Origin of the sequence: Litorimonas taeanensis, assembly GCF_003634015.1 — a bacterium.
GTDB lineage: Bacteria > Pseudomonadota > Alphaproteobacteria > Caulobacterales > Maricaulaceae > Litorimonas > Litorimonas taeanensis.
On record NZ_RBII01000002.1, the window covers coordinates 399597 to 456954 of the forward strand.

57 protein-coding genes (2 of these 57 only partly in view) are annotated in these 57358 nt (G+C 47.6%); 24 read left to right on the top strand and 33 right to left on the bottom strand.

Going from position 1 to position 57358, the window contains the following annotated elements; genetic code table 11:
- Nucleotides 1-893, top strand: the 3' portion of a protein-coding gene (locus DES40_RS09810) for an alkaline phosphatase (RefSeq protein ID WP_170144955.1). 544 nt of this gene lie to the left of the window's left edge; 893 of the gene's 1437 nt are visible here — the last part of the coding sequence; the start codon falls outside the window, past its left edge; the stop codon is at nt 891-893.
- A 120-nt stretch (nt 894-1013) separates the two neighbouring features.
- Here DES40_RS09810 and DES40_RS09815 read toward each other — a convergent pair whose 3' ends face one another.
- The 4 genes from DES40_RS09815 to cysS form a co-directional block, all read right to left on the bottom strand.
- Nucleotides 1014-2270, bottom strand: a complete 1257-nt coding sequence (locus DES40_RS09815; RefSeq protein WP_233345559.1) for an FAD-dependent oxidoreductase — start codon at nt 2268-2270, stop codon at nt 1014-1016.
- 541 nt (nt 2271-2811) lie between these two features.
- Nucleotides 2812-3222, bottom strand: coding sequence for a hypothetical protein (locus tag DES40_RS09820; protein WP_121101442.1), 411 nt, complete (start codon nt 3220-3222; stop codon nt 2812-2814).
- A gap of 81 nt (nt 3223-3303) precedes the next feature.
- On the bottom strand, nt 3304-3825 hold the full coding sequence (locus tag DES40_RS09825; RefSeq protein WP_121101445.1) for an alkylphosphonate utilization protein: 522 nt from the start codon (nt 3823-3825) through the stop codon (nt 3304-3306).
- Between the two features lie 56 nt (nt 3826-3881).
- A complete protein-coding gene (gene cysS / locus DES40_RS09830) occupies nt 3882-5345 on the bottom strand; it encodes a cysteine--tRNA ligase (protein WP_121101448.1) in 1464 nt (487 codons plus the stop codon).
- A 24-nt stretch (nt 5346-5369) separates the two neighbouring features.
- Here cysS and DES40_RS09835 point away from each other — a divergent pair, with 24 nt between their 5' ends.
- From DES40_RS09835 to DES40_RS09855, 4 genes are all read left to right on the top strand, one after another.
- The gene (locus DES40_RS09835) at nt 5370-5987 is read left to right on the top strand and encodes a hypothetical protein (protein WP_121101449.1); all 618 of its coding nucleotides are present in this window, start codon (nt 5370-5372) and stop codon (nt 5985-5987) included.
- A 162-nt stretch (nt 5988-6149) separates the two neighbouring features.
- Complete coding sequence (locus tag DES40_RS09840; RefSeq protein WP_121101451.1) at nt 6150-6716, top strand: hypothetical protein; 567 nt, start codon at nt 6150-6152, stop codon at nt 6714-6716.
- 271 nt (nt 6717-6987) lie between these two features.
- Nucleotides 6988-7608, top strand: coding sequence for a GTP cyclohydrolase I FolE (gene folE, locus DES40_RS09845; protein WP_121101453.1), 621 nt, complete (start codon nt 6988-6990; stop codon nt 7606-7608).
- A 424-nt stretch (nt 7609-8032) separates the two neighbouring features.
- Nucleotides 8033-9046, top strand: coding sequence for a porin (locus tag DES40_RS09855; protein ID WP_121101457.1), 1014 nt, complete (start codon nt 8033-8035; stop codon nt 9044-9046).
- Here DES40_RS09855 and DES40_RS09860 read toward each other — a convergent pair.
- The 14 genes from DES40_RS09860 to DES40_RS09925 form a co-directional block, all read right to left on the bottom strand.
- The gene (locus DES40_RS09860; RefSeq protein ID WP_121101459.1) at nt 9040-11157 is read right to left on the bottom strand and encodes a hypothetical protein; all 2118 of its coding nucleotides are present in this window, start codon (nt 11155-11157) and stop codon (nt 9040-9042) included. The two genes, DES40_RS09855 and DES40_RS09860, sit on opposite strands and share 7 nt — an antisense overlap.
- 83 nt (nt 11158-11240) lie before the next feature.
- Nucleotides 11241-12614: an L-serine ammonia-lyase gene (locus DES40_RS09865; protein ID WP_121101461.1), complete on the bottom strand. Its 1374-nt coding sequence runs from the start codon at nt 12612-12614 to the stop codon at nt 11241-11243.
- A 181-nt stretch (nt 12615-12795) separates the two neighbouring features.
- Nucleotides 12796-14340, bottom strand: coding sequence for a glycerol-3-phosphate dehydrogenase (gene glpD, locus DES40_RS09870; protein WP_121101463.1), 1545 nt, complete (start codon nt 14338-14340; stop codon nt 12796-12798).
- Between the two features lie 107 nt (nt 14341-14447).
- On the bottom strand, nt 14448-15233 hold the full coding sequence (locus DES40_RS09875) for a DeoR/GlpR family DNA-binding transcription regulator (RefSeq protein WP_233345560.1): 786 nt from the start codon (nt 15231-15233) through the stop codon (nt 14448-14450).
- A gap of 73 nt (nt 15234-15306) precedes the next feature.
- Entirely contained in the window at nt 15307-16176 is an 870-nt protein-coding gene (locus tag DES40_RS09880; protein WP_121101470.1) for an alpha/beta hydrolase family protein, read from the bottom strand.
- 13 nt (nt 16177-16189) lie between these two features.
- Nucleotides 16190-17680, bottom strand: a complete 1491-nt coding sequence (locus tag DES40_RS09885; protein ID WP_121101473.1) for a coproporphyrinogen-III oxidase family protein — start codon at nt 17678-17680, stop codon at nt 16190-16192.
- Nucleotides 17673-19076, bottom strand: coding sequence for an FAD-dependent oxidoreductase (locus DES40_RS09890; RefSeq protein ID WP_121101476.1), 1404 nt, complete (start codon nt 19074-19076; stop codon nt 17673-17675). The genes DES40_RS09885 and DES40_RS09890 overlap by 8 nt, the downstream gene beginning before the upstream one ends.
- Nucleotides 19073-19678 carry an AfsA-related hotdog domain-containing protein gene (locus DES40_RS09895; RefSeq protein ID WP_147405892.1) on the bottom strand — a complete coding sequence of 202 codons (606 nt, stop codon included), beginning with the start codon at nt 19676-19678 and terminating at the stop codon, nt 19073-19075. The genes DES40_RS09890 and DES40_RS09895 overlap by 4 nt, the downstream gene beginning before the upstream one ends.
- A 216-nt stretch (nt 19679-19894) precedes the next feature.
- Nucleotides 19895-20515, bottom strand: a complete 621-nt coding sequence (locus tag DES40_RS09900; protein ID WP_121101482.1) for a histidine phosphatase family protein — start codon at nt 20513-20515, stop codon at nt 19895-19897.
- On the bottom strand, nt 20515-21471 hold the full coding sequence (locus tag DES40_RS09905; RefSeq protein ID WP_121101485.1) for a KpsF/GutQ family sugar-phosphate isomerase: 957 nt from the start codon (nt 21469-21471) through the stop codon (nt 20515-20517). The genes DES40_RS09900 and DES40_RS09905 overlap by 1 nt, the downstream gene beginning before the upstream one ends.
- A 131-nt stretch (nt 21472-21602) precedes the next feature.
- A complete protein-coding gene (locus DES40_RS09910; RefSeq protein ID WP_121101489.1) occupies nt 21603-22061 on the bottom strand; it encodes a YbaY family lipoprotein in 459 nt (152 codons plus the stop codon).
- A gap of 197 nt (nt 22062-22258) precedes the next feature.
- On the bottom strand, nt 22259-24163 hold the full coding sequence (gene cysN, locus DES40_RS09915) for a sulfate adenylyltransferase subunit CysN (RefSeq protein ID WP_121101492.1): 1905 nt from the start codon (nt 24161-24163) through the stop codon (nt 22259-22261).
- Nucleotides 24163-25263, bottom strand: coding sequence for a sulfate adenylyltransferase subunit CysD (gene cysD, locus DES40_RS09920; protein WP_233345561.1), 1101 nt, complete (start codon nt 25261-25263; stop codon nt 24163-24165). Before cysD ends, cysN begins: the two co-directional genes overlap by 1 nt.
- 209 nt (nt 25264-25472) lie before the next feature.
- The gene (locus DES40_RS09925) at nt 25473-26132 is read right to left on the bottom strand and encodes a DUF1013 domain-containing protein (RefSeq protein WP_121101495.1); all 660 of its coding nucleotides are present in this window, start codon (nt 26130-26132) and stop codon (nt 25473-25475) included.
- Between the two features lie 145 nt (nt 26133-26277).
- On the opposite strand from DES40_RS09925, the gene DES40_RS09930 reads away from it, so the two are divergent.
- Together DES40_RS09930 and rcdA are read left to right on the top strand one after the other, a co-directional pair.
- Complete coding sequence (locus tag DES40_RS09930; RefSeq protein ID WP_121101498.1) at nt 26278-26469, top strand: DUF1192 domain-containing protein; 192 nt, start codon at nt 26278-26280, stop codon at nt 26467-26469.
- Nucleotides 26470-26576: 107 nt separating this feature from the next.
- Nucleotides 26577-27203 carry a protease adaptor protein RcdA gene (rcdA, locus tag DES40_RS09935; RefSeq protein WP_233345562.1) on the top strand — a complete coding sequence of 209 codons (627 nt, stop codon included), beginning with the start codon at nt 26577-26579 and terminating at the stop codon, nt 27201-27203.
- 113 nt (nt 27204-27316) lie between these two features.
- Here rcdA and rpmE read toward each other — a convergent pair whose 3' ends face one another.
- The 6 genes from rpmE to DES40_RS09965 form a co-directional block, all read right to left on the bottom strand.
- Complete coding sequence (rpmE, locus tag DES40_RS09940) at nt 27317-27538, bottom strand: 50S ribosomal protein L31 (protein WP_121101501.1); 222 nt, start codon at nt 27536-27538, stop codon at nt 27317-27319.
- An 87-nt stretch (nt 27539-27625) separates the two neighbouring features.
- The gene (gene kdsA / locus DES40_RS09945) at nt 27626-28492 is read right to left on the bottom strand and encodes a 3-deoxy-8-phosphooctulonate synthase (protein ID WP_121101503.1); all 867 of its coding nucleotides are present in this window, start codon (nt 28490-28492) and stop codon (nt 27626-27628) included.
- A gap of 4 nt (nt 28493-28496) precedes the next feature.
- Entirely contained in the window at nt 28497-29315 is an 819-nt protein-coding gene (locus tag DES40_RS09950) for an inositol monophosphatase family protein (protein ID WP_121101505.1), read from the bottom strand.
- Nucleotides 29316-29317: 2 nt separating this feature from the next.
- Nucleotides 29318-29881 carry an elongation factor P gene (gene efp, locus DES40_RS09955; RefSeq protein WP_121101508.1) on the bottom strand — a complete coding sequence of 188 codons (564 nt, stop codon included), beginning with the start codon at nt 29879-29881 and terminating at the stop codon, nt 29318-29320.
- 162 nt (nt 29882-30043) lie between these two features.
- On the bottom strand, nt 30044-33703 hold the full coding sequence (locus DES40_RS09960; RefSeq protein WP_121101511.1) for a hypothetical protein: 3660 nt from the start codon (nt 33701-33703) through the stop codon (nt 30044-30046).
- Nucleotides 33703-34596: an ABC transporter ATP-binding protein gene (locus DES40_RS09965; RefSeq protein WP_121101514.1), complete on the bottom strand. Its 894-nt coding sequence runs from the start codon at nt 34594-34596 to the stop codon at nt 33703-33705. Before DES40_RS09965 ends, DES40_RS09960 begins: the two co-directional genes overlap by 1 nt.
- A gap of 189 nt (nt 34597-34785) precedes the next feature.
- Between DES40_RS09965 and gspE the strand changes: the two genes are divergently transcribed.
- Genes gspE through gspM form a run of 9 tightly spaced genes read left to right on the top strand, consistent with a single transcriptional unit; the run spans nt 34786 to nt 42168 of the window.
- Nucleotides 34786-36276 carry a type II secretion system ATPase GspE gene (gspE, locus tag DES40_RS09970; RefSeq protein WP_121101517.1) on the top strand — a complete coding sequence of 497 codons (1491 nt, stop codon included), beginning with the start codon at nt 34786-34788 and terminating at the stop codon, nt 36274-36276.
- Between the two features lie 3 nt (nt 36277-36279).
- Complete coding sequence (gene gspF / locus DES40_RS09975) at nt 36280-37500, top strand: type II secretion system inner membrane protein GspF (protein WP_121101520.1); 1221 nt, start codon at nt 36280-36282, stop codon at nt 37498-37500.
- Between the two features lie 9 nt (nt 37501-37509).
- The gene (gspG, locus tag DES40_RS09980; RefSeq protein WP_121101523.1) at nt 37510-37965 is read left to right on the top strand and encodes a type II secretion system major pseudopilin GspG; all 456 of its coding nucleotides are present in this window, start codon (nt 37510-37512) and stop codon (nt 37963-37965) included.
- 23 nt (nt 37966-37988) lie between these two features.
- Complete coding sequence (locus DES40_RS09985; protein ID WP_121101526.1) at nt 37989-38483, top strand: prepilin-type N-terminal cleavage/methylation domain-containing protein; 495 nt, start codon at nt 37989-37991, stop codon at nt 38481-38483.
- Nucleotides 38480-38887 carry a type II secretion system minor pseudopilin GspI gene (gene gspI / locus DES40_RS09990; RefSeq protein WP_121101529.1) on the top strand — a complete coding sequence of 136 codons (408 nt, stop codon included), beginning with the start codon at nt 38480-38482 and terminating at the stop codon, nt 38885-38887. The genes DES40_RS09985 and gspI overlap by 4 nt, the downstream gene beginning before the upstream one ends.
- The gene (gene gspJ / locus DES40_RS09995) at nt 38884-39504 is read left to right on the top strand and encodes a type II secretion system minor pseudopilin GspJ (protein ID WP_121101532.1); all 621 of its coding nucleotides are present in this window, start codon (nt 38884-38886) and stop codon (nt 39502-39504) included. The genes gspI and gspJ overlap by 4 nt, the downstream gene beginning before the upstream one ends.
- A complete protein-coding gene (gene gspK, locus DES40_RS10000; protein WP_121101535.1) occupies nt 39501-40604 on the top strand; it encodes a type II secretion system minor pseudopilin GspK in 1104 nt (367 codons plus the stop codon). The genes gspJ and gspK overlap by 4 nt, the downstream gene beginning before the upstream one ends.
- Before the next feature lie 2 nt (nt 40605-40606).
- Nucleotides 40607-41686, top strand: a complete 1080-nt coding sequence (gspL, locus tag DES40_RS10005; protein ID WP_121101538.1) for a type II secretion system protein GspL — start codon at nt 40607-40609, stop codon at nt 41684-41686.
- A complete protein-coding gene (gspM, locus tag DES40_RS10010) occupies nt 41686-42168 on the top strand; it encodes a type II secretion system protein GspM (RefSeq protein ID WP_121101541.1) in 483 nt (160 codons plus the stop codon). The genes gspL and gspM overlap by 1 nt, the downstream gene beginning before the upstream one ends.
- A 92-nt stretch (nt 42169-42260) precedes the next feature.
- On the opposite strand, the gene DES40_RS10015 is transcribed toward gspM, so the two are convergent.
- Entirely contained in the window at nt 42261-43334 is a 1074-nt protein-coding gene (locus tag DES40_RS10015) for a bifunctional transcriptional activator/DNA repair enzyme AdaA (protein ID WP_121101545.1), read from the bottom strand.
- A 225-nt stretch (nt 43335-43559) separates the two neighbouring features.
- Between DES40_RS10015 and DES40_RS10020 the strand changes: the two genes are divergently transcribed.
- Complete coding sequence (locus tag DES40_RS10020) at nt 43560-44948, top strand: TadE/TadG family type IV pilus assembly protein (RefSeq protein ID WP_121101548.1); 1389 nt, start codon at nt 43560-43562, stop codon at nt 44946-44948.
- Nucleotides 44949-44959: 11 nt separating this feature from the next.
- Here the strand turns inward: DES40_RS10020 and purT are convergent, their stop codons facing one another.
- A complete protein-coding gene (purT, locus tag DES40_RS10025) occupies nt 44960-46144 on the bottom strand; it encodes a formate-dependent phosphoribosylglycinamide formyltransferase (RefSeq protein ID WP_121101551.1) in 1185 nt (394 codons plus the stop codon).
- 118 nt (nt 46145-46262) lie between these two features.
- Between purT and DES40_RS10030 the strand changes: the two genes are divergently transcribed.
- Complete coding sequence (locus DES40_RS10030; RefSeq protein ID WP_121101554.1) at nt 46263-46640, top strand: DUF4112 domain-containing protein; 378 nt, start codon at nt 46263-46265, stop codon at nt 46638-46640.
- On the opposite strand, the gene DES40_RS10035 is transcribed toward DES40_RS10030, so the two are convergent.
- Nucleotides 46637-47146 carry a MarR family winged helix-turn-helix transcriptional regulator gene (locus tag DES40_RS10035; protein WP_147405893.1) on the bottom strand — a complete coding sequence of 170 codons (510 nt, stop codon included), beginning with the start codon at nt 47144-47146 and terminating at the stop codon, nt 46637-46639. The two genes, DES40_RS10030 and DES40_RS10035, sit on opposite strands and share 4 nt — an antisense overlap.
- A 405-nt stretch (nt 47147-47551) precedes the next feature.
- On the opposite strand from DES40_RS10035, the gene DES40_RS10040 reads away from it, so the two are divergent.
- Both DES40_RS10040 and DES40_RS10045 read left to right on the top strand, forming a co-directional pair.
- Nucleotides 47552-47971, top strand: coding sequence for a response regulator (locus DES40_RS10040; RefSeq protein WP_121101560.1), 420 nt, complete (start codon nt 47552-47554; stop codon nt 47969-47971).
- A 59-nt stretch (nt 47972-48030) separates the two neighbouring features.
- The gene (locus DES40_RS10045; RefSeq protein WP_121101563.1) at nt 48031-48408 is read left to right on the top strand and encodes a response regulator; all 378 of its coding nucleotides are present in this window, start codon (nt 48031-48033) and stop codon (nt 48406-48408) included.
- A 33-nt stretch (nt 48409-48441) separates the two neighbouring features.
- On the opposite strand, the gene DES40_RS10050 is transcribed toward DES40_RS10045, so the two are convergent.
- Nucleotides 48442-48918 carry a hypothetical protein gene (locus DES40_RS10050; RefSeq protein WP_121101566.1) on the bottom strand — a complete coding sequence of 159 codons (477 nt, stop codon included), beginning with the start codon at nt 48916-48918 and terminating at the stop codon, nt 48442-48444.
- A gap of 425 nt (nt 48919-49343) precedes the next feature.
- Between DES40_RS10050 and DES40_RS10055 the strand changes: the two genes are divergently transcribed.
- The gene (locus DES40_RS10055; protein ID WP_121101569.1) at nt 49344-50078 is read left to right on the top strand and encodes a ParB/RepB/Spo0J family partition protein; all 735 of its coding nucleotides are present in this window, start codon (nt 49344-49346) and stop codon (nt 50076-50078) included.
- A 300-nt stretch (nt 50079-50378) separates the two neighbouring features.
- Here DES40_RS10055 and DES40_RS13235 read toward each other — a convergent pair whose 3' ends face one another.
- Nucleotides 50379-50597: a hypothetical protein gene (locus DES40_RS13235; RefSeq protein WP_170144956.1), complete on the bottom strand. Its 219-nt coding sequence runs from the start codon at nt 50595-50597 to the stop codon at nt 50379-50381.
- On the bottom strand, nt 50567-50740 hold the full coding sequence (locus DES40_RS10060; protein WP_121101572.1) for a PLDc N-terminal domain-containing protein: 174 nt from the start codon (nt 50738-50740) through the stop codon (nt 50567-50569). The genes DES40_RS13235 and DES40_RS10060 overlap by 31 nt, the downstream gene beginning before the upstream one ends.
- Nucleotides 50741-50999: 259 nt before the next feature.
- Between DES40_RS10060 and DES40_RS10065 the strand changes: the two genes are divergently transcribed.
- Entirely contained in the window at nt 51000-51455 is a 456-nt protein-coding gene (locus DES40_RS10065) for a hypothetical protein (RefSeq protein ID WP_121101575.1), read from the top strand.
- A gap of 19 nt (nt 51456-51474) precedes the next feature.
- On the opposite strand, the gene DES40_RS10070 is transcribed toward DES40_RS10065, so the two are convergent.
- Nucleotides 51475-52308, bottom strand: a complete 834-nt coding sequence (locus tag DES40_RS10070; RefSeq protein WP_121101578.1) for an SDR family NAD(P)-dependent oxidoreductase — start codon at nt 52306-52308, stop codon at nt 51475-51477.
- 181 nt (nt 52309-52489) lie between these two features.
- Between DES40_RS10070 and DES40_RS10075 the strand changes: the two genes are divergently transcribed.
- Both DES40_RS10075 and ggt read left to right on the top strand, forming a co-directional pair.
- Nucleotides 52490-52834 (top strand): response regulator, encoded by a 345-nt coding sequence (locus DES40_RS10075; RefSeq protein ID WP_170144957.1) that lies wholly within the window; start codon nt 52490-52492, stop codon nt 52832-52834.
- Nucleotides 52835-52903: 69 nt separating this feature from the next.
- The gene (gene ggt, locus DES40_RS10080; RefSeq protein WP_121101584.1) at nt 52904-54706 is read left to right on the top strand and encodes a gamma-glutamyltransferase; all 1803 of its coding nucleotides are present in this window, start codon (nt 52904-52906) and stop codon (nt 54704-54706) included.
- A 3-nt stretch (nt 54707-54709) separates the two neighbouring features.
- On the opposite strand, the gene DES40_RS10085 is transcribed toward ggt, so the two are convergent.
- Together DES40_RS10085 and DES40_RS10090 are read right to left on the bottom strand one after the other, a co-directional pair.
- Complete coding sequence (locus DES40_RS10085; RefSeq protein ID WP_121101586.1) at nt 54710-56104, bottom strand: sensor histidine kinase; 1395 nt, start codon at nt 56102-56104, stop codon at nt 54710-54712.
- Nucleotides 56105-56176: 72 nt separating this feature from the next.
- On the bottom strand, nt 56177-57358 hold the 3' portion of the coding sequence (locus DES40_RS10090; protein WP_121101589.1) for a dihydrolipoyl dehydrogenase family protein. The gene runs 258 nt beyond the window's last position; the window shows 1182 of its 1440 coding nt (coding positions 259-1440); the start codon falls outside the window, past its right edge; it ends in the stop codon at nt 56177-56179.

Here is a 57358-nt window from a genome sequence, read left to right on the forward strand (position 1 = left end):
CTCATGCGACGCCGGCCTCTATGTATGGTCATTCAGTTAGCCGCGACTGGGAAGCTGAGAAAGATATTACGGACGATATCGGCACCCTTGGTTGTAAATCGCTTTCCCAGCAATTGGTCGAGAGCCAAGTTGATTTGGCACTTGGCGGCGGATCGAAAGAATTTACGGACGAACAACTCTCTCAGTGGCCGGGTAAAGTCGTCACCACAGCCGCGGACATGCAGAAGTCTGGCGATGAAAAGCTACTTGGCCTCTTTAATCGTAGTCATATGTCATTTGAGGCGGACCGCGCAGATACTGAGGAGCCTTCGCTTTCTGATATGACGGCCTTTGCTATTGAACGGCTTTCCAACAATGAAGACGGTTACGTCCTTATGGTTGAAGCCGGGCGTATTGACCACGCCCATCACGGCACAAATGCTTTCCGCGCTTTGAAAGATACGCAAGCTCTGAACGAAGCGGTGAAAACGGCCTTGGCCAAAACAGGTGATGACACATTGATAGTAGTCACCGCCGATCACAGCCATGTCTTTACCATGGCCGGATATCCGACGCGCGGCAATCCTATTTTGGGCCTTGTGAAAACCACAGACCGTAAAACGGGCGAGCCAAGTGCAGATTACGTCATGGCCGAGGATGGCAAGCCTTATACAACGCTTGGCTATCATAATGGGCCAAACCAGAGAACGGATGATAGCCCTGCCCTGACGGATAATATGGTGCAGTCGCCAGATTTCCATCAGCAAACCTCTATTCCTTTGGGCTCTGAAACCCATGGCGGTGAAGATGTACCTCTTTATGCGACAGGCCCTGGCGCTGAGTATTTCAGAGGTGTGATGGAGCAAGACGAGATTGGACAAATCCTCGGAGATATCATCGCAAACCAAAAATAACTCTCACTTTTCAAGCCTCATATTTTAAGGGGTATATATAATGTAAGCCTCGCCTCTAAAGGGCGGGGCTTTTCCATTTAGGGCGCGCCTATTGGCGAGTCAGAACAAACCCACTCCGCGTCATTCCGAAAGAGCAAAGCGGGCATCTTCGACCCCCTCTAAAACCATATCGGCCATTAACGCGCCAGAGCCTGCGCAAAGAGTCCAGCCCATATGACCATGCCCCGTATTCACCCAGAGATTCGATCTTGAGAGCGGCCCAATATAAGGCCGGCCAACGGGGCTGAGAGGGCGAAGGCCAGACCACACCTCGCGGGCGGGCGCGAGGCGGCGCATAATATCAGGCACCAAATGATACCAACGCTTTAATAAAGGGTGCGCGCTTTGCTCTCCAAGCGTGCCTGAAAACCGCAATGTCTCCCCTAATACGGTCAGGGCAGAATGTGTTTGCGCGTCCATAATCGGGGCCTGCGGTAGAACCATATCAGGTTTGTCAAAATTGACGGCAAAGCCGCGCTTATTCACAAGGGGCAAAACGATGTCCAATTGCGACAACACCTCACCACTCTGTGGCCCCGCACAAATGATGATATGATCCGCATGAAAAATATGCCCGCGCAGTTGCGCCGTGACGGCTTCACCGCCTGATGGGCTTCGGCCCATGCGCAGACGTAAATCTCCGGCATCATATATAAAGACGGCCCCATTTTCTGCCAGACGCGCGGCGAGCGCCTGCCCATAAGTGAAAGCATTCGCGCCGAAATCATCAGGAAAGTGCAACGCCAAATAGCCGAGCGTTTTCTCATGATCAGACATCAGCGCCGTCTGCACGCCCAAAGCTTCGTATTTTTCTTTGGCCGCATAGGCGGGCTCGCTTTGTTCAAAAATTTGATAACAGCTTCCCGATTGAGACAAGACGTCTTGAGACAGGGCATCGGTTTTAGATAAATCTTGAATATTTTGCCGCAACAAATCTTGTGACATACGCGCCAAATCAAAAACGGCTTTTGAAGCGCGCTCAAAATCTGGATCGTCCGGCACAGAGGAAAGCGCCGCACCCCAAGGCCGCGCCTGACTGGGATGTACCATACCAGAGTTTGAATAGCTTGTGCCGCGCATAGGCTTTGGGCGGGCTTCAGTAATCGTCACCTTTGCGCCGCGCCGCTGCAAAGCATCGGCCGTCGAAAGACCTATCAATCCCGCCCCTATGATCAATATATGCGGGGCATTATTTTGCGGCTTCGTCACCATGCCGCGCGGTATAGCCAAACCCCAGAAAAGGGAAAGCCTAAACATCTGCACAGCCGCCTGTAGGTTCAGTATGTTTTGACTATGCCCTGCAAAGCGTTGGTAAGCGTACCGTTCTACATAATTCATGCACTCATGGTTCATGCACGCATGGTTCATGACCCCATGCGCGCTCTGCCGCTCGCCATCGGGGGCCGAGCCAATGAGGGAAATCCAATAAAGAGGACATGCCCGCGTGGAGGTCTCTGCGATGGAGACCAAAATGTGTTTTGTTTTACGCAGCCTTCACCACGCGGCAGCAGTTTTTGATGAAGCGGCCGTGGTATCGACCCCACAGTACGTCACCTGCGAATTAGTTGTTTAGAAATCTAAACAACGACCTAGGCAACGGTGGTAATGCACACGCTCCAAAAGACCCGGCACAGTCGCCCTGTCAAAAGCGATGCTCAATCCCGCTGTCTCATACTCCAGAAGGTGACGTCTTCCTGTCCATGAGCAAAAGAACAAGTTTGAAACTAAGAGGAAATAGAGAAAGGGGGATAGGATTATTAAAAAGGGCGGCGATATTGGGAAAATGGGCACGTTAAACGCGGAACCATTTTAACAGCCTATAATAGGATTTAAACGTCACAATAGCACAAAGCCAAACTTCACCATATAGAGGCCCGCTTTATCGGCGGAGTTGTATTTTGCCCGAGACCTTCTTGTCTTTCTCAGGCGTCCAGCCATGTGCGTTCTTTACGCGTTCCCGTCTTTCAAAATCGGTCTCATATATCTCTTCTTTAAAGAAGACCAAATAGCCCCAAGCGATAAAGCGCCCCATGAAAAAGAATGCCGGCAAGAGGAAGAATGACAGCCTTAACAAGAACGGCAATTGCATAAAACCAATGAAATAAATCTCAAAGGGATTGACGCTACCAATAAAGCCACTGGCCGAGGCCCCGACCAGTATGACAGAGCGCATCACCAACCCGCCAACCATCAAAGTCGAAACAAGGGCGGAGAGAAACGCCTTGGTGTGATAAGCACTCAAAACGCCTAGCGCCGTCCCGATCAAAAATGCATAAAAAAGATAAATCATAAACTGCCTTAGGGCTGTGACTTATCGCATATTCGTTAAAATAACTTTGAAACGGGCCTTAGGGTTTTGCGCTTAACCTGGTTAGCTCTTTTTCAAAAACGCCGCGACGAGAACAATACGCTGACCATTCACGCGCCCCTCTATGTGCTCTGGATTATCAGTCAGCGAAATCCCGCGAACGGCGGTGCCGCGTTTGGCGGTAAAGCCTGCGCCTTTGACAGGCAAATCTTTGATAAGGGTGACGTTATCACCCGCCTGTAAAATCGTTCCATTACTGTCGCGGGTCGGAGTGGTGTTCATCACGGGAACGCCCGCTTCGGCCCATATTTTTACATCCTCTTCAATATAAAGCATATCGAGCGCGTCTTGAGCCCATGTTTCGCCCGACAATTGCCGTAACAGCCGATAAGCCGTGACCTGTACAGCGAGGTCTTCGCTCCACATAGATGTGGTGAGGCATTGCCAGTAATCAGAATGTTCTATCGGCATGACGCGATGGGCGTCGCACGTCTCGCACAGGATGATCTCCATCGGCGAAGGCGCCTCGGAAAGCGTATGGGCAATCGTGGCGGGGGCCGCGTCACATAGAGGGCATGGGCTCATATGAGGCTTTCTATTATTATAACCGCTTCATTACGGAGCGAGAGAGGCCTTAAGCGTTAAGCCTTGCGCCATGTTGTTGTGCCGTCGGGATTGTCTTCGAGGACAATACCCAGCGCTTTGGCCTCGTCGCGGGCGGCATCTGCGGCGGCCCAATCTTTGGCCTTGCGCGCCTCGGCGCGGCGGTTGGCAATGGCGTTAAAATCAGCTTCCTCATCAGCAGAGGCTCCGCCCTTGAACCAATCCTCTGGGTCTTTTTGTAGCAGGCCGAGGAGGTTGGCTCTCACAAGGAATGTTTCAGCATCTTCTGCAGCCGAAGTTTGACTGAACTCATTAAGGGGAGGCGCAGAAAAGTAATAAGTTAACTCTTTATCTTCATTAAGCATTTGATAAAAAACTTGTACTGTATCCAAGTCGTCATACATAGACGAGTTCCTATTTTTCCTCCGTATAGCTAATAGTCTTTTATTGGAATAATGCAGGCCTCTTCTTTCACTTTCAGGTAAAGCTGCAATTTCTCTTATCTTTAGCAAGTTGCGATACCATCGATCCAAATTTGCCTTACTCTCCTTGAGTAAATCCTCTGACCACTGCAATTCACTGCGGTAATGCGCTTTCAATAAAGCCAAGCGAATAACCTCGCCGTCCCACTCTTTGAGCAGGTCATGGATAAGGGTCACATTCCCCAAACTTTTGGACATTTTTTCGCTACCCATATTCAGAAACTCATTATGAATCCAGAATTTGGCAAATGTCTTTGTGTCATTGGCACAGCAGCTTTGCGCGATTTCGTTTTCGTGATGCGGGAATTTCAAATCCACGCCGCCGCAATGAATATCAATAGTTTCGCCCAAGGTCGCCTTGGCCATGGCGGAACATTCAATATGCCAGCCCGGACGCCCTTTTCCAAAAGGCGCGTCCCATCCCACGCCGTCCAGTTCAGGTTTCCATAACACGAAATCGGCGCTATTCCTTTTGCGGGCAGTTTCGCCTTCGCCGACACGGTCGCCGCCTTTTAGCGCCTTTAGGGAATTGCCAGAGAGCTTTCCATAATCATCATATTTCGACACATCAAAAAAGACATGACCATCCGATTCATAAGCAAAGTCTTTTTCAATTAATTCCGAAATCATCTCTATCATATGCGGAATATGGACGGTTGCTTTGGGTTGATGGGTGGGCGGTAAACAGCCAATCGCGGCGAGGTCTTCATTATAGATGCGGGCATATTTTTCGGTGATGTCAGAAATCGGCACGCCTTGCTCTTTGGCGCTGGCGATAATTTTGTCATCCACATCGGTGATATTGCGCGCATAGACAACATGGTCTTCGCCGTAAATATGGCGCAATACGCGGAATAACACATCCGCCACCACGGCGGCGCGAGCATTGCCGATATGAGCATAGCTATAAACCGTTGGGCCGCAATTATACATCGTCACCCGTTTTGGATCTTGGGGTGTGAAGTCCTCTTTGCGCCGCGTCAGCGAATTATAGAGCGTTAATTGTGGTTGTTCCGTCATGACAAGACGGTCTAATGTTTTACCATGAAAAGGCAACAAATCATCGCGGCTGTTTTAGCGCTTATCGTTCTGGCCGTCGCCACATTCCAAGCAAGCCGCCCCGATGCAGGACAACTCAAGTTCAAGGTTCGTGATAATATTGCCTATGGTTATGGCGGGACGAATAGCCGGTCATATGGCGTGGTTAAAAAATTGGTCCAAGACCATCCTCAAGTTGACACCATAGTTTTGAAACATATGCCGGGCACCCAAGATGCGGTGACGAACCTAAAAATCGCGCGAAATATTCGCAAAGCTGGATTGAAAACCCACCTAGAGAGTCGCTCCTTTATTGCGTCTGGCGCTGTAGATTTATTCCTCGCCGGGACAGAACGCACTATGGAGTGCGGGGCAATGATTGGCGTACATACGCATTATGTCCTCGCCAAAGGGGGCCTTGTCCGCGGAAAATCTTATCACCCGCGCAATACAGGCTATGATAGCCTCGGGGCCCATGTTCAAAAGTTTCATATCGATATGGGCATTAGTCCAGACTTTTATGCTTTTACCCGCGACGCCGCTTTGCCCGAAGAGCTCTATTACTTAACGCCCGCTGATATTGCGCGGTTCGGCCTGCTGACGACGCCATTAAATTGCCCATAACGGGCTTCCTTAACGCAGTTTAACCCAACGGTAGGGGAACCAAACAGAGTTTCAGCTATAGTTTCTTTAACTCTGATGCGGGTGGCTAACATCCGTACTATTCGCATCAGAGACTGAATTTAAGCGTTTTGGTGAATATCGCCAATCTATTATGGAGACGACATGACACATTTAAAAACATTTTTGGTAACAGCGGCAGCGAGCTTAGCCTTGGCTTCACCGGCCTTTGCAGATGGCCATATGGAATCAAAAGCCAAAGTCGAAGCCTCGGCCAAAGTTGATGCAAAAATTAAAACAATGTGGGAGAATATGTCGGCCACTGAAAAAGCCGAGCATCAAGCCAAGATGCTATCGATGTCATCTGATGAAAAAGCGGCTTATAAAATGAAGCTGCTTCATAAGACAAAGCTCAACTCTATGACGCCAGAGGAAAGAGCCGCCTATAAGCAGAAGAAAATGAAAAAAATGTCTGCTGATGGTAAAATGACCATGAAAGACAAAATGCATACAATGACCGATGCCGAGAAGGAGGCGCACAAAGCCAAAATGATGAATATGACAGATATGGAAAAAAAGGCGCATAAAAAGAGCCTCATGTCTGCGCCAAGCGTTATGCAAAAATCATCAACCAATACACAAATCACAACGAGCGTAAGCTGCCCAGCTGGTACGACGGCTCAGCCTGATAACACATGTTTGATTACAGGTGATTTTGCGCCAAAAGGCTAGGGCATAACCGCTTTAGGCCCTTTAGTCCGTCAAACGACTGACCAACAACCTCTAAAACGGGGCACACCCAGAACAGGGCACAGTTAAGACGGGGCACATAAAGAGAAAGACAGGGTTCCCCCTGTCTTTTTTTATGTCTTTTTTTATGCCATTTTATGACTTTGTTTGACCTTTATATTGGTACTCTGCCCAAGCCTCCCTATATCCTGCATAGTTAGATTACAGCTTTGCGGACTGGCTATTTCCGCATCCTTTGCGCTATAGGCACGCCATGAAGAATGATACTGTACAAAAACCCACGCTAAAAGCGGTTCACAGCGCGCCGCGCCCGTCTCAAGAAGAGGCGATGGAAGCGGTTCGCACCCTCATCGCTTGGGCCGGCGACAATCCTGACCGCGAAGGCCTGATTGATACACCTAAGCGCGTCGTCAAAGCCTATAAAGAATGGTTTCGCGGATATGATATGGATCCGGCCGAGGAACTCTCCCGTGTGTTCGAAGATGTCTCTGGCTATGATGATATGGTTGTTTTGCGCGAAATAGATGTGGAATCACATTGCGAACATCACATCGCGCCATTTTTGGGCAAAGCCTATGTCGCTTACCTGCCCACGGACAAAGTGGTCGGCATTTCTAAATTGGTCAAAGTTGTCGAAATCTTTGCCAAGCGCTTGCAAACTCAAGAAACGATGACGGCGCAAATTGCAGAGGCTATTGACGAAGCGCTTAAACCCCGCGGCTCCGCCATCATGATTGACGCTGTCCATCAATGTATGAGCACACGCGGCGTGCATCACCCTGATGTGTCCACGATTACAACGCAGTTTACAGGTGAGTTTAAAACCAATCCTCAGCTTCAAGACAGATTTTTAAAGCTTATTGGTAAGGCCTAGCCTTATAAAAAATCTAGGCCGGTATTTTCCCGATGAACCGCCGATCAGATTTACGGCAGAGCCGAGTTAATTTTCGCCACATGACCGAAGGTGGCTTGGCTTGAGTTCGGCTGGGCGGCCGAAAAGCGTGTTGCCCATAACGACAGCGCATAATGTCCCTTTTGCTGTTACGCCCAGCGACACCTGCAATCGATCCCGAATCGACAACACGGCCAAGGCGATTAAGAAAACCTTGGCTAAAACGTGGTTAACAATTCCTTTATTTTTTGCCGTGTGACCGTCTCTTGACCCAAACTTCACAAAATAGTCGCGAAAGCGCATTGCTTCGCGTGAAACATTCAGCGTAAATCCCCCTCCCCCGAAACTTTATCAATCGCGCAATAATCGCTATCATGCGCAAAGTCTGGGGCCGTTTGGGGGAACTATGCGCTTGCCTTTTTATTTCTTAGCGGCCTTGCTTGGCGGCGGCCTATGCCCTGCTGCGGCGCAGGCCCAAACAGCATCGGACACCGATTTAGAGCTTTACGGATCGTGGAGGCTCCATGCCAATTATGTCAGCGTCGACGAATCGTCTAACCCAGAAGGAGACGGAGAGCTGGGCTTAACAGACGCCTATTCCCGATTGGGCGCAAAATTACGCTTTGGCGATGAGGCCATAAAAATAACAGCGCGGTACGAGGTAAACATCAATTCTGCAGATTTAGAGTTAGGCGATCCTTCATTTTTCGACGACGAAGATTCCCGCCTATATAGTGTCAAAGCCGAAGGGAAATTCGGAACCGTATTAGTCGGCAAGGACTGGCTGCCTTATTATAATAATATTGGCTATCCCGTAGATTATTTCAGCTCCATCTATGCGGGCTACACCACTTATGCTTATTTTCGAGAGCATCAAATCACCTATATAACGCCAAGAGTTAACGGCTTTAGCGGAAGCCTAGCCCGAATGCAGCGCACAGGCGGGGGGGCCAAAGGTTGGCACTATGCCTTGTCTTACGTCAAAAATGGAGTGACGCTTGCGGCAGGCCGAGAAGATATGGACGGCGCCGAAGCGGACACACAGGGCGTGGCCTTATCTTATACTCATAAGGATTGGTATCTGGCGGGAAAATACGAAAAGAATGATATAGCTGGAACGATTTATAACGGCTTTGTCCAATATCGGCGCGGCCCCTATAGCTTTAAAGCGGGGCTCGGGCTTGGCGATCAATATTCAGGTGACACCTACCATTTGGGTGTGGACTATCATCTGAACGCACAATTTAAACTCTTCACGGAATTTTACGCCGAAGAATTAAACTACGCCCTGCTTCGTAATGATGCACAAAGGGCAAGCGATTATTTCGGTGCAGGCGGCTTTGGCGTTCGGCAAAATGGCAAGGCCATCCTCACAGGGTTTCGATGGGATTTCTCCTTTCGCCCTCAACACCATCAATAAAATTTCACCAACATAGCAGTGAGCAATATCGCAAAGAATATCGGGAAATAAACCGCCCGATAAATTTGATTGTCATTAAAATCGAATAGGCTGGTTTTGTTTTTCGTATAAAACATCAAATTCAAAGTCGATGCGACTATCATGAAGTAAGTCGCAAAGTAGAAATACTCCATAAAAATAACATCTGCCGTCACGATGTCTTTGCGAAGATCAATATGCGAGAAAATCAGCACAAAGAAAAAGGCGGCCATGCTCTCTATAATGCCTTGTCGGGCCTCTGTTTTTCCACACGCCATAATCAAAATATATATCAAGCAAAGCGCCACAAATATCGGAATTAAATATGTAACAAAGGCATTGAGCAAAAGACGTTTAATATGAACATTATAATGTAAAATAGAGGTATTCTCTAAAAAAGCTTTCGAGCCATAACCCATATTGAAATCATAACTTTTCGTAGAGAAGTTAAAATAGCTCCGCGTTATCTCATTACCAGACATGACAATGTCTGGATTTAATCCCGCTAACTTTGTCGGGCTTGTGAAATCATAACTGTTTAAATCAGGTACAAAAATTAAATTATCATTCTGCGACTTGGGTGTGATTTGAATATCTAAATGCCGTTTATCAAAAGGGAAATCAGCATATTTTAAATTCAGGCGAAGTGTCACGCGATAATCAAACCCGACGAGAAGATAGCCCGCTTCGCCTTCTTTGCCTTTGACAGATTCTCTATATGCCTCTTCGATATAAGACGCCTCTGCAAAGGGGGATGTTTGGGGAAAGCGAATACCGACTTCAATTTCATCGGACATATCCAGAGGATATTTCTGCCACACAACTCCGCCAAAATTGACATTATAGCTATCAATGAAATCTATTCTCTCAACATAAATTCCTGTTGGAACCACAATAGGCGGGTCAATCTTTAACGCCTCTGCGCGGCTATTTTGCCGAGAGACATAGGCTTCTAGGCTAGACGTATCTATGACAGGCGGACTTTCTGCGGCGCCCAATGACCCGACTGAACCATGTTGAAGGAAACCGATAAACACAACATTGGCGATGAGCAGCAGAGTCGCCAATAGGCTGATGACTTCTATCTCCATCGCGTCGAGAACATCACGACCAAAATAAAGCGTAATAGCCAAGACGCATAACACAGAAAACGTCAGAAACATTTTTATGTAACGGCGATTTCTTTGGCGCTGGTCGTCCATCATATCGCGCTTAAAAAACACCATACCCATGCCGAAATCGGCAATTTCCAATTGGTCATAGAAAATCAAAGAGTGATCATTATGCTCGGCATCAAAAAATTCAGAATAGCCCGACTTCTTGTCAATTATACCCTGATAAGCGGCCTTCAAACGCGGTCTGTTTTCTTCGGCTAAGAGAGATTGCACCGTCTGGGTGCCGACGAAATCGGCATTAGGATGGGTAATAAAGCTTCCATTTTTTGATGTGATAAACCCATACCCGGCCTTACCCACCGTCAACCCATGTACAATGCGTTTGAAATCACCCACTTCGAGGGAGAAATCTATGATCCCTCTAATCTGTCCCTTTTTCGGGCCAGAGGCATAATAAAACGGCACGCCGTAATCGACGAACCATTCACCTGCGGCGGCCCCATAATAGGGATTAGCCCAAGCCTCACCGAACTCCACCACATCTGTGTACCATGCCGTGCCATCGCGTTTTACAGTGTAATCATAGCTATCCCCGACATCGAGATAAGATTGAGAGCTCTTATTATAATAAGGGCAATATAAGGCCTGAGTTTCAGAAAAGGCGTATTTCTCATAGCAGGCCGTGACGCCGCGTATTTCGGGGTAATCCAAGGCGACTTGACGAATGAGGTCTTTGACTTCGGCATCCGTAAATTCACTCTCACCAAATTTTTGGCCCAGCTCATCACCTGCAGCTTTCACCGTGTGCAAGAGCGTTTCTATGTCAGTTTTTAAAGAGGCGGTTATCGCCTCGCCTGTTTCTATAGCCTGAGTTTCTTGGGATTTTACGTAACGCCCATAAGAGATGACATTGAAGGCCAAAAACCCAGCCGTTAGCAACAGCAATAGATAGAGTATGATACGGGTCATCTTCTTCATAAAATCTGATTAACCGCTATTTCAAAGATTTACAGGCTTATTTTTCTACTTTTACGCGAAACCAAGTACGCTAGATTTTCAATCTAACACTCCACCACATTCACGGCGAGGCCGCCTTGGCTCGTTTCTTTGTATTTTGTGCTCATATCTAGGCCCGTCTGGCGCATCGTTTCAATGACCTGATCAAGGCTCACCTTTGCAGCCTCAGAACTATGCAGGGCCAGACGTGCCGCGTTCACCGCTTTCACCGCACCAATGGCATTACGTTCGATACACGGAATTTGCACAAGCCCCCCAACAGGGTCACAGGTCAGGCCAAGATTATGTTCCATGCCGATCTCTGCCGCGCTACAAACTTGGTCAGGCGTGCCGCCCCATACTGCGGCGAGCCCGCCCGCCGCCATAGAACAAGCCACGCCCACCTCGCCTTGGCATCCCATTTCTGCGCCAGAAATTGACGCCCGCTGTTTGTAAAGCAGGCCAATTCCACCTGCCGTCAAAAGGAAGGTCCGCACTGCGGCGGGGCTTTTATCCATGCAATAATGTCGAATAACAGACGGGATAATCCCCGCCGCGCCATTTGTGGGGGCGGTGACAACTTGGCCGCCTGCCGCATTTTCTTCATTCACGGCCATTGCGTAAACATTGAGCCAATCGAAGAGTTGTTCTCTTTCATTTGACATTGGCGCATTCTGAAGACGATCCCAAAGGCGCGGTGCGCGGCGCGTCACCTTTAAGCCGCCGGGCAAGATACCATGTGTTTCCAAACCACGATTAATACAGTCCATCATTTTCTCGGCTATATCGTCGAGCATGGCCTTGGTTTTATCTCTGGGGCGTTTGCTATCTTCATTCGCCAGTATGATTTCATGAATGGGCAAGCCTTCGGCACGGCAAAAATTTAAGAGATCGGCGGCGGATTTAAATTGATAAGGGCCTTCGCTTACGCCGATTTTCACAATGTCATTTTTAGCAGGTTTTTTCAGCTGCGCTTTCGACGCAATAAATCCACCGCCTGTTGAATAATAGGTCCGCTTTTCTAGCAAGCCGCCCGTAGCATCATAAGCCATGACTGCCATTTCATTGGGGTGAAGATCCGCAGGTGTATCGTAATCTAATCGAATATCAGCCTTATAATTAAACGCGATATCGCGCTTTCCGCCTAGTTTCAGAGTATTATTTTCGAGAGCCTCAGACCAGACTTTAGCCGCAATATCAGCTTTAAAGCTTTCTGGCTTTAATCCGGCGAGGCCCAAAAGCGCGGCCCGAGGCGAGCCATGCCCTTCGCCCGTAAAGGCGAGCGAGCCACGTAGCGCGACCTCTATACGCTCTGTTTTCTCAAAAAGCTTCATACGTTGTAAACGGCGTATAAAGCGTTCTGTAATCCGCATCGGCCCCACGGTGTGGGACGAAGATGGGCCGATACCCACACGAAATATATCAAGCACAGAAAGCATAGGCTCTAATAGACCGTTTCAATGCTTTGGCACACCCGTAATTTAACAAAAAGGCAAGATTCTAATCACGCCAATGGGGCGCTCTCGCCGCGCGCAATCAGCCCGAATGTCGCGGCGGGCAAGACGTTAGACAGCGTAGCTGAGACGCGGTACGCCTCAGAGACGACATAATAATGCCGCCCTATGTAAAGGTAATATTGGCCTCGAACCATTCGGCAAAAGCTATTCTCTGCTCGGCGCTCATATGAAGACCGCATCGGGTACGGCGCCATAGAATATCATCTGCCGATTTGGCCCATTCAGCTTTTACCATATAACGTATATCGGCTTCGCAGAGCGTACCGCCAAAGTCTTGCCCTAAGCCATTTTTCAAAACCTCGGTTAAGCATGTGCCGTAACGACGGGCCATACGTAGCAGCTGGGTCGGGTCGATATCAGGATAAGCCTTGCGCTGCGTTTGATAAAAGGCTTCGAAATCAGCATCTTTGATATCGCCGCCAGGGAGATGCGCTTTGCGCGTCCAAGGCTTGCCCATTTTTGGATAGAAATCTTCGAGCTTCTCCATCACATGATCGGCGAGTTTGCGAGACGTGGTAATTTTACCACCATAAACCGATAAGAACGGAGCGCCTTTTACTGGCGTGTCTAAGCCGAGGACATAGTCGCGCGTAACCTCAGATGCCTCTGCCGCTTTATCATCATAGAGCGGACGGACGCCTGAATACGTCCACACAACATCTTCGGGCGAGATATCTTTTTCAAAATACTCGTTCACACACTCACAAAGATAGGCAATTTCTTTGGCGGACGCTTCGGGCAGATCGTCAGCCTTCTCATGCGGGACATCCGTTGTACCAATCAGGGTGAAATCATGCTCGTATGGTATCGCAAAGACGACGCGGTCATCGGCATTTTGGAATATATAGGCATGCGGGTCATCAAACATTTTCGGGACAACGATATGGCTGCCTTTGACGAGGCGTAGAGAGCTTGCATGGGGTTTGCCGCCCTGTGTTTGCGTGCCTGCGGCGGCAATTTCCGAAAGAGTTTCTACCCATGGCCCCGCCGCATTGACGATACCCTTAGCTGTGATGGTCTCTATTATCTCGTCGTTTTTATCATTGCCTGTTCTTAGCTCGACGGCATAGGCCCCGCCTTCACCGCGAATGGATATCACCTCTGTTTGCGTACGAATGTCCGCGCCGCATCGCGCCGCGTCCATCGCGTAAAGCGTCACAAGGCGAGAATCTTCGACCCAGCAATCAGAATATTCATACCCAGTCGTAAAGCGGGTTTCTAATTCATCATAGATGGGGTCCGTTAGTTTCCGGGTTTTCGTCCCCGGTAAAAGCTCTCGGCCGCCCAGATTGTCATAAAGAAAGAGCCCAAGGCGTAAAATCCATTTCGGGCGCAAACCTTCATCATAGGGCAAGACAAACCGCATGGGCCAAATAATATGCGGAGCCGCACGCAATAAGACTTCGCGTTCTTTTAGAGATTCGCGTACCAAGCGAAAATCATAATGCTCTAGATAGCGCAGACCGCCATGGATTAATTTCGTACTCGCCGATGAGGTATGACTCGCAAGGTCATCACGCTCACAGAGCAAAACAGATAGCCCGCGCCCCGCCGCATCACGGGCAATAGCCGTGCCATTAATACCGCCCCCTATGACGAGCATGTCATAGCTTTGCGGCTGATTATTTGCGTTTTTCTCGGCTGTCATGAAGACGCCTTTCCTTAGGTTATAATTCGGCTTTGGATGCCTGCTTCCTTACCTTTGCATTTACAGAGTATAGGCGATTTCGCAAATCAGAATAGTGTGAGTCATACCTAGGATGCGATAAAAACATTCACGCCTGAATTTTCACAAAGCGTTTGATAATTAGAGGATAAGGCGCGGTCTGTCACAAGCATGTCCAAATCTTCTAAATGGCCCATTCGGTTCATAGCCGGCCGGCCAAATTTATGTTGGTCTGCGACTAATATAGTCTTTCGAGAATTGCGTAATATGGTTCGCGCGGTTTTGACTTCTTGATGGTCAAAATCAAGCAACACGCCCGCTTCATCGATACCGCCAATGCCGACAATACCAATATCCAATCGGAACTCATTGACAAAATCCACAGAGCTAGAGCCTATAATCGCGCCGTCTTGGCTACGGACTTCGCCGCCTGCAATCATAATTTTAAAGCTACTATTATGGGCCAATATCTGGGCCACATTGATATTATTTGTTACGACATGCAGATTTTCATGCCCCAGCAAAGCCTGTGCCACAAATTCAGTTGTTGTCCCAATATTCAAAAACAATGAGGCGCCATTTGGCACAAGTGACGCTGTTAGTTCTGCAATTTTTCTCTTGGCATCCACGCCAGATTTCAGGCGGTCTTTATAGGGCCGATTTTCAACGCTATCGGCTTGGCCTGCGCCGCCGTGAAAACGCGTCAATAATCCGTGGGCTTTCAATTCATTCAGGTCGCGGCGAATGGTTTGCGGTGTGACGTCAAACTCTGTGACCATAGCTTCGGTCGCCACAAACCCCCGCTCGGATACCATCTCTAGAATAGCCATTTGCCGTTTTGACGGCTTGAAAATTGCGGGTTCACTGGTCATCATTCCCGTCTATCAGAGAGATTTCAGGATGTAAAAACTTTCATAAAACTCTCGCCCTGCAAATTTGTTACGCGCCTTATAGATGCTCGGCCCACAGGGTTAAATATGCTGCAATGTCGTCACTGTGTTTGACCCATCGGAAGTGATCTATTTTTTCTTTTATGCCTGCAGGCGGTTTATAACAGACGCGTTTCACATGCGCCTTTGGTAGCTTGGAAACCAGATGGTCCGCTGCGCTATGCGGGGCGAAATTATCGCCCTCTAGGGACAAAGCAAATATAGGAAACGCCGCGCGCGACAGGGCCGCTTCATAATTTTTCTGAGCGCCTTTTGGTAGAAAATTTCCAGTTCTACCTTGCCGCGCCCAATCCCGCATAAGGGCCTTTGGCTGTTTCCCGCCAAACCCTAATTTATGGCCGGGGAAATACCCGAAGAGAGTAGAGACCAAAACCGAGCTTTGTGTTCCTATCCATATCTTCACAGCTTCTATGCCTTGATAGGCTCTGTAATATACTGAGCCACTCGCAATAATAGCCACGGCCGAAATGTCTTTTGGGTTCGTAGCCTTGTATAGCAGGCTTAAATGTCCGCCGAGACTATGCCCTAATAATATGATTTGGTTTTGCGGACAGGCGTGCTTAGCCGCCTCTATATAGGCTGGCAAATCGAGCTCTAAAATCTCTGCATATCCAAATTTATATGTGGGTGGTTTACGGTTACTCGTCCCTTGGCCGCGTAAATCACATAAGAGAACATTATAGCCCTTCGCCTGTAATATTTCCGCCACGGGTTTATAAAAAGAGGCTTTCACGCCCATGGCAGGAAGTAGAACAAAGAGCGTTTTCTCTGAGCCATTATTATCAGAGCTTGTTTCATCAGAACGGTAAAGCGGCGCTATAATCTGGGCGCCGTCTTTTGACACGATCTTTACGCTCTCTACGGCCATGTCGCCTCTCTTTCTATTTCATCAATAGAGGGAATAGCTCTGGATTGCCTAGAATAAATTTTGTGACGAAATTTGTGCCAAAACGAACATCGCGCGCAAAATGTTTTTTCTTATCACTGATACACTTTAAGAGCATTTTGCCTTGGGTATTGAGCGTATGTGACATGTAATCCGTCTGCAGATTACCATGCCAAACCACACCGAGTTTATTGATGGTATAGCGGTCGCCCTCATCTTCAGTACACCCTGATTGTATATGGCTCTCTAGAATTTTCATGGCGGGTTCATATCGGTCGCAATCTTTGAACTTAGCGAGGAGAGATTTGTCGATCTCTTTGAATCGCGGAAACATCACCATTAAGCGGTCTAACACCCCTGACATACCAATGGGCTGCATTGTTGTTGAGGAAACGCCATAAGCGTCAATATTGGCAATATAGTCTTCTATTTTGTCGGGATTTATCGAGACCATATCTTTGACATTACCACGCGCCGCACAGCCCACTCCGATTATATCTTGGCGGCCACAATGCGCCGTTTGATATTGTGAGGGTTTAGAGTTTTGAGAGAAGGTTTCAGCAATCGTATTATGATATCCATGACGGATCATATAATCATAACCAAATTCACGCATCGCCAAGAGCTGCCACATCGTGCCCGGTTGCTCTAAGCGCTCTTTCATAATCAGCTTATGCATGGGGCGATACGGCAAATACACTGTACCGAATAAATCAGCTTCTTCAGGTTTATATTGCGTCACCAAAGTTTCGAGGTCTTTTGCAAACCCATCAAAAGTTTGCCCCGGCAAATCATACATTAAGTCGACACAACGATCGCCCTTATAGTTTATCTGTTCTAAACCCGTAAATAAGGCGTCTATATCTTCTTGTTTATCGACTCGGCCAATTTGCTTTCTCAGCACCGGATCAAAGGTTTCAATACCAAAAGTAACGCGGTCAAACCCAAAATCTTTGACGATTTTCAATTTCTCAATATCTTTGAAAGAGCGTGGCTCGCCTGTGAATGTCTTTTCCAGCCTATCATATTTTGGCACGACTTGCTTAAGATGGGTGAAGAGACGCTCCATCCCTTTATGCGATAAGGTCGACGGCGTTCCGCCCCCTATATAGATCGCTGTAAAGTTTCTGGCTTGGACATAAGGCTGAGCCATATACCAATCGATTTCTTTGATGAGGTAATCCACATAGAGGTCGAGGCGATCTTGGGACTGCCGCGGGTAATGATTTTTATTAAAATTACAATAATGACAAAATGACTTACAATAGGGGACATGGATATATAGCATTATATCGTCATTTAAATTTTGCGTCTCATCCTGAAGTTTAATCAAATTATCATTGACTTGTTCCCGGCTTTGCCAATCCCAATCCATCGTCCCGAAATTTGGCATGATGAAATGTGTGATAGCGTAAAGCCGATCAAATGGCGTCGGCTGCGGGGGATTAGGACCATAATATAGTGGTGAGAAATCAATCTTAGACATGAGCAGCTCCCTTTAAATAAATTGATTTTGGCGGGGATAAATTGAACGCATCACTGTCATTCTCAGACTGACACAAGCGCGCTACGGCGTGCTTGGCCGCGCGAAAACAATTCTCTATGGACGCACCTTTTTGGTAATCCCCCGCCAGCTCTAATCCCGCGATTTCATTGAGAGCCAAACCTAGCTCTGTTTGGAAAGCGGCTTCATTTTTTGTGTACGCACATAAGCCTTTTTCCCAATACCGAACTTTGTATGACGTGCAGGGGTTGTTATCTAAATTGAAATATGGACGCGCTTGAGCCTCTGCGGCCGTTAAGAGGTAATCATCATCCAGGGCCTCTAGCAGAAGTTCGGCGGCCTCTTCGCCGCTAAAGGTATACCGCACACGATTAAGCGCCGTCAGACCATACGCGCCAATATTACTTAGAGAGTTTTCAGGCCCAAAGGTGCAAGCCCGAATTTCAGGTTTGAATACATCCTGAGCGTAATCAGCAATGATAACAGCTACAGGGAAATATCTCACGGCTGATAAAGGTATGGCCAGCTGAGGATATGACCTCTGCAAACATCGTTTTGCGCCGTGGGCGGGTAAGCATACTATGACGGATTGATAGGCTTTAGTCTCTCCCTCCAACCTAAGAACAAAACGTGCAGCCTTACTTCCCTTATGCCGTATAGGTTCATCTTCTGGCACGCGCCCCACCGCCCTCGCATCCTCTATGTTCTGTATTGGCGTATTTAAAAATACTCGAAGAGAGGGGTGGCATTGAAACCGTCTAAAGAATTCAGATATGGGCGACTTTAATTGCTCATACTCATCTTGGAGCATTTGCAGATGGGTCCCAAAATTTTCGACGCTTATCTCTTTTGGTTCTGCGCCGTTCATTCTTATCGTTAGCGCCCGTATTATTGATTGAGTAAAAGATGGGCTAAACATCTCAGCCACAGAGCGGCCCTTGTGCCGACTGATTTCTCCACAATTCGTGTCCCCGAAATTCCGATTATTTCTGACTAAAGTCACAAATTTTCTAAGCCGAATAAGGTCAGAGAGTTTGCCTGAACGCCATAAGGTCCATAGGCTTTTGAGTTTGTTTTGCGAGTTGTATGGCGTTAGCACACCGCGAATAAGACGCGCCGAATTAATACCAAAATATTCATATTCAGGTTTTCCATAACAGGCTAAAAACTTGCGGAATTCTATATAGTCATATCCAATATTTTTACCGCCAAAACAGACTTCTTCGCCAGACAAGTTCCCAATAGATACTCGCCCGCCAAGGCGGTTACTGGCTTCATAGAGATCCACCTGATAGCCAGCTTGTAATAGATAATGCGCCGCGGCTATGCCAGAAACCCCGCCGCCAATTACAGCAACCCGATGATTCTTACCGGTCATGCCAATTGCTTTTCATAACGTTTTAAGAGGCGCTCTGGGAAAAGACGTATATGGCTTTGATATCTCACCAAAGCGGCGCCCTTCTGGTAGAATGTGCCGTCAAACGACAAGGACTGCAGTTTGTCTTTGCGAAATATGGCATCAAAAACACGGGCTTCTATGAACAATTCATCCGAAAGATTTGCAAACCCTTGGAAGTGCATCTCGCAGCCATCCAGAACAAAAGCCTGGTCATAGCCCACATCAAAGAATAAATGCGGTATGGCTAATCCAATTTGGCGGCCTGCCTCAATTATATATAGGCCGGGAATATGGTGTCGGTCATGTTCGAAAAAATAGGCGTGCGCCGGAAGAATACGCACCTTTGCCCGATAAAGCGTTTCGCCCTCTTCGCTTGGCAGTTTCTCTAACCAAGAGATAAGTCGGTTCTGATCCTGCACTTTGTGAACATCTCGTTGCGTTACAGGGCGATGTTGCTGACCCTGATATTTCGCGCTGCGATGGTTTACGCCGCGATGCTTTCTGGCGGACGTCTCTTGAACATCTTTGGCCGATGACGTCCCCATGAAGGGTAATGCGTTAATTGAATTATACACGCTCACGTTTATTGCCCCATTATACAACCTTATAGTGTGTATGTAGAAATAAAACCTACAGGCGTCAATACAGAATTACACCTATAAGGTGTGTTTGTATAATTTTATCGAAAATCGTGTATCCCAAAAACCAAATAAGGCGCGCAAAGGATAGAGAAGGCTAAGGCCACCCTCTTGCCTTTTAACGGTCTTTGAACTGATGGATTATTACGAGGGAAACGCCTAAGCGCGCAGATTCCAAGATTCGATGGTGCTGCGACCCTCTAAGAGCGTAATCCGACCAAAGGCGGCTGTCGCGAGTTTTCGCTGAATACCTTTGGGCAAAGGCTCACTGACGGCGTCAAAAAGAAACCGCGCCACACCATTGCTCGTCACAACAAGAACGGGATCACGCTCTGGCGATTGTGCGAGGCTGTCTAAAAAACCTACCCAACTTGCTATTATCGACTCTACATCTACCGACCAACCCGCAGGCACAAGAGCCGCATCATCCCATTGCTTGAGGGCTGCTTGGCCTAACCGCGCAATGACATCTGATTCAGGTTTGTTTTCATCCGGGCCGTAATCTATTTCTCTGAGAAAGTCGGTTATCTGTAGGCTTAGCTTATGGGGCTGAGAGGCTATGATTGTCTCTGCCGTTTGCAAGGTACGTAAAAGCGGACTGCTATAAACCGCGCCAAAGCTGATATTTTTAAAATGCGCGCCCAAGGCTTGAGCTTGGAGACGCCCAGATGTGGATAACGGTAAATCTGTGCGCGCGCCGACGCGGGTTACGACATCGCCTTTATCAAAGGTGTTCCCATGCCGAACGATATATACCTGTTTGGGCTGCATATTACTCATTATCCGAGGCCAATGCGTAAGCAGTCATGCACAGTTAATAGCCCTTGAATTGTGTCATCTGTATCCACGACAAAAAAGGCTGTAATACGATAGCTATTCATAAGCCCAAGCGCTTCGCTGGCCAGACTATCTGGTGAAATCGTATGCGGGTTGGGCGTTGCAACTTCGCCTGCTGTCTTGGTCATAAGCGCTGACATATTTCGGCGTAGGTCACCATCTGTGATAATGCCCAATAATTTACCCTCATCGGCCACAGCCGCGACGCCGAAACCTTTGGAAGTCATTTCCAAAAGCACCGCTTCCATTGGCGCGTCTGGTGAGAGCAGCGGCAAGAGGTCACCTTTATGCATAATTTGCGAAGCCGTTACTAAGGCAGCCCCTAATCGACCACCAGGGTGAAGCACGCGAAAATTATCAGCGTCAAAACCGCGAATTTTCATCAAGGTTATGGCCAAAGCATCCGTCAAAGCTAATGTGCAAGTCGTTGAGGTTGTCGGCGCCATGCCAATGGAACACGCCTCTGCTGCATCAGGTAGGCGTAAGACTATATCGGATTGCTGCCCCAAAGTGCTGTGATGATTTCGGGTAATCCCAATGACTTTAATGCCAAAGCGCTTTGCGTGAAGCATGATATCAGCTAGCTCTTTGGTTTCTCCAGAATTCGAGATAAGCACCACACAGTCAATCTTAGCAATCATGCCTAAATCGCCATGGCTGGCCTCGGAAGGGTGCACATAATAAGCGGGCGCCCCCGTCGAAGCGAGAGTCGCCGCGAATTTACGACCAATATGCCCAGATTTACCCATGCCCGAAACGATGATGCGGCCCTGAACATTTAACAAAAGCGAGACCGCTTGAGAGAAGGAATCCGAAAGGTCCTCTGACATTTGCCGAATGGCATCTGCCTCTAGGGTCAAAACATCACGGGCAATCTGTTTAATGTCAGGCTGGGACATAAATTCTGCTCTTCCTCTATTTGCCTTATTTCATATCGACATCTGTATCGATTAAGGCAAATCTTGGCATAGCAGTTAACCCATAGGGAACAAATTTATAAGCTCTTTCTCCAGTAAAGGCTTGGCGCGCTTTATTGAGTCCCGCTCGCAGAGACAAGGCGCATGACGCCTAAATCTTGCTCCAAAGCTGTGTTGTCAATCTGATGAACACTATCTGTTGTCCAAGCTAGATTGCCCAAGGCATCATGCAAAGTTACGCGAACGGCATAGCGGTGATTTGATTGGAGCGTCCCAGACGGCACAGCTAATTCAAAACCGAGCGGGACCTGCTCCGTTGTCAAGGTACGGCGCGTTTCCGCCATGACGGGCGCTTTTGCATCGGCGCGAGACACATCAGAAAGCGTGACGTGTATGACGTGACCGGGAGTGAGCGCAATACGCTCACGATAAGCGACTTCACCTGTTATGCGCATAGCCTCTGCTGGGGCTGTTATTTCTGCGCCATCAGTCCCTTCAGTATTGGCGGCATTGCAGGCAGATAAAACCCCTAACGCAGCCGCAGATAAAATTAACTTTGAAAAATTGGACATAAGAGACCCTTTTAAATGGGCGAACTAGGCTTTGATTGGCCTCACGCAGTGAAATTTCAATTCAATAAGTATTGCCTAGCAAATGAATAAAGCCTGACTTCGTTCCGACTCTCTCTGGAATTTCCTCTCCATCTCCATAAAAAAACGGGCCATTATGGCCCGTTTTAAATAGCTTAGACCTAGGCGACCGCCCATAATCATTCCTCTAGGAAGCCCTGTTCTTCTAAATAAGAGACAATCATCTCTGCCGCCTCTTCAGCGCTCATCTCAACCGTATTGACGGTAATCTCTGCGTTTCTCGGCGCCTGATATTCACTGTCTATACCTGTGAAGTTTTTAATCTCACCGGCACGTGCGCGTTTATAAAGCCCTTTAACATCACGCGCCTCTGCGACTGAAAGCGGTGTGTTTACGAAAATTTCGATAAACTCTTTCTCTTCAAACATTTCGCGAACAGTGCGCCGTTCGGCGCGATAAGGCGAGATAAAGGAAGCCATGGTTATCAGCCCTGCATCCACCATGAGTTTTGAGACCTCACCAATTCGGCGAATATTTTCAATACGGTCAGCTTTGGTAAAACCAAGATCGCGGTTCAGACCATGACGGACATTATCACCGTCCAATGTATAAGTATGATTCCCACGAGATTGCAGCCGCTTATCGACTAAATTAGCGATGGTAGATTTACCCGACCCCGACAACCCTGTGAACCAAAGCAAAGCGGGTTTTTGCATCTTTTGCGAGGCACGCGCGGCTTTGTCCGTGGCCATATCTTGCCACACAACATTTTGCGAGCGGCGCAAAGCAAATTGCAAAGTACCCACGCCCACCGTTGCATTGGTTTGACGATCAATCAAAATAAACGCGCCTGTTTGGCGATTATCTTTATAGGCATCAAAGGCAATAGGTTTAGACAGGCTGATATTGGCGACACCAATTTCATTAAGCTCTAAGGTTTTCGCCGCCACTTCAGAGAAATCATTGATGTCGACGCGGTGTTTCAATGTCGTAACCGAAGCATTGGCTGTGGTGTTAATTGTCTTTAAAATATATTGGCGACCCGGGAAAAGCTTACTTTCATCCATCCAAATGATTTGCGCTTGGAATTGATCGGCTTGCTCGGTGGGGGCATCCGTTTTGCAAATAATATCACCACGAGAAATATCAATTTCATCTTCAAGGGTAAGCGTTATCGCCATCGCCTCTCGGGCCGTTTTCTTATTGCCATCATAAGTCACGATATCTTTGATCCGTGAACGCTTACCCGAAGGGATAACGATAATCTCATCGCCCACATTAATTACGCCTGACGCGATTGTCCCTGAAAAGCCTCGAAAATCTAGATTTGGACGATTGACCCATTGAACAGGTAATCGAAACGGCGCTTCCAGCGTATCGCTCTCTACATCTACATTTTCTAGATATTCCAACAAAGTGGGGCCATGATACCAACAAGATTGCTTTGACTTCGTAATGACATTGTCACCATTTAAGGCTGACATTGGAATACAGGTTATTTCATCAAATCCTAGATTTGCGGCAAACCGTCTAAACTCAACATCAATGTCGTTAAACACGGTTTGATCAAACGCGTTTAAATCCATCTTATTAATAGCAACAACAACATGACGTATGCCCAAAGACGATGCGATATAGGCATGGCGACGCGTTTGTTCTTGCACGCCGTAACGCGCATCAATTAATAATATTGCCACATCAGCCGTAGAGGCGCCTGTCGCCATATTACGGGTGTATTGCACATGCCCCGGCGTATCCGCGACAATGAATTTGCGTTTATCAGTTGAGAAAAAACGATAGGCAACATCAATTGTGATACCTTGTTCACGTTCAGCAGCAAGGCCGTCTACTAGCAAGGCCAAATCCATTTTGTCGCCTTGGGTACCGGATTTTTTAGAATCCTTTTCGATGCTGGCAAGCTGGTCTTCGTAAATCAATTTTGAATCATAAAGCAGACGACCAATTAGCGTTGATTTGCCATCATCCACAGATCCGCAAGTGATGAAGCGGAGAAATGATTTATTCTCTTGGGCCTGAAGATAGGCTTCGATATCTGTCGAAATAAGGGAGTCTAGATGGGCCATTAGAAATACCCCTCTTCTTTTTTCTGTTCCATTGACGCGCCCACATCAGAGTCAATCACCCGCCCTTGGCGTTCTGATGTCGTGGTCAAAAGCATTTCTTGGATAACATCGGGCAGGCTTGTCGCCTCGCTCTCCACTGCGCCAGTTAATGGGTAGCAGCCAAGCGTTCTAAACCGCACAGATTTCATCTCGGGGGTTTCGCCCTCTTCTAATGGCATACGATCATCATCAACCATGATGAGAACGCCATCACGCTCTACAACAGGGCGTGGTTTAGAGAGATAGAGGTCCGGTATCGGTATATTTTCCCGATGAATATATTGCCAGATATCAAGCTCTGTCCAATTCGACAAAGGAAAGACGCGCATGCTTTCGCCTTTATGTACGCGCGTATTATACAAATTCCAAAGTTCAGGCCGTTGATTTTTTGCATCCCAGCGATGGTTCTTATTTCTGAATGAAAAAATTCGCTCTTTAGCGCGTGACTTTTCCTCGTCTCTTCGCGCGCCGCCAAAGGCCGCATCAAATTTATATTTATCAAGGGCCTGTTTCAGACCTTGGGTTTTCATTATATCCGTATGAACGGCTGAGCCATGGGTAAATGGCCCAACGCCGTCTCGAATACCGTCTGGATTAGAATGAACAATGAGTTCCATGCCGATTTCTTTGGCGCGGCGGTCACGGAATTCAATCATCTCTTTGAATTTCCATGTCGTATCAACATGCATCAAAGGGAAAGGCGGGACAGAGGGGAAAAAGGCCTTCTCAGCCAAATGCAACATGACTGAGCTGTCTTTTCCAACGGAATAGAGCATAACGGGGTTTTCACATTGCGACGCCACTTCGCGCATGATGTGAATACTCTCAGCCTCTAGCCGGTCCAGATGTGAGAGGCTTAATCCCGAACTTGAACGGGCTTCAAGCTCAAGCCGCCCTAAAATTAACAGAGATTGCTCTTGTGTTTTTGTCGTCAGCGAGCCGCCCTGTTGCAAGCGCTTGATGGTTTTACCATCATTGAAGATTTTTCGAGAGAGCGTCGAAAGTGACTGTCCTGTCGCCTCGGCCAATGCCTCAATACGTTGAATGATTTCAGAACTCATACGACCTCACACATCAAAGTGGGAAACTCCCCACGCGTTGTAAGATAGGCAGATAAGTCGTGTAAGTATAAAGGTCAATATGTTCGTGGGAAGAATCCCACGAATGATTAAATCGAGTGTTTAATCCATCTAGGTTTCATTCAAAACTCGTCAAAGACAGGCCAATCAATGGCGCTGTCTCTTATAAAGGGATATAAAAGCCCAGATACTTACTCAGTTGAAGGCTTAAACAAGCTCTCGAGTGTATGCTCAACTTTGGGCTTTTCTTCAGCGAGAGGCGCAGATTCAACAGGTGTCAGCGTTTCGCCTTCGTCTTCGGCGCGCGCGGCATCGTCTTTTGCTTTTTTCTCAGCAGCTTTCCGCACGAGAGCATCAAGATCTATCTGACTACAAAGGCCGAGCGATACAGGATCAGTTGGGTTAATCGTATTGATTTTCCAATGTGTCCGGTCTCGTATTGATTTAATGGTTGGTTTCGTCGTGCCGATGAGTTTCGAAATTTGCGCATCCGTGATCTCAGCGTGATTGCGAACAAGCCATGCAATAGCATCGGGGCGGTCCTGACGGCGTGATAACGGCGTGTAACGCGGCCCCTTCTTCTTATTTGTCGGTTGAAGCTCGTCTGAGTCGAACTTATTGGCCTTCATCGCATAATTTGGATCTTTTTCAGCCTTTTCAATTTCTTCACGGCTGACTTGGCCATTGGCAATTGGGTCGGCTCCGCGAATACCCGCAGCCACATCGCCATCAGCAATCCCTTCTACTTCCAAAATATGGAGCATACAGAATTCACTAATTTGTTTAAATGTCATCGCTGTATTGTCGATTAACCAAACGGCTGTCGCTTTCGGCATCAAAATTTGCGTCATATTAGGCCTCTTTCTCTTCAAGCCATTAAAAAAACCCCGCTCGGCGGGGTCATTTCGTTCGTTTTTGGTGATTTACCGCTTCCGAACACCTTTATACATACGCTATTACGGTTAAAATGCAAGCGAATTGGATTAAGGAGCTGAAATGGACGAAGAATCGCATTTGAGCCAAAGCGGGACAATTTCAGTAGGTGAAGACCTGTATGGCTTATCCCTGCACGAGCTAGAAGCCCGTATACAAACCTTTAAAGCTGAAATTTCTCGCCTAGAGCAAGAATTAGAGAAAAAACGCACAGAACGTACAGCGGCAGACAGTCTATTTGCGCCGAAAAATTAAACAAATTTGAAGGAAATATTATATTTCTTAAGGAGTCTCACGGAGTTTGGCTCAGACCTTGCAACCCGAAGCGTGTAGTGAACTAAACGCGCCGAAAATGAGACCCTATGAATGTTGGACACCCCCAAAACACCCCCCATACTCCAAATGCAGAACCATCCAAAACACAGATAGCTCAATCCCCCTCTATGAACTCTTCTATTCCAATCGCCCCAGATACTCTGACGCCACAAGCCGAAGCCCGCTTGCTGGAGTTCACTAAATCTGAGCTTTTCGCAAAAACATTTGGCGAAGGCATGAATATGGTAGAAGAGGCCGCGGCCTATTTAGATGGCCCAGGCCGCCAAGATGCCAAAACATTATCACGTAATGACGCCATGACCTATGCAAGCCAGTCCATGCGACTGACGACCCGTTTAATGCAAGTCGCAAGTTGGTTGTTGGTACAGCGCGCACTGAAAGAAAATGAAATGAGCCTGACCGAAGCGCGGGCCGAGAAGTATCGCCTTGCGAGCGAAACCAAGTCTGATGAAAATCTCAGCTTTTCTGAATTAGCCAAAACCGCTTACGCTTTGCCGTCACGTTTACTTGACCTTATGGCGCGTTCAGAAGCCATTTACGAACGTATCGCGCGTCTTGACCGTTCACTTTATGGCACTATCGCAGCGCAACAAGGCAATACGGTCGCCGATCAAATTGGCCGCCTCGAAGCGGCTTTCGGGCGCTCACACTAAAGCTTACATAAATAAGCGCCTATTACGGCGCTTTTCGTTCACTCACCTTACCCAATTAAAAAGGCCTCCAAGAGTATCTTGGAGGCCTTTTACATTTGAATGGGTTAGACGTTTTAGACGCCAAAACCTGCAAATTTGTCTTTGAAACGAGACACGCGTCCGCCGCGATCCATCAATTTCGCATCGCCGCCCGTCCAAGCTGGGTGCGTTTTGGAATCAATATCAAGAGACAATACGTCGCCTTCTTTGCCCCAAGTTGAGCGTGTTTCATATGTTGAACCGTCAACCATTTTGACAGTAATCATGTGATAATCTGGGTGAATATCTTTTTTCATTTTATGGCTCCTAAGCCTCTGGTCACGGGTTTACGTTAAATGGGCCCCCGCTCGGATGGCGCGATATAAGCCAGCCTGTCAAAATCGTCAAGCGTCGCTGGCATTCTCGCTTACGATTTCTCGCAAAGCTTTTAACTGCGTCAAAAGAGGACGGGCCTCTGAAATGGGCAGACAGCTAGGCGCGTCGCACAAGGCTGAGTTCGGATCTGTATGAAACTCCAAAAAGACACCATCCGCCCCAGCCGCTACGGCCGCCTTGGCGATTATCGCGACCCCGTCTCTGCGCCCTCCTGTAGAGGTGCCGCCAGAGCGCGGGTCAGCGCCGGGCAACTGCACGGCATGAGTGGCATCAATTGTGACAGGCACACCCAGTTTACGCATTTCAGAAATAGAAAGCGGGTCGACGACCAGGTTATTATACCCAAAACTTGTTCCGCGCTCGCACAGAATAATTTGATTAGCGCTATAGGTTTCACGAATCTTGGACAGAATATTTTTGCAATCCCAAGGCGCAAGGAATTGCGCCTTCTTTACATGGATAAGACTGCCCTTTGCTTTGGCGGCTTCAGCCATCGCCGTTACCAAATCTGTTTGGCGACATAAAAATGCCGGAAGCTGAATAATTTCTGCGACTTCGGCCACAGCCATAGCTTGGTCAGCCGTGTGGACATCGGTACAAATCGGAACGTTAAGCTCTGCCTTAATAGTTGAAAGCATCTCCAACCCCTTTTCCAGGCCGGGGCCACGAAAAGATGTGATTGAAGAGCGGTTCGCCTTATCAAAACTCGCTTTGAAAACATATGGCAGGTTTAAATCGGCACATACCGATTTAAGAACGCGCCCCATTGCGAGGGACTCTTCTAGGCTTTCGAGGACATTACAGCCCGCAATAACCGCCAATGGTGACCCCTGACCTATGGTCCAGCGTGTCGAGGCATGCGTTACCCGCGTCATGATGCTACCCTAACTTTGCTTTTAAGATCTCTATCAAGTCTGCATTTGAACAAACGATGTCGCCCGTTTCGATGACATTCCCCCCTGACAGGCTTTCTACGATACAGCCCGCTTCTTGTGCAATTAGCACGCCCGCAGCAATATCCCACGGCGCAAGTCCGCGTTCCCAGAAACCATCATAGCGGCCTGCCGCCGTCCAAGCGAGATCAAGTGAGGCAGCGCCCATACGGCGAACCCCCGCACTATGTCCCATAACTTGGTGAAGCTCTTTTAAGAATTTTGCATGACCGGGACGGCCTAGAAACGGGATGCCCGTTGAGAACAAGCTATCTTGGAACACATCACGCTGAGATGGACGAAGACGACGATCACCGCCGCCGCGCGTTCCATCATTCACAAAGGCGCCTTTGCCCTTTTCGGCAAAAAACATTTCATCCGTGATTGGGTTATAAACCAGACCCGCCACGATTTCTTTGGGATTGCCATCAATTTCACGCTCTAGCGCAATAGAAATCGCGAAATGGGGTATGCCGTGTAAATAGTTTGTTGTTCCGTCCAACGGGTCTACAATAAATCGATGGGTTTTATCAGAACCTTCAATTGAGCCCCCTTCTTCGAGAAGGAAACTATAACCCGGGCGATCACGCTGCAGATTTTCAACGATGACTTCTTCGGCTTTGCGGTCCGCACGAGAGACAAAATCCGCAGGCCCCTTGCGCGAGACCTGTAAATGTTCAACTTCGTTAAAATCACGCAGCAGGTTTCGCGACGCTTTGCGCGCCGCATTCTGCATGACCGTCATAATGGCAGAGAGATTGGCCATAATTAATCAGCCCGTTTGACGTAAGAACCGTCTTCTGTGTTGATAATAAGACGCTCCCCTACGCCCACGAAAGGCGGCACAGCTGTGCGTACACCATTGGAAAGCGTGGCAGGTTTGAAAGAGTTTGCAGCTGTTTGGCCTTTTACGACAGGCTCTGTATCAGCGACTTCTAGAACCACTTGGTCAGGCAGAGCGATACTAATCGGGCGCTCTTCGTAAAATTCAACTTCGACAGCCATGCCGTCAGTCAAATAAGCGGCAGCATCCCCAACGAATTCGGATTGCAGATTAATCTGCTCATAGTTTTCTGAATTCATAAAGACGAGCATATCGCCTTCTGGGTATAGATATGTATGTGTTTTTTGCTCTAGGCGCACGCGCTCTACCGTTTCGGCAGCGCGAAAGCGTTCATTAAGTTTGCGACCATCAAGAATGTTTTTCAGCTCGACCTGATTAAAGGCTCCGCCTTTTCCGGGTTTAACCGCATTACATTTTACGGCGACCCAGAGCGTATCTTGGTGTTTAATAATATTACCTTGGCGGATTTCATTGCCGTTCATTTTCATGAGACGCACTCTCTTTTTCTTCGCTAGACGATGTCAATAAGTTTAAACTTGAAGGCCCTCTATCAGGCAAAAGAAAAAGGGGCAAGCGATAGCCACTGCTTTCGCTTGCCCCATAAGGCCCGGTTACTGCATTCAGTCTGTTATTTCTTTTATTCTGAGACCTTATTCAGCAGACACCAATTTCGAGCGAGGCGACTTCACATTATCCTTTACGTTTCTTTCTATTAGTAAACGCCGCGGATCCAGCAGAACATGTGTAGGCTTCTCTGGCACCAAGAAACTCACTGTGCTTTCTTTTTCACTTACGCGAATTCGCTCCAGTGCCATCCAGTCATCGCCCAGCTTATCTTTGGGATCTTCGGTATAAAAACCAATCTCCAACCACTCATTCAAGACCTCTCCATCTATCTCTGTGACAGACGTTTCCTCGCCATCTTCTTCAGAGGCTATCTTCTTATCAACATATAGAGGCAGCGTAACTCTATAGCCTTCGCCTTCGGCTTGGACTTGTATATCTTCCTCTCTAAATTTCAGATCCCAAAACGTAATACGTTCAAAATAATCATCAATTAGCTGCTCATAATCTGGCCCGGCCGCCGCTTTCAGATATGCCACAACATCAAGCGAAGTGACATATGGCGCCCCAGTGCCGCCGTAATCCTCAACCAATTTACGCATGGCCCCTTGGAGCGTATCCTCGCCAATCATATAGCCAAGCCCCCAAAAGACCCAACTCGCTTTCGCATAGTGTAAATATTGTTGGCCTTCGCTTTTTGCCAAAGGCGGCTCATTATCGCGTTCGGCTGTACGGCCAATAAGATAACCCGCTACGCCTTCAATGGAACGCGTTTCAAGCATGCGCCGCATTTTTTGATAGCCAAATTTATTGCGGTAAGCGACGATGGAAGCATTCTCAGTAAGGCCCTCTGAAACAAAACTCGAACCCAAAGTATCTGCTGGTACGACCTGATGCGCGAACCATTGATGTCCGATTTCATGAAGCGTTACATAAGTCGCGAAATCGATGTCTTTATTATCATCAGGATCACCTGGGTCCATTGTGAAGCCAATGTTTTCAGAAAAAGGCACTGTCCCTGCAAAGGCCTGCGCAAAGCTCTGATAAGGGAATTCCATGACGCGCAATTGCGCATATTGGTATGGCCCATAAGTCACCGTATAGGTATCAAATGCGTCCTTCATGGCCTGTAGGATTAGATCAACATTATAATCATGACCCTCGTTGAAATAGATTTTCAACTCGACATCTTCTCCGTTTGGATTTTCCCATACATCTTCGGCCACTTGATAATCGGCAGATAAGAAAGAGAAGAAATTCAATATAGGGTTTATCGCCTCATAGCGCCTACACACTCTATCGCCTTCAATTGTCTCCCCCTCAAATTTCCCAGGAGCAATGGGAATTTGCCCCGCATCCGTGCAAACTTGTGCTTTAAAATCAACATAATCCGCCGCAGCGCCAAACAGGTTGCGTTGGCGCGCTGCCCCATCCGTACGTTTGGCCGCTTTCTTACGCTCTCCTAGTTCGTATTTTCGGCGTTTATCAGGATTAGTCAAAAAGCCTGCATCCGATAATCCGATTTGCGGCATGGTGCTGAAATTATTGACGAAGGTCCCGTTCTTTCGAATAATAGACCCGTCACCTAAGCGCGGCGCATGAAAGAAAGTTTCAAAATTCAGTGTGGCTGTATCGCCGGCCGCTAAGGGCGTATCAAAGATATAAACTCGCCTGTCATACTGGGCTAAATCCTGAGACAATTGCGAGTCTGTATCATAGCGTGCGCCAGATAATGTAAGCTCAAGAACATCTTCTTCGTGCCCTGTAGGAGGCGAGATAAAGAGGCGCGTAATGGGCTTTCCTGTTTTGTTTTCTAAGACGTATTGACCTTTTACAATCGCTTCTTGCTGACTGGGGTAAAACTGCACATCCGCTTCAACGGCTATGATTTTCGGCAAGGGCTCTTTGGCTTCGAGTAAAGGCTTTAGAAGTTTCTCATAAGCTACGGCACGCTTCTCTTGCGCTTTTTGATTTCGGAATTCACCGTTTTTATAGGCGCCGTAAATATGCACGCCAGAACCGATGAATACCGCTAAGGCCAGCCCTGCGACGACGCCCGTGATAGGCGTAACGCGTTTAAACAGTCCCTTTAATCGCAATAGCAAGCCAGCCTGCAATCCTCTGCGCCATATCCATATGGATATAACCGCCAAAAAGAGAATTAACCCCGCCCAATAAAGACCAAACCAAGTCGCCCGTAAAACGCTGGAGAAACCGGCCATTTCTGAATAATTACCGGGCCCAACAGCGCCATATGCCATCATAGGATGGAAAAATGGAAATTGCGGCAAGACAAATAGGACAAAGACAAGCGCACCTGCTGCGGCAAACATACCAAAAATGCGATTAGGCGCGAAATTTTGAACGAACATGGCAAACAGAGTTTGGAAGGTAAATAACAAGCCAAAACTGAATAAACCAATGCGGAAAAATGTAGAGCCCACCATCGGCACCTCACCTTTGGTCAAGCCAAGCTGAACAATCATACTGGCCACGGTTCCAGCGGCCATGACAGTAAACACCGCCGCCACGAGAGATAACCATTTTGCCGCCAATAACACCCAGTCACGAACAGGTGTCGCATCTAATATTTTATGCATGCCGGCGACGCGGTCGCGCCACATGATTTCCCCGCCGAAAAACACCATAACAATAATCATGGGCAGGAATAAGCTCCCTAAGGCTAAATCAACCATGCGCATTGACGTGAAGAGTTGTTTTTGGGGAGTGATATAAATACTCGCCGCCAATGCCACGCCAAAAATAACGATGGCAATCCCGATAAGAATAAGGAAAGCGGTGCTTTTTATTGTCGTCGCATATTCAAATTTGAAACGTTTCCAAAAGCTTGCGAGATCTGGCATCAGACCAAAACGTGGCTCAATAGGGAGAAGCTCAAGCTTACCCGTGGGGACATAATCGTCTTTATGTGATTTAGTTTTGCGCGATACAATGCCGCGTGATGAAAAGAAGTAAGACGCAATAAAGAGTCCAAGCCCTAAGCCGCCCCACGCCAATCTATTCCAACCGACATATCCTAAAACAGGCGTTAAGCGTGTATTTTGCTCCGCCGCTGGCCAGAACTGAACTTCATTGGCAAGAGCCGTCGTACCAAAGGGATCCAGTAAAGATGAAAGCCATTCTGGAGCATTTGATGTGACCAAACCTGCTGATAGGTAAAATGCTAAGAGCCCGACAACGGAAACATACACTAACATTTTGCTGCGCGTGAAGACGGCTATAGATGTGTAAAAGCCTGCAACGAATAATGAATTTACGAAAATAAAAATAAATGTGGGATGCAGGTAATAGAGGATTCGAAAAGGCCCAAAGGTTTCATCGTCAACCCAAGGGGCAAACCCTCCCATCATCATCCCGACGACCATGGCCATAAGGCACAATACCGTGGCGTTAAACACCCCCATCATTCGCGTCGATATCATCTCCCACGTTTTTATAGGCGTCGAATGGACGAGCTCTAGCATTTTATGATTATCGTCACGCATCACGCCCGCAACTGCGAATACGGCACCGAAAAACATGCTGAAAATACTGATGAAGGACACTGTCCCCGCAAGCGGAATAGCCCCATTATTTTTAATCTTTGCTCCGCCTTCGGTCGACAACACTAAAAAATCAAAAGAGGAAAATAAAAACCCCATAATGAGCATAGCGGCGAGGGCTATCCAAAAGCCCGCTTGCCGCATTTGCAATGACAGTTCAAATTTTAAAAGCTGGGTAAACATTAGACAGCTCTTAGAGCAGGAGTGTCAACAACATGGCCGTTCAAATACGCGAAGTAACCATCCTCCAGCGTTTCCTCACCTTTTTCCCATTCCGCCCCAGGAGAGCTTTCAGACAATATAGAAACGACAACACCGCCCATTAAATAACGGGAATTGAGGAATTTATGCGCGTCTTTGATCGCGTCTAATTCAGATTTTTCTATTGTCTTACGCCAGACCTTACCCCGAATTTTGTCGATCAGGCTTTCGGGGGCGCCGCGGGCGATAATCTGGCCCTTCCCCATAATTGCCATATCAGGGCAGAGATCGCGGACATCTTCGACAATATGTGTCGAGAGCAGGATAATTTTATTTTCGCCTGCTTCGGATAATAAATCGAGAAAGCGTTGACGCTCAAACGGGTCTAGCCCAGCGGTCGGTTCATCTACGATTAAAACCTTTGGATTTCCGAGCAAGGCTTGCGCCACACCGAAACGCTGACGCATGCCGCCAGAATAGGTCGCAACAGAAGCCGTGCGATGTGTAATCAAGTTCACATTTTCAAGCAGGGCCATAATTTGTTCTTCACGCGCTTTTTTATTCGTAATCCCTTTTAATATCGCAATGTGATCTAAGAGGGCCAAGGCACTCATGCGGGGGTAAACCCCAAAATCTTGCGGCAAATAGCCGAGCGTGGAGCGCATGACGTCAGGATTATCCACGATATTGACGCCATTATAAGTGATTGTCCCTTCATCAGGCTTTTGCAGTGTCGCCAGAGTCCGCATCAAGGTCGACTTGCCAGCGCCATTCGGCCCTAGCAGACCAAATAAGCCCGGCTTCAGGTCCAAACTGACATTGTTCAAGGCGTGAACATCACCGAAGCGTTTATTAATCGCACGAATTGAAAGCATAATCGGACCTGTAAGCGAAAATTATTGTATGAACTCTGAAAAGACTAAGTGATTTCATATCGAAAAACAACAATATATTCCGTTTAACGATAAATCTGAGTCTATACGCCCTATATTAGACACCCTAAGCTGTACCATCACAAAAACTTAAATCGCTTTTCCCGAAAAACAGTTTAATACGAAAGCTCTATGACTGAAATCGCGACATTACCTAGACTGACTTATAGCTTCGCGCGTTTGCAAGGCGTCTTAGTCGTTGCGGATGATGAAGGCTTGCCCCTTATTCTCCACCGCCCACAAGCCAGCCTTGAGGCGCTATTAGAGGCAAGGCGCGCCGTGGGGCACCCTTTGGCTAAACAAGAGGTCAGCCCCTCTGTATTTGAGGCCGCGCTTTCAAAAGCCTATGCACAAAGTGATTTATCGAGCGCCTCTGAAGACGCCATTGGCGGCGAAGACCTTTCGGCTTTGGCGGATGGGCTCCCTAAAACATCTGACCTGCTTGATAATTCTGATGACGCCCCTGTCATCCGCCTTATCAATGGGATTTTACAAGAAGCGATCCGGGCGCGGGCTTCGGATATTCATATAGAGCCCTATGAACAGCGCCTTTCGGTTCGCTTTCGGATTGATGGCACGCTGCAAGAACGGCTCAGCCTACCCGCGCGCCTTGCCGCCGTCTTGGTGAGCCGTGTCAAAGTTATGGCACAGCTCGACATTGCCCAGAAACGTGTCCCGCAAGATGGACGGTTCTCATTGAATTTGGGTCAACGCGCGATTGACGTCAGGGTATCCACCCTGCCTTCGCGCCATGGTGAACGCCTTGTGATGCGGATATTGGAAAAAGACAGCACACGCTTAGCCTTACCCGAACTGGGTATGGACGCGCCTATGCTGTCTGCCTTTGCCTCTGCACTCGCAAGGCCAAATGGCATTATCCTTGTGACGGGCCCAACAGGTTCTGGTAAGACAACGACACTCTACGGAGCGCTTTCGGATTTAAATGACGGGTCACGTAATATCCTCACGGTTGAAGACCCCGTAGAATATGCGCTGGACGGCATTGGACAAACGCAGGTCAACAGCTCGATTGGTATGAGCTTCGCCGCAGGACTTCGCGCAATTTTGCGCCAAGATCCTGACGTTGTGATGGTGGGGGAAATTCGCGACCCTGAAACAGCAGAAATCGCGGTGCAGGCCTCTTTGACAGGGCATCTTGTTTTATCAACCGTCCATACAAATTCTGCTATCGCCGCGATTGCACGGCTTCGTGACATGGGGGTTGAGCCGTTTTTATTGGCCAGCACCATAACGGCCTTGGTTGCACAGCGCCTTGTCCGAGAACTCTGCCCCAATTGCAAAGTCCCGCATCAGGCAACAACGGCTGAACTAGAAGAACTCGGACTGCCAAACAAGCCAACCACGATTTACGCTGCAAAAGGTTGCTCTGAGTGCCAAGACATTGGCTTCCGCGGACGCCTAGGCCTTTATGAAATGGTTGTTATGGACGACACATTACGCGCCATGATTCATGACGGAGCCTCAGAAGCAGACATGACGGCTCATGCCTTTAACAAACGCGAGACCTTATTGCAAAGTGGAGCGCAAGCCGTTCTAGCTGGGCAAACCACCCCCGAAGAAGTTCTCCGTGTCTGCAAAGCCAAAACGGCAGAGAGTATATAGACAATGGAGGCTTATGATTACGCCGCCATTGATGCAAAAGGCACGCGCCATCGCGGCACCGTTATGGCTAGCTCTTCGCGTGATGCACGGGATATGCTCAGGTCTCGCGCACTTACGCCTATTGATCTGAACCGAAGCCGTAAGAAATCTGCTAAAACCTCAGATGCCTCTAACAACCGCCTCTCAGGCCGTGTGAAATTAAAAGACCTTACGCGCGCAACGCGGCAACTGGCGATACTGATAAATGCCTCCACACCCGTCGAAGATGCCTTGCGCGTTACAGGCATGCAATTTGAAGGCTCTCCAATGCGGGATGTCTTATTATCCGTGCGATCACAAGTCATGGAGGGGTTAAAGCTCTCAGATGCTTTGCGTAGTCAACCCCAAGCTTTTGACGACCTTTACGTGGCTATGGTGGCATCTGGAGAAACGTCAGGTCGTCTCGCCTCTGTTTTAGAAAGGCTCGCCGATGACCTCGAAGCGGCGCAGGCTATTCGGCGTAAAATATTGGGCGCCACTATATACCCCATCGTCCTTAGCTGCGTTGCGATTGGCGTTATCACTCTGATGATGGTTTTCATTGTCCCTAAAGTGGTCACCCAATTTGATAGTTTCGGACAGGAACTGCCTAGCCTTACCAAGTTCACAATAGCCTTATCAGAAGCCTTTAAAAAATATGGCCTTTTGGCCGCAGGGCTTTTCACCGTTTTTATAATCGCGATGAAGTTCATTCTCGCCCGGCCTAAACCACGTTACATCTGGGATAGTTGGATATTAAAGCTACCGCTACTGGGCGCCATCAGCCGTGATTTAAATGCGGCGCGATTTTCGCGAACAATGGCGGGATTGATTAGCGCCGGCACGCCGGCTTTAACAGCGCTTGAAACCTCTCGTCACACCTTAAAAAATTCCGTCATGCGTGAAGCCATAATTGAGGCCGCAGCCCGTGTGCGCGAAGGGGCCCCCATAAGCCGGGCGATGGAAAAAACAAATGTGTTCCCGCGGCTTGTCACCCATATGGTCTCAGGCGGAGAAGCCAGTGGCGATACAGGTGAGATGTTTTCTCGGTCGGCTGATTATCTTGAAAATGAATTTGAAGCCAAAAGCTCTGTGTTTCTCACGCTCTTAGAGCCTCTCATTATCATTCTGCTAGCGGGTGTTGTATTGCTCATCGTAGCCGCTATTTTCTTGCCTATCTTACAATTAAACACGGCCGCCTTTTAGGAGATGCCAATGTCAATCACTGCCCCCAAAATCGAACAGAAAGAAAATGACAACGAAGCAGGCTTCACACTTGTTGAGGTCATGGTGACCCTTGTAATTATTGGGTTACTGACGACTGTTGTTGTGATGAATGTCTTGCCTGTACAAGATAAAGCCCTTGTCCAAAAAGCCCAAGGCGATATCAAGCAATTCGAGCTTGCCCTAGAGCAATATCGTTTAGACATGTTTGATTACCCTGAACAAACAGCCGGACTCAGCGCGCTCAAAACACGTCCTTCAGGCGCTGATGAAGCCCGTTATCGCCCAGGTGGATATATCAAAGTCTTAGAAAAAGATCCTTGGGGAAATGACTATGGGTATCGTTATCCCGGAGAATATGGTGTCGTGGATGTTTTCTCTTATGGCTCTGACGGCGAACCCGGAGGCGAAGGGACAGCCAAAGACATTACGAATTGGGTACAATAGCGTATTTCCCGTCCAAGACATTTATGCGGCGCCAAACGAAATCCGAAACTTTGACAAAAACCGATAAAGAATCGGGTTTTACGCTGGTTGAAATTCTGGCTGTCTTGGTCATTATTGGTCTTATATCGGGCATCGTGGCGTTTAATTTGCCTTCCCCGAAAACAGCCACGCAGACACAGGCCGAAACATTAACACGGCAATTAAATGCGTTATCACAAAACGGATTAATTAGCGGAGAGATCCAAGCTTTTGGCGTTTCCGAAAAAGGGTACTCCCTCTATCGTTATGATGGAGAGCGCTTCACAAGCGTAGCCACAATGGATTGGACAGAAAACGTCAAAATTGCTTTGCGGCGCAACGACACTAAAACAAAGGTGCCTGAAGAGATTAGCCCCCAGATCTTGTTTGAACCCACTCAAATCAGTACGCCCTTCATCCTTGATCTATCGGGGCCACGGGCGCGGTTTGAATTGCAATCAAAAGGCGATGGCCGCGTTGTTATGGTGAAAACCGAATGACGCCCCCCTTAAATCAAAGCGCGATTACAAACCCCACAGGCAAAGACAAAGGCTTCACCCTTGTTGAAGTCCTTGTGAGCCTTGTGATATTTTCTGTAGCCATTTTAGGGCTGACGCAGGCGGGCACTCAAACCGTTGCGACTTTGACTCAATTAGAACAAAAAACCTATGCCTCTATCATTGCTGATAACCAGTTGGCGCTCGCTAGGTTAAGAACGGGGCCACAAAGTTCACTGACCCTCAGCGGTGAAGCCGAAGCAGGCGGACGCGCTTTTGACTACCGCGTCATCCGAAAAGATACAGATGTTCCAAATTTCTTCGAGCTTGTCGTCACCGTTAACGCCGTGAACAGCCCTCAGATTTTAATTGAACGGCGCGCCTTTATCACAGCTGAAGCCTCATGAGAGCCATTCGTTATAATCAGGCAGGTCATAATCAGGCAGGCTTCACTCTGATTGAAATGCTTGTCAGCCTCTTTGTTTTCTCATTAGTCTCTGTCGGGACGATGACCGCTATGGGTAGTAGCCTTTCTATGAGAGATCGGGTCAACCAAGGCATGGATGCCTTGACGCAAATCCAAGCCTCTCGCGCTATAATTCGTGCCGATTTTGAACGGCTATCGGCGCGTAAACGCCGTGACATTCTAGGCAGTTTCGAGCCTTACGTCCTGACCACAGATACGGATGCCTTAATTAGCTTTACCCGGCTCGGCCGTGAAAACCCCGGTGGTCTTGAACCTCGAGGCGATGCAGAGCGTGTTGAATATATATTCGAAGACAACAAGCTCATCCGCCAAAGCTGGAGTTCCGCGAATCCCAATGTAACGGCTGAACCCAGAGAAACGGTTTTGTTCGAAAACCTTGAAACCGTGGAAGTGGAATTCCTCGCAAGCGACCTTATCCCCATCACGCGCCTCGCTATTCCAGTGGATAATACAGCCCCAATTCCCGGTGTTATAAGGTTCCGCCTGACCGACGATAAGAATGCGACCACAGATCATATCTTTGAGTTACGGTTATGATCCTGCGCCGGAAACATATTGATTCACAAGATACTGCCGATTCTGAATCAGGCGCCGTCTTGCTCACCACCCTTTTAATTATGGCGATAATGGCGGCCCTCGCTGTGGCATTAATGGATGATGTTCGGCTGGCCTTAAAGCGAACAGCCAATGTAAATGACTACGCCCAAGCCGATTGGTATGTGCGCGGCGCAGAAGATTATGTCGGTGATGTTTTGGGGGCATCATTACTCAATATTGAAGCAGAAAATAGAAACCAAGTTTTGACCTCTATGAACCCCTTAATTTTACCGCTTGAAGGCGGCGCTATGCAATTAGATATTCGTGACGGATCGCATTGTTTCAATCTTAACAGTTTAACGTCAGCCGAAAATGAAAGCGTGAATACGGTTGCCGCCAATCAATTCATTCAACTGATGGAAATTCTAGGCATCCCCCCCATTCAATCAACCGTTATCAGCGCACGTGTCATAGATTGGATTGATAGCGATAATCAAACCCAACCCGGCGGTGCAGAAGACGGGGATTATCTACGCCGAACACCTCCCATTTTAACGGCCAATACAGGGCTGGCATCGGTTATGGAACTTCGAGCCATCGAAGGCATTACAGCGGAAATATATGAAACTCTGCGCCCTTGGGTCTGTATCGGGCCGCCCCATGAGATCAGCCCCTTTAATGTTGATTCTGCGCAGCCTTGGCAGGCCCCATTACTGGCTACCTATTTAGGCGGTCAGGAACAATTGGCTCTTGCTCTGCAAATTTTACAAGAACGGCCGCCGCAAGGGTATGGAGATTTTGCGACCTTATCTGAAAGCCCTGCGCTCGCGGCTTTTGGCGATGACAAAGAAGACGCAATCGACTCTGACCTTTGGGCTGAAGATATTATTGTTTTCACCCCGCCAGCCCTTTGGGTTGAACTCTCCCTCGCTTATCGAAAGGTGCAACGCTCACGGAGCTTTAACTTTACAGGGCTGGACAATAACACCCTCCTTCTGACATATCGCGGGTGGGGCCGGGAAAGTTTCAGGCCTAATCTTGACCCCAATATTTTAGAAGCCGCCTCACTGGGGCAAACCACGAATACGGAAGAGAATTAATAATGCGGGACAGTCTTATTCTTATTCTACCGGTCAATTCTGAGTCGGCGCTGCATTGGGGGCATTGGGACGGCGAGTCTGTAATCGAAACAGGCCAGTGCGAGATGACAAATCTCAGTAAACTGGCACTGATGAATCTCCCCGCCGTCGCAATTATAGCGGGGCAAGACGTTCAGAGCTTTGTTCACGAAATTCCAAAAATGAACCGGCGTGATCGCCTCAGCGCCGTCTTGTTTTCGCTCGAAGATAATATTTCCTCTCCTTTAGATAACTTACATCTGGCATTGCGGGACGGCGAGCCACAAACTGTATCCATTATGGAGCGGAGCTATATAGAGCAGGCCGCGAGTTGGGCTTCTAAATCAGGGTTAAGCCTCAAACATCTCGCTGCAGATTACGATGCGCTTGCCCAAAGCGGGTTAGAGGCAATTGACCTCTCAGACCGCATTGTAATTCCCGGCGTGACCGGCCATGCCTTAGATCCTGATTGGTATAAGAGCGCTGCCTCGCAACTGGATAAGCCCAGCTTATTTGCCATTATTGGAAAGAACCTGTCTCAGACGACTAATCTGTTACAAGGTGACTATGCGCCAAAAAGCCAATTTAGCGGCCAGACAAAAACATGGTTACGTCTTGGGGCTTTGGCCGCTTGTCTAGGCCTAGCGTTTCTTTTCTATGAAGGTATGCAAGCCCGCGCCGTGAACGCCCAAGCTGTGAATGTACGAGGTGAAACTGCCGCCTTATATGCCAAAGTCACTGGCAAGCCAGCACCGTCAAACCCAGTGCGCGCCGTCGCACAAGCCAATAAAGCTGGAGGGCTAGCGCCCACCAACTTCCTTATGCTGAGTGATATAGCCTTTCGCGCTTTGGAGGAATTCAATGACGTGCGTATCGAACGCGTTACCTATCAAAACAGCCGAGATGAATTACAACTCCGCCTAATTTATCCAAGCTATGAACGCGCAGAAGAGGTCAGCCGTGCAATGCAAAAAGCAGGCGGAGCCTTTACCCCAGGCGGCGTAAGAGAACAAAGCGGACGCTTCATCGGAGAAGCGGTGTTAAAGCGAGGGGGCGCATCATAATGTTCGACACAGTTCAAACTTCCCTAGTCAATCTATGGCGCGATCGTGAACCGCGTGAGCAGGTTTTGTTAGCTGTTATGGGGGTTTTATTAGGCCTCTTTGTTTTATGGCAATTTATTCTAACGCCAATTTCTAACGCCCGTTCAGACGCCCAATCCGCCTTGATTACCGCAGAGCGTGATTATGTCGCCGTGGCCCGCGCTCTCCCGCAATTATCGGCGCCAACAACCTTATCGGGGCCGCAATTTACCCAAGCCGTTTTCATTGACGCGGCAAGGAAGCGCGGATTGAAACCGTCACGCATTCAGCCTGATGGAAATAACAATCTTTCGGTCTGGATCGACACCAAAGATACACTCGCGCTCTATGGGTTATTAAATGATATTATTACGCAAAATGGCGCTATCCTAGCCCGCGCCTCTATCACAGCTGGCGCTAATCAAAGTTTAAATGCCCAATTGACCTTTACCCTTACACCATAACTTAGGGTGCGCCTTAACTTAGAGTGCACCTGAACTTAGGGCGCGCCTGAACCTAGAGCGCGCGACATAGCCCCGTAAGTATTTTGCTGAGTTTAAAGGTTATTTGTTTCTAGAGAGAGCAACGCGCTTTTCCGCTCGACCCCGCCTGCATATCCCCCAAGTGAGCCATCTTTGGCGATTACGCGATGGCAGGGCACAATCAGTGCTAATCCATTTTTAGCATTAGAGCTAGCAACGGCGCGCACCGCTTTTTCATTTCCTACGGCCATAGCGAGCTGCGCATAGGAACGCGTTTCACCATAAGGAATTGCACAGAGTTGCGCCCAAGTTTGTTTTTGGAAATCCGTACCCGTTAGCACTAATGGCGTCTCAAACTGTTTCAGCTCGCCTTTAAAATACCGTTTAAGCTCATCCTCTATGTGTTCGGATATAACCGTTCGTCCGACAAGTATCGGACGATTGTGCAGACGGTGTAGTCGCTTAACTTGGGCCAGCATCTTCACGCGATTGGTGAATTCAAGCATATAGAGCGCGGTTTCATCGGCGATACTCACCATACGGCCCATTGGCGTTTCATGCCAAGCCACGCATAACGGATTTTGTTCATCAAATTTTATCCGGGCGGGGGCCTGCCCAAACATATCGCCAAAAGCGGCCCGAAACCCAGACGGACTATCGAAGCCTGCATCTAATTGTGCCATGATTACAGTTTCCCCTTGCGTCAAAGATTGCGCGGCCTGGCCAAGACGAACCCAGCGAATAAAGGCGCCTAATCCAAAGCCTGTATGGGCTTTAAATTGTCGTCTTAGGGTCGTCGGGGCAAGCCCCTTTTCTTCTAATGCTTTCGCGCTCCAATCGGCCTCTGGATTGGCATAAATTTCCTGCATCAAGCTTTCTAATGCTGCGCGCTGCCCCCCGAGGGGGTGACAGCGTTTACAGGGCCGATACCCCGCTTTCAATGCGAGAGCGGCCGTTTCATAGAACACGCAGTTCTTCCGTAAGGGCCGTCGTGCTGGGCAGCCTGGACGACAAAAAATACCTGTTGAAAGGACGGCCAGAATAAAGTTCAAACCCACGGCGCCTTTGCGGTCTTTTAATGCCTCATAGCGCATATCATCTGTGCGCAGATCATCTGTGCGCATATCATCTGTGTGAACGGTCATCATTTTACTAAACTAGCATAGATAGGAAATTTCATCGCCGAAAAACAACCATGACAAGCAATATTCCGTATTATGGCATTTGTTATCAGATAGGTTTTCTTGATGCAGTTGTCACACCGCCAACAGCCCTAACCTTCAGCCCCTTTGAAAGTTTACGCTCTATAAACCTTATCTTTCAACGCTCCATTGACCTATAATGTGTAATGACACCGCCATGGAGAGTGGTGCATGCTAAAGAAATTCTTAAAATCAAATTCGGGTAACATTTCCATTGTTACCGCCGTTGGAATGTCTACCATTTTGGTTGCAATTGGCGCCGCCTATGACTTCTCTGCGACCTCTAAACATAAACAGTCTTTGCAGGACATGGTAGATAATGCGACTCTGGCGGCGGCCAAATCTAAGCTTAGAAAAAAGTCTGAGCTGAAAGTTATCGTCGATAAAGTTATCGCACAACATAACACACAAAATTGGCCCATTACCTCTAGTATAGAACTCAAAAATGACGTTCTCTATGTCGAAGCCAATAGTGCTTATGACACTCTCATTATGGGTTTTATGGGCTATAAAGAGATTGATGTTGTCGCGAACGCCGCCTCGCCTCTGGCCATCGATACCCCCATCAATATCGCGCTTGTTCTAGACACAACAGATTCCATGACAGGTAGCAATATCAAAGACTTAAAATCCGCATCGCACGCCATGATTGAAGAATTTGAAGCCTTTGAGAGCAATATAAAAATTGCCGTTATTCCTTTTGGGAAATATGTGAATGTCGGGCTTAAGAATAAAGACGCAACATGGATTGATACCTCTAAGGACGGTACATTTACTGAACAAGAACATTGTTACGACGAGCAACGCACAATCAAAGAACCGGTTTGCACAGGTAATGGCACCTATACCACGCGGGATAATTATAGTGATGGCCGCTATACGGGCTCCACTACTTATGAAAATAAAACATGCGAGCCGGGCGTCTATGAACCGACTGGGAACCGCATATGCGAAATGCGTAGAACAGATTATACTTGGTATGGATGCGCTGGTTCCCGTGAAGCCCCGTATAATGAGCAGGCCCCTTATGCATCTCGCCGTATTCCGGGGATCATGAACCATAGTTGCGGCACAGAAATGATTCCGTTGACGGAAAATATGAAAGAAGTAGGCCGCACAATTGATGCTTTATCAACATCTGGTGAGACCTATTTACCCTCTGGTGTTATCTGGGGTTGGCGCGCCATGCAGAAAGATCTGCCATTCACCGAAATCGCAAAAGACGGAAAACGCCGGCTGCAATACGCGTCTAACGCTATGGTCATAATGACGGACGGCGAGAACACGCTTTCTCAAGGGCCTGGAGAATATCATAATTACCGCGATAGTGATGAGGCAGACAAACGAACCGCCACATTATGTGAAAAAGTCAAAGACGATGAAATCGAAGTCTTCACCGTGGGCTACCGCATGGGCAGTGGTCGGGGAAAAATGGAAACGCTTTTGAAAAACTGCGCCAGTAAGCCAGATAATTACTTCGATGCGAGTAATGCTGCAGAGCTTGAAAAGGCCTTTAAGGACATTGCTAACAGTCTCGATTTCACGCGCCTCTCGCAATAATAGCGGCCAAGTTATCCATAATGAATTTTCACAGCCTGCGCTGCGGCGCGGGCTTTATTTTTGGCGGCCTCTATTGTTTGGTCCTTCGCCACGGCTACGCCTAATCTTCGGCTCCCGTCTATGGCAGGTTTCCCGAACAATCTAATCTCTGTATCAGCTTCGCTCAAAGCCTTATCTAAGTTTGAAAAGCTAATATCTCTTGATTGGCCTTTGCCCATTATGACCGCAGACGCAGACGGACCTTTCTGCTCGATTTGAGGAATAGGCAGCCCCAATATAGCCCTTGCATGAAGGGCAAACTCAGACAGGTTCTGACTGATTAATGTCACGAGGCCCGTGTCATGTGGACGCGGAGACACTTCTGAGAAAATGACCTCATCGCCTTTTACAAAAAGCTCTACCCCAAAGACGCCATACCCGCCCAAAGCCTCCGTAATTTTCTCGGCCATCTTTTGGGCTCTGGCGAGCGCTTTTTCGGACATTGCTTGCGGTTGCCAACTTTCTCGATAATCGCCGTCTTCTTGTAAATGGCCTATGGGGGCACAAAAGGACGTTCCTTCCTTGTGGCGCACCGTCAACAAGGTTATTTCATAATCGAAATCTACAAAGCCCTCGATAATAATGCGAGAAGCCCCTGTCCGCCCTCCCGTTTGGGAATACTGCCAAACACGCGCCATATCATCCTCTGATTTGGCCATGCTTTGACCTTTTCCCGAGCTACTCATTACGGGTTTAACAATACACGGAAGACCTATTTCTTTCATAGCCGCGCGCATCTCCGCTTCACTTTGAGCAAAACGGTATTCTGATGTGACTAGACCCAATGTTTCTGCCGCTAGAGTACGAATCCCTTCTCTGTCCATCGTTATTTGCGTTGCCCGCGCCGTCGGAATAACCTGAAAGCCTTCGCCTTCTAGTTCCGCAAGACAATCCGTTGCTATCGCCTCAATTTCGGGAATAATCAGATCTGGGTGTTCAGCCTCTATTATGGCTCTGAGCGCCTCCCCCTTTGTCATATCAATAATATGGGCACGATGCGCGATTTGCATGGCAGGCGCATTCGCATATCGATCGACGGCAATAATTTCGACACCATAGCGTTGTAGTTCAATCGCCACTTCTTTTCCAAGTTCTCCTGACCCCAACAACATGACTTTCTTGGCGCCTTTGCATAAAGCTGTGCCTAATCCGACCATTGTAAATTCATCCTCTTAAGACCAAACGTGCTGCCTTTGCCGCTTCGCAACACTAAAGCTCTAATAGAACACGTCATTTCAACTTTACACCTAGGCTAATCTTCGCAAGTTTTAAACTATGGAACACCATATCGCCCAAAAACTTGAATCCATAGAATCTCTCGCAAGATTAATGGATAGCCGGTTCAAAATTCCAGGTACATCTTTGGGCCTCGGCATTGATACCCTGATAGGTATAATTCCTGGTATTGGTGATACGGTCAGTTTAGGTGTGGCGGCTTACATCGTACATCAAAGCGCCAAATTAGGCGTCAGTAAACCCAAACTTATACGAATGTCCCTCAATATTTTCATCGACTGGCTTATCGGCCTCATCCCTCTTATTGGGGACTTATTTGACTGGGGCTGGAAAGCCAATAACAAAAACGCGGCGATTTTAAGAGAGCATTTAGAAGGGCAAGATGCGCGCCCAATTACAGAAAAGACACACCTCTAGCGTTTTCCTTTGGCCTTTCTCAGCACGAAGGCTGCGCGCTTTTTAATATCATTGATGCGGTCGACAGTTGTCCCTTCTGGTCGGCGGATCACTGATGAATCTGAGGCCCGCTCTATAGATGACAAGAAGTCATCAAATGAGTCATAGCATAAACGCGCGGCGGCCTGCCCCTTATCCGTTAAAGAGATCATTTTACTACGACCATCGGCTTCATTTTCTACCGTGGTGACAAATCCGCCGCGAACTAAGATAATAAGAGAGCGGGTCACTGTCGATGGATCTTGCCTTAACTGATCTGCTAATTCTGATGCAGATATCGCCTCGCGTGATTGGCCAAGCCCCATGACCAAACGGACTTCGCGAAGTTTAAGATTATAAAGCGCCTTCACGGCTGGCACGACAACCAATTTCAGCACTTCAGTATAATCTTTACTGATTTGCTCAGCCAAAATCATTAGACTGTAGTCAGAGTTGTCCTCAGGATATTTCGAATTTGAAAATCGCACGTCTGCCCATATTGATTATTTTTGTTATTCTTTACTTATATCATCTCAACTAAACAACCATAACCTTAGGTTGGACGACGGGTTATAAGATGCGCCGATTATCGTAAATAGCTTTACTTTGCAGCCTCTCTCCCACGAAAGGGGAAGAATGACAGCAAACTCGCCTAAGCTGTGAATGTTACCCTCCGTATTTTGGAGTGTCTTAGGGGTAACCAATAACCGACACCTTTCCGCTTAATGAACACTTGTCGATTGAAGACTTAGAGCCCCATTTTCCTCATATGCCTTAGATTAAACTGTGACATCCGTTATATTTAGAAAGATTTTCTTCTGTATTCGTTTATACTATAGAAACACAACTACGGCGACTGCCGTCAAACGCCTTATTATAAAGACCCTAAGCCTATGACTCAGATTGTCTCACTTTTAATTATTGAAGATGATGACTTTGACTTTGAAATCATGAAGCAAACGCTTTCGACTATGGGTGTGTCTAACCCGCTCATTCGTGCCAAAAATGGTATTGAAGCTTTGAACCTCCTTCGCGGCGAAGACGGCCATGCTGCGCTCTCAAAGCCCTATTTGATTTTCTTAGACCTGAACATGCCCAGAATGGGCGGCATGGATGTCTTAAAAGAAATACGAGCCGATAAAGATTTAGAAAATTCGACAGTGTTTATTTTTACCTCTTCAGAAAGTGATGAGGATATTTTAAATGCCGATAAATATAATGTCGCTGGGTTTATTTTAAAATCCGACATTGAAGGCAGTTTACGGGAGGCCGTACAAAGTTTGGGTTTTTCGTGGTGTATCGTCGCAGATTAGACTTAACTATCGTGGTGCCTTCACCTTGCTTCCATATGGATTCGGCCATAGGGTGAGCTATGATTTCGATTTTGCTCATAGATGATGACGAAACTGAATATCATCTTATAAATCAGATGATGCAAGATTGTTATGGCGGAGCCTTCTCATTGCGCTATGCCAGATCCATCAAAGAAGCCACTGTAACGCTCAAAACACAGACTTTCGACATTATCTTGCTGGATAATAACTTACGAGACGGTCAAACGGCCAAAGACAATGTTCCAGCCTTGCGTGATATCGTTGATTCCGTGCCTCTTATCGTAATTTCAGGGGTTATTGATGCCGCCTATCTGAAAGATAAAACGATTTTGGACGTGTATGATGTTGTCGATAAATACCACCTAAGAGACAAAATCGCCCGCGGCTTATTAAGCGTTTCTGACGAAAACCCTTAAATACGATTAGGGGCTTTCACAGCTTGACCGTTCTTATGGTGCCGTCGTCTCAATTAAGGGCTTCGCGGCATGAATATTCCAGTATAGGATTGTCTTTTTTACGAACATTTGTTTCATGTCGCTGTAATTGCCATCGGCAATGGCTACTCGAACCATGGCTGTAATCACATCTAGCTTGTGCGGCAGAAACTTTATCTCTTTCAAAATTTCTAAAAGCACTGTGTCATACTCAAGACTATCAACCATTTCTATCAATGATGTCTTATTCAAACTAATCCAGTCTTGAATCATACGGTGGGTGACGACAAGCTTTGGGTCGATAACAATGGCCAGTTCCCGTAAAGCCTTTACATAGGCATCAACCGATTCCGGGACAACTTTCTTATCCGCAACGACGACAAGGCCTAAAAGCCGAAATAGATACTTCCAATGGGAAGGACCAAATTCTGTGCTGGGCTTTTTTGCGCGCACAATGTGTTTGTCTAAGTCTTTATCTAATATAAGAGTCATCTTCGGCCTCACAGAAGGAAAATATGACGAATTATTCTTAACAAATTCCAAATTTACATGGTTAATGCATATAGGGTACCCTGCCCCTCGCTTTTACAAGACTCTTTAAACCACCCAAAGTAGAAAATTAAAATCAAGCACTGTAAAATAGTGCATTTTAACAGTTTGTGAATACTAGATGACCCAAAATGAACCAATTAGTTAACGCAAATTAAGATATAGATTTTTGCTGAAAACCCCCATTATTGTGGATAATTTGACGTGATTCGCCAGGAGAAGAGGAATTTACCCACAACTACAAGGTTTATTCACAGAGTTATTCACAGAAAACATGCATGCGCCGTTCATGTTTAGCCCTTTACTAGAGAATGGACAGTCAAATGACCGTCGAAACAACTTTAGACGACGGCTATGGGAGTTGAATAATGATTAATGCGACGACTTTGTTACCTTTAAAGTCTTTGACAGCTGAGACATCAATTACCTTATTTAAAAGCAAACCCCGCACAGACATTAAAGAACTGATCGCGAGCATCTCAACAGATGGGCTTTTTAATCCTCTTATTGTTATAAAGAAAAAGAACAAATATGAAGTTCTCGACGGGAAAAAACGCCTACGTGCCCTCAAAGCGCTTGCTAAATCCCCACGGTTCACACGCGCTTTACACAAAATTCCTTGCGTCATAACAGAGGTCGACGCCTTACAAGTCGAGGCATTGCAACCATCACGGCCAAGCCTCATGCGCGAGGCAGAATTAGCTCACGCCGTTCTAAGTGACATCAATATGCATAAGCCATGGGATAAAATTGCAAAACGGTTTGATTGCGACATCAAACTCGTGAGCGATATATCAACACTTCCACGGTTGAACCCAAAAGTCTTAAAGTGCTTCAATGATGCAGCTATAAATTTGGATCAAGCCGCTGCTCTGGCCACCATTCCAAATCCAAAGGCGCAATGGGAGCTCTTGCTTCAACTCGGGCCTTTTGTGTCTAATTCTAAAATAATTGAGGCCATTAAATCAGGAGAGACTGTCATCGAACTTCCTGATGATAATATCTTGATTGTGCCTTCCCGTAATCCTGAACCTGATTCAAACTTTGGTAGATCCAATTCAGTGCTCCAAGATGAGGCTTTCACGCAACCTCTTGCAGCCTGACCCTTACCTTTTGAGGGCTTTCCCACCCCCCTCAAAAGGCCTTCTGCCGAACCCCTGCGTGTTGTAACTTCCCTTACATCTCAGCACGCAACCAAAAAGGCCGGAACACCCGAGTTCCGGCCTTATATTGTTTGGGGTTTGTACGACTGTTTCTTACGCGCTTGACTTCACCCACACCATGTCAAAGTCATCCCTCGAAATGAGACTATGATTCAGTGTAAATTTATGAGTGAGAGCACTCCCTGAAGCCATACTCTCTGAAGCCATATTACTTAGATATGAGGAGTTTGGCATGCCAACCTAGAGAGTATGAAGCCCTAAAGCGGCAAGCATTGCCAATATCACCGTTCCAAAAACGATGCAGGCAACAACCGCCCTTTGCTGTTTATCATAATCAGCATAGGGTGAATGCGGCATAGGGTGAGAGGGTTTCGAATATGTTATTCCAAACCTCTCACCCGACAGCGTATTGTTTTCTTGAGTCAAACCTAAGCCGACTTTGGCCCAATAAAGAACCATACGACCAGCCCTACAATTGGGAAGAGTAGAACAAATAACGTCCATAAAATCTTACTAAGGCCTGACGCGCCTGATCCTAAAATATTTAGGATGGCCCAAATCGCGACGACCAAATGAATTAAACCTAATAATCCTTCTAACATAAATCTCTCCGTGTTCTATTCATGCGCAATTATTCACGCATGAGGGGTGGTGTATTTTTATTGACACAGTGAACAACGGACGATTGCGGTTAGCGTTCCAAAATAAATAGGCCTCTTAACTCAGAGGCTTATGCGGAAGCTATCAATTAAATTAAATTAAATATTCAGGAACGCTTTATCCTCCGGGGAGTTTAATTTCTACAACAACACTAGAGAAGATATAACAATGTTTAAGTCCATAACCACAATGAGCCTTCTAATGGTTATAATCACCTTTTGTGTAACCAGTATTATACAAGGCGAGCAAAACTTAGCCTTTGCTGACAACCAACCATCCACCCCTGAACGCCTTGATGTCAAATTAGATGAAAGCGTGGAGTTTTCAGAGAGTTGCTCGCAAATCGATTTAGATATTTATTTCCACGATCAATATGTCACCATGCATTCAGCGGAAGCGATGAACGACACCGTGGAAAGAGCAAAAGACTGTAATGTAGAGACTATTCTTGTTACATTTATTGAGACGGCTGACGCACCAAATCCGGCTGTTAAAACTGAGTTAATGGCCTATCTGGAAGCCTTAGAGGTCGCGCATTTAACAGAAACTCATACGCTTCAAAGAGAAGAAGATACGCGCAGTTTAAATGGACATGCTGCGACGCTCTCTTTTGTCATGCCAGATCTCGTCGATATGGCAGAGGCAGGGCAGTCTTAAACGCTACCCTGCGCAAGGTCTATAAATCTTTAAGCTCTTCCAAGCACGCATCATAATCCGCGAGAACAGATTTGTGGCGCTCAACAAGACTCTGCCGAGCAGAGGCATCATTAAAGACATAAAGACGATTAGCCTCAATACTCTGACCACATAAAGCCGCATACCTGTCTGGGCTCATGCCATTTTCTATCAAGTCTTTAACAGCCATATAGGATGATGATGTTTTAAAACGCTCTCGGGTCTTGTCACCCATAGGGCTTTTATCTGCGGTATTGTGTATGTTGGACTGCACCCAAGTTGGGCAAAGACATGATACACCAATATTTACAGACTTTAATTCGTGAAATAACGCTTCTGAATAACCAACAACCCCAAATTTCGTTGCAAAATACGGTCCCATTCCCACGGTGGCGATATGGCCGGCCATAGAGGCCGTGTTCACGACATGCCCCCCTTCACCATGAGAAAGAATTAGCGGAATAAATATCTCGCAGCCATAAGCTACGCCCATCATATTGATGTCATTAATCCAGCGCCAATCTTGAGGATATATCTGACCGGGGCGCCCAGCAAGGCTTACCCCCGCATTATTCACGACGATATGTACCTTACCGAATTTCCGAATAGTTTCATCTGCGGCCGCTTTTATAGAATCATATTCGGCTACATCACACACAATATGAGCGATCGCATCACCGCCGCCCAATTCTTCGCGCGCGGCGAGCAACCCTTTTTCATCGATATCCGCCATCATGACTTTGGCGCCTTTTTCCAAAAACATCTTGCACAATGACAAACCAATGCCTGAGGCAGCGCCTGTCACAAAGGCGATCTTGTTATTCATATCTGTCATTTCACAATCCTATAGTTCAAGTGTAGCTCTTTATTCCACGAGCGATGTTTTGCAAAAGAAGTCAATAGTCGTTATTAAATGCAAACAATGCAGGTCTGCGTTTCAACATATTTTACAGTTCTTTAAACTCAATATGGGAACATAAAGCCTCGGGATTCATTATCTCCATATGGACGACTTAATGAAAATATTTTTAGCAGAAGACGAAGCCATTATTGCGCTTAGCCTCCAGATGGACCTCGAAGACATGGGTGCCGAAGTAGTCGGCCCTTTTCTGTCTCTTGAAGCCTGCATGAAATCAATAGACAAAGTGAAATTCGATGCCGCTATATTGGACATCGATTTGAATGGCCGTGAAGTTTTTCCTATCGCTAAGAAAATGGCGGCGCAAAACATCCCATTTGTGTTCCATACGGGACGAAGACATGCTGAAACTGTCTCTAAAAAGTTTCCAAAAGCAAAAGTGTTCACAAAACCTAGTTCGCCAAAGCGCATGTATATGGCCTTACAGGAAATGACGGGCTAAACTCGAATTTCCTATTTGCCCTGTGCCTGAGAGCACAGTACACCTTAGCCTCTTGATGAAGGCTTTTTTATGCGGTTACTTTCCACCTTATTTCTCGGAACAATACTGAGCAGTGGGCTTGTCGCCTGCTCTAACACATCGAAAGCCCCGCCAGCTCAAGACCCAATAGAATTAATTTCTCAAACGCCCGCCTTGGCCTCAGGTATGGTGGCGGCGGCAAATCCGCTAGCCACCCAAGCTGGTATAGAGATATTAAATGCCGGCGGGTCAGCCATTGATGCGGCTATTGCCGTTCAGACAGTTTTAGGCCTTGTAGAGCCCCAAAGTTCAGGCCTGGGCGGAGGCGCGTTTATGGTCGTTTATGATCCTGAAACGGCCAAGGTCTGGAATTATAACGGGCGGGAAACGGCCCCTAGCAATATTACAGATGAACTCTTTCTTGATCCCAATACGGGGGCCCCATTACGTTACTTTGAAGGTATTGCCTCTGGGCGTTCGACTGGTGTGCCTGGCGCGATGGTTATGCTGCACAAAGCCTATGAAGATTACGGAAAACTGCCTTGGGGCGAGCAAATGGAGCCAGCCATTCAATTAGCCGAAGAGGGTTTCAAAGTAAGCCCTCGGATGGCTAGTCTTGTCAAACGCATGAGCGGCTATGTCCTTGCAAATGATACAGAGGCCAGAGATTATTTTTTCCTAGAGGACGGTAAACCCATAACCGAGGGTTTCGTTCGAGATAACAAACCTTATGCCGAGACCCTTTACGCTCTGCAGGAAAATCCGCGTGCGCTTGTCGAAGGCCCTATAGCGGAAGCCATCATTGCTAAGACACAAGCACCCCCCCTAGCAGGCACGCTTACATTAGAAGACATGGCCGCTTATCAAGCACAAAAAACCGAGGCCGTTTGCAGCCAGTATCGTGATCATATTTTATGCGGCGCGCAGCCCCCAGCCTCTGGCCCCATAGCGGTTATGTCTATTCTTGGGGTGTTGGAAAACTACGACATGAAGGCACTAGGGCCATCAGCAGATGGCTGGCATGTTTTTGCTGAAGCCTCTGCGCTCTCTTATGCTGACCGCGATAAATATGTGGCTGACCCCGATTTTGTCGAAGTTCCTACTAAAGCCATGCTGAACAAGGATTACTTGAAAAGCCGCGCCGCCCTTATCCAAACGCAAACTGCCCTAACCGATATTCAGGCTGGAAACCCTGTCGATTTTATACGAGGCCAAGATGCCACGCCCGACAGCCCAGGGACCTCTCATTTTACAATTGTTGATAAAACGGGTCTTACTGTTTCTATGACAACAACCGTTGAAGCGCCCTTTGGCAGCCAACGCATGACCCATGGTTTTATGCTCAACAACCAACTGACTGATTTCTCGTTCCGGCCTGTTGATGCCGCCGGAAAGCCGATTGCCAATGCGCCCGCACCGCGAAAACGCCCACGTAGTTCTATGGCGCCAATGATAGTCTTTAATCCGCAAGGTGAGTTCTTATTTACGACAGGATCTCCGGGAGGAAATTCAATTATTGCTTATACGGCCAAATCAATTGTCGGAATGATAGATTGGGGCCTGACACCGCAAGACGCTATTGAGCTCCCCAATGTGATTTCTCGCAATGGACGCGTCCGACTCGAATCGCAGGATCTCAAGTCGGAAGAGACAGACGAAATTGACCGCGGCGCTGGTGCGGTCGAATTCGGATTGCCGAATGACATCGTCAGCGCACTCGAAGAAAAGGGTCATCAAGTCGTACGGTCTAAGGGCGAGATTTCAGGCTTGCACATTATTTACCGTCAAGCCGATGGAACATTAATTGGGGGCGCGGACCCTAGGCGTGAAGGCATCGCTCTTCCCGCCGAATAACACCTAAGCGTTGATACTGGGTAAGCAGAGGCGGAAATGCGTCCCTGTTGAATCTGTTCGTACGAGCGTTAAATCGCCATTTTGGGCAATGGCGAGTTCTTTTGATATTGATAGCCCCAAACCCGTACTCCCAGCCTCGCCGCGCGAAGCCGCGAAAGCCAAGAACAAATTCTTCTCTGCTCTCTCTGGTAAACCTGGGCCATTATCAACAATGTCAATATAGACAACTTCATCAGTTTCCTCTGAAGAAACGTGAATCCGCGATGTGGGTCGCCCTGCCATCGCCTGCGCCGCATTACGGAATAAATTATGTAAAATCCGGTATGTCTGATCAGGGTCGGCTATAATTTGCAGGTCAGATGGCACCTTGTTTTTAAAGTGAAGGCTTGGATATTGTGCCATCGTGTCGCCTGCGACTTCGCCCAAAAGGAAAGAAATGCGAATGGGCTCAACATCAGGGTCCGCCGTATCAGCGCGGCTATATGCCAAGACTTCTTCTGTCAGCCCTACACCTCGCTCAACGGTTCTAACAAGCTTCTCCCCCATATCGACCACCTTCTCATCTTTATGGGTGGTCAGTCGATCAGAAACTAAAAGGGCCGTTGAGAGAACATTCCGCAAGTCATGATTAATTTTCGCAACCGACAGGCCCAAGCCCGCAAGACGTTCTCTTTGCCGAAAGGCCGACCGTAGAGACTGTTTTAAATCATAAAATTCTCGCTCTAATTCGCCGAGCTCATCTTTACGGTGATTTGAACGTCCAATATTTTGTCGACGTTGGGGGTTTTCTCGGAAGGCTTGCATGCCGCGTAAGAGTTGCTGCAAAGGCCGAACAATCACCATTACCATAGCAAAATATATAAAGGCGCCTGTAATTATGGCGATAGCAAGTGACAGTAAAAAAATGCGTTCGGAATACTCCCAAAGCTCTGCCCGCATGGCCTGCCTTGGAATAATTAGCTCCATTTTTTCTTGGCCCTCAACGGGGGAATTAGCGATAACACGCAAGCGGTCTTCACCTGTGGCAAAGAAGTCTCCGAACGTATCGCGGAAAAGCGGTAATCGCTTTGGATGCCGCATATCGACTTCGATATAGTTCACAGTATTTGGCGGCATACCGAGTAACAAAGAAGTCATACCATCCTGCTTTGTTGCCAAGAGCTCAATATCTGTTTGCCGCATAAAGTCCCCCGAAAGAACTTCTGTAGCTTCATAATCAGGAACGCTTGTTAAAGCTTGATTTAATATTCCCGCCTGCTCGATGCGTTCCAGCAAACGGTTCTGCCGATAAAGCGCGGCCGAAGGGATGAATATGACAAGCTCCGCCAGCATGACAAAGCCAATCGTCATCATGAGGAGCTTCGCCGAAAGGCGGCGGGCTATATAGCCGTCAAACATTGTTTTGCGTTAGCCTGTTATCCGTAAATATAAAAGGGTACCATCATGCTACCCTGATACTCTTTAATAAGCTCAATGAAACTTTGCAAAAAAACCTGCCAATTTCTTTGTTTTCGGAGAAAACAGAGCGTCTGTGTACCAAGAGCCCGCAGCCCGCTTCACAATTTCTGACCGTGTCGGATAAGGCGAGATAAAAGCCGTGAGTCCACGAATTTTTATCCCATTGGCCATCGCAAGCGATATTAATTGAATGATGTCACCCGCGCCTTCACCAACACAAGAAGCCCCAAGAATTTTTCCTTTTGGCGTTGCCACAATTTTTAGGCCGCCTTGCGTATTCCGTTCCGCAATCGCTCGATCATTCTCATCAAAGGCCCAATGAACGACTTTCACATCGCCATGATCTTTGCGCGCTTGAGCCTCTGTTAATCCAATTGACCCTAACTCCGGTTCGGAATAAATCGCTGCAGGCATTCGGTCTGTCGTGGCTTTGGCAAGTAATCGCCCTAGGGCTGGCGGCATAAAATAGAAATTTTTGATCAAGGCACTCGCATGATGTCCTGCGGCATGTGTTAACCCGCCCATATCTTTGGCGACGTCCCCTGCAGCATATATCCGCTTATTACTTGTACGCAGGTCTGGGTCGACTTCTATACCACGCTTGTCATATTGAACATTTGCCGCTTCTAGATTTAATCCCGACACAGAGGGTTTACGACCCGCCGCGACCAAGAGGTGCGACCCTGACAAGATTTCACCGCTTTCAAGTTCAATTTCGACACCATTTTCTGATTTGCGCACTGCCTTGGTCGTGACTGGTGCGCGGAAGGTTACGCCTTCCTCTTCCAATGCCTTTACTAATACCTTTGCATGTTCCGGCTCGGATCGACCTAAAGGCTCGGATACATCAATAATCGTCACGTCACTTCCTAGGCGGCGAAAGGCTTGACCCAATTCAAGCCCAATTGGGCCAGCGCCGATGACGAGTAAATGTTTCGGCAGGCTATCCACCGTGAAAATGTTTTCGTTTGTTAAATACGGCGTTTCTGACAGTCCTGGGATTGGCGGCGCAGAAGCCCGCGAACCTGTGGCAATAACAAAGCGTTTCGCGATCACCTCTGTTGTATCTGATTCAATCGTTTTGGTATCCTTAAACCGCGCATATTCTCTTATGACAGTACAGCCTAGGCCTTCAAATCTTTCTTGGCTATCAACAGGGGCAATTGTCTCGATGACGCCTTTCACATGCGCTTT

Excerpts from the sequence above, each read along its gene's own strand:
- DES40_RS09950 (WP_121101505.1), bottom strand. The coding sequence starts at position 29,315 with ATGGCCAATCTCTCTGCCATTATGACGGTCATGCAGAATGCGGCGCGC.
- gspJ (WP_121101532.1), top strand. The coding sequence starts at position 38,884 with ATGAGAGCCATTCGTTATAATCAGGCAGGTCATAATCAGGCAGGCTTC.
- cysD (WP_233345561.1), bottom strand. The coding sequence starts at position 25,263 with ATGAGTTCTGAAATCATTCAACGTATTGAGGCATTGGCCGAGGCGACA.
- DES40_RS09900 (WP_121101482.1), bottom strand. The coding sequence starts at position 20,515 with ATGAGTAATATGCAGCCCAAACAGGTATATATCGTTCGGCATGGGAAC.
- DES40_RS09820 (WP_121101442.1), bottom strand. The coding sequence starts at position 3,222 with ATGATTTATCTTTTTTATGCATTTTTGATCGGGACGGCGCTAGGCGTT.
- rcdA (WP_233345562.1), top strand. The coding sequence starts at position 26,577 with ATGAATGTTGGACACCCCCAAAACACCCCCCATACTCCAAATGCAGAA.
- DES40_RS10050 (WP_121101566.1), bottom strand. The coding sequence starts at position 48,918 with ATGACTCTTATATTAGATAAAGACTTAGACAAACACATTGTGCGCGCA.
- DES40_RS09875 (WP_233345560.1), bottom strand. The coding sequence starts at position 15,233 with ATGATGACCAGTGAACCCGCAATTTTCAAGCCGTCAAAACGGCAAATG.
- DES40_RS09925 (WP_121101495.1), bottom strand. The coding sequence starts at position 26,132 with ATGACGCAAATTTTGATGCCGAAAGCGACAGCCGTTTGGTTAATCGAC.
- DES40_RS09890 (WP_121101476.1), bottom strand. The coding sequence starts at position 19,076 with ATGACCGGTAAGAATCATCGGGTTGCTGTAATTGGCGGCGGGGTTTCT.
- DES40_RS10060 (WP_121101572.1), bottom strand. The coding sequence starts at position 50,740 with ATGTTAGAAGGATTATTAGGTTTAATTCATTTGGTCGTCGCGATTTGG.
- DES40_RS09930 (WP_121101498.1), top strand. The coding sequence starts at position 26,278 with ATGGACGAAGAATCGCATTTGAGCCAAAGCGGGACAATTTCAGTAGGT.
- efp (WP_121101508.1), bottom strand. The coding sequence starts at position 29,881 with ATGAAAATGAACGGCAATGAAATCCGCCAAGGTAATATTATTAAACAC.
- DES40_RS09880 (WP_121101470.1), bottom strand. The coding sequence starts at position 16,176 with ATGGCCGTAGAGAGCGTAAAGATCGTGTCAAAAGACGGCGCCCAGATT.
- cysS (WP_121101448.1), bottom strand. The coding sequence starts at position 5,345 with ATGACGGAACAACCACAATTAACGCTCTATAATTCGCTGACGCGGCGC.
- gspE (WP_121101517.1), top strand. The coding sequence starts at position 34,786 with ATGACTGAAATCGCGACATTACCTAGACTGACTTATAGCTTCGCGCGT.
- DES40_RS09910 (WP_121101489.1), bottom strand. The coding sequence starts at position 22,061 with ATGTCCAATTTTTCAAAGTTAATTTTATCTGCGGCTGCGTTAGGGGTT.
- DES40_RS10030 (WP_121101554.1), top strand. The coding sequence starts at position 46,263 with ATGGAACACCATATCGCCCAAAAACTTGAATCCATAGAATCTCTCGCA.
- DES40_RS09860 (WP_121101459.1), bottom strand. The coding sequence starts at position 11,157 with ATGAAGAAGATGACCCGTATCATACTCTATCTATTGCTGTTGCTAACG.
- DES40_RS09960 (WP_121101511.1), bottom strand. The coding sequence starts at position 33,703 with ATGTTTACCCAGCTTTTAAAATTTGAACTGTCATTGCAAATGCGGCAA.
- purT (WP_121101551.1), bottom strand. The coding sequence starts at position 46,144 with ATGGTCGGATTAGGCACAGCTTTATGCAAAGGCGCCAAGAAAGTCATG.
- DES40_RS09865 (WP_121101461.1), bottom strand. The coding sequence starts at position 12,614 with ATGCTTTCTGTGCTTGATATATTTCGTGTGGGTATCGGCCCATCTTCG.
- DES40_RS10020 (WP_121101548.1), top strand. The coding sequence starts at position 43,560 with ATGCTAAAGAAATTCTTAAAATCAAATTCGGGTAACATTTCCATTGTT.
- DES40_RS13235 (WP_170144956.1), bottom strand. The coding sequence starts at position 50,597 with ATGGTTCTTTATTGGGCCAAAGTCGGCTTAGGTTTGACTCAAGAAAAC.
- DES40_RS09965 (WP_121101514.1), bottom strand. The coding sequence starts at position 34,596 with ATGCTTTCAATTCGTGCGATTAATAAACGCTTCGGTGATGTTCACGCC.
- gspM (WP_121101541.1), top strand. The coding sequence starts at position 41,686 with ATGTTCGACACAGTTCAAACTTCCCTAGTCAATCTATGGCGCGATCGT.
- cysN (WP_121101492.1), bottom strand. The coding sequence starts at position 24,163 with ATGGCCCATCTAGACTCCCTTATTTCGACAGATATCGAAGCCTATCTT.
- gspL (WP_121101538.1), top strand. The coding sequence starts at position 40,607 with ATGCGGGACAGTCTTATTCTTATTCTACCGGTCAATTCTGAGTCGGCG.
- DES40_RS09835 (WP_121101449.1), top strand. The coding sequence starts at position 5,370 with ATGAAAAGGCAACAAATCATCGCGGCTGTTTTAGCGCTTATCGTTCTG.
- DES40_RS10070 (WP_121101578.1), bottom strand. The coding sequence starts at position 52,308 with ATGACAGATATGAATAACAAGATCGCCTTTGTGACAGGCGCTGCCTCA.
- ggt (WP_121101584.1), top strand. The coding sequence starts at position 52,904 with ATGCGGTTACTTTCCACCTTATTTCTCGGAACAATACTGAGCAGTGGG.
- folE (WP_121101453.1), top strand. The coding sequence starts at position 6,988 with ATGAAGAATGATACTGTACAAAAACCCACGCTAAAAGCGGTTCACAGC.
- DES40_RS09885 (WP_121101473.1), bottom strand. The coding sequence starts at position 17,680 with ATGTCTAAGATTGATTTCTCACCACTATATTATGGTCCTAATCCCCCG.
- DES40_RS09815 (WP_233345559.1), bottom strand. The coding sequence starts at position 2,270 with ATGAATTATGTAGAACGGTACGCTTACCAACGCTTTGCAGGGCATAGT.
- DES40_RS10055 (WP_121101569.1), top strand. The coding sequence starts at position 49,344 with ATGATTAATGCGACGACTTTGTTACCTTTAAAGTCTTTGACAGCTGAG.
- DES40_RS09825 (WP_121101445.1), bottom strand. The coding sequence starts at position 3,825 with ATGAGCCCATGCCCTCTATGTGACGCGGCCCCCGCCACGATTGCCCAT.
- DES40_RS10075 (WP_170144957.1), top strand. The coding sequence starts at position 52,490 with ATGAAAATATTTTTAGCAGAAGACGAAGCCATTATTGCGCTTAGCCTC.
- DES40_RS10045 (WP_121101563.1), top strand. The coding sequence starts at position 48,031 with ATGATTTCGATTTTGCTCATAGATGATGACGAAACTGAATATCATCTT.
- DES40_RS09855 (WP_121101457.1), top strand. The coding sequence starts at position 8,033 with ATGCGCTTGCCTTTTTATTTCTTAGCGGCCTTGCTTGGCGGCGGCCTA.
- rpmE (WP_121101501.1), bottom strand. The coding sequence starts at position 27,538 with ATGAAAAAAGATATTCACCCAGATTATCACATGATTACTGTCAAAATG.
- DES40_RS09985 (WP_121101526.1), top strand. The coding sequence starts at position 37,989 with ATGCGGCGCCAAACGAAATCCGAAACTTTGACAAAAACCGATAAAGAA.
- DES40_RS10065 (WP_121101575.1), top strand. The coding sequence starts at position 51,000 with ATGGTTATAATCACCTTTTGTGTAACCAGTATTATACAAGGCGAGCAA.
- gspI (WP_121101529.1), top strand. The coding sequence starts at position 38,480 with ATGACGCCCCCCTTAAATCAAAGCGCGATTACAAACCCCACAGGCAAA.
- kdsA (WP_121101503.1), bottom strand. The coding sequence starts at position 28,492 with ATGACGCGGGTAACGCATGCCTCGACACGCTGGACCATAGGTCAGGGG.
- DES40_RS10085 (WP_121101586.1), bottom strand. The coding sequence starts at position 56,104 with ATGTTTGACGGCTATATAGCCCGCCGCCTTTCGGCGAAGCTCCTCATG.
- DES40_RS10040 (WP_121101560.1), top strand. The coding sequence starts at position 47,552 with ATGACTCAGATTGTCTCACTTTTAATTATTGAAGATGATGACTTTGAC.
- DES40_RS09905 (WP_121101485.1), bottom strand. The coding sequence starts at position 21,471 with ATGTCCCAGCCTGACATTAAACAGATTGCCCGTGATGTTTTGACCCTA.
- gspF (WP_121101520.1), top strand. The coding sequence starts at position 36,280 with ATGGAGGCTTATGATTACGCCGCCATTGATGCAAAAGGCACGCGCCAT.
- DES40_RS09840 (WP_121101451.1), top strand. The coding sequence starts at position 6,150 with ATGACACATTTAAAAACATTTTTGGTAACAGCGGCAGCGAGCTTAGCC.
- DES40_RS10015 (WP_121101545.1), bottom strand. The coding sequence starts at position 43,334 with ATGATGACCGTTCACACAGATGATATGCGCACAGATGATCTGCGCACA.
- gspK (WP_121101535.1), top strand. The coding sequence starts at position 39,501 with ATGATCCTGCGCCGGAAACATATTGATTCACAAGATACTGCCGATTCT.
- glpD (WP_121101463.1), bottom strand. The coding sequence starts at position 14,340 with ATGACAGCCGAGAAAAACGCAAATAATCAGCCGCAAAGCTATGACATG.
- gspG (WP_121101523.1), top strand. The coding sequence starts at position 37,510 with ATGTCAATCACTGCCCCCAAAATCGAACAGAAAGAAAATGACAACGAA.